Origin of the sequence: Streptomyces sp. NPDC048111, from assembly GCF_043202815.1 — a bacterium.
Taxonomy (GTDB): Bacteria; Actinomycetota; Actinomycetes; order Streptomycetales; family Streptomycetaceae; genus Streptomyces.
In genome coordinates this window covers 279,794-329,112 of sequence record NZ_JBIDBD010000006.1, presented here as the reverse complement: position 1 = coordinate 329,112, position 49,319 = coordinate 279,794, and the positions used below count along the sequence as shown (strand labels likewise).

General features: G+C 73.5%; 36 protein-coding genes (1 of these 36 cut by a window edge). 31 read left to right on the top strand and 5 right to left on the bottom strand.

Going from position 1 to position 49,319, the window contains the following annotated elements:
• Window positions 1-472: 472 nt before the first annotated feature.
• The 22 genes from ACGF3I_RS14635 to ACGF3I_RS14530 all read left to right on the top strand — a co-directional run bounded on the left by ACGF3I_RS14635 (window position 473) and on the right by ACGF3I_RS14530 (window position 33,393).
• Window positions 473-733, top strand: coding sequence for an acyl carrier protein (locus ACGF3I_RS14635; protein WP_393131758.1), 261 nt, complete (start codon window positions 473-475; stop codon window positions 731-733).
• 15 nt (window positions 734-748) lie between these two features.
• Window positions 749-2,020, top strand: a complete 1,272-nt coding sequence (locus ACGF3I_RS14630) for a beta-ketoacyl-[acyl-carrier-protein] synthase family protein (RefSeq protein ID WP_393131756.1) — start codon at window positions 749-751, stop codon at window positions 2,018-2,020.
• A complete protein-coding gene (locus tag ACGF3I_RS14625; protein ID WP_393131754.1) occupies window positions 2,017-2,820 on the top strand; it encodes an alpha/beta fold hydrolase in 804 nt (267 codons plus the stop codon). The genes ACGF3I_RS14630 and ACGF3I_RS14625 overlap by 4 nt, the downstream gene beginning before the upstream one ends.
• A complete protein-coding gene (locus ACGF3I_RS14620) occupies window positions 2,817-3,782 on the top strand; it encodes a hypothetical protein (protein ID WP_393131752.1) in 966 nt (321 codons plus the stop codon). Before ACGF3I_RS14625 ends, ACGF3I_RS14620 begins: the two co-directional genes overlap by 4 nt.
• Window positions 3,779-4,900, top strand: coding sequence for a beta-ketoacyl synthase N-terminal-like domain-containing protein (locus ACGF3I_RS14615; protein WP_393131750.1), 1,122 nt, complete (start codon window positions 3,779-3,781; stop codon window positions 4,898-4,900). The genes ACGF3I_RS14620 and ACGF3I_RS14615 overlap by 4 nt, the downstream gene beginning before the upstream one ends.
• Before the next feature lie 13 nt (window positions 4,901-4,913).
• Window positions 4,914-5,324 (top strand): hypothetical protein, encoded by a 411-nt coding sequence (locus ACGF3I_RS14610; protein ID WP_393131748.1) that lies wholly within the window; start codon window positions 4,914-4,916, stop codon window positions 5,322-5,324.
• Window positions 5,321-5,818 (top strand): 3-hydroxyacyl-ACP dehydratase FabZ family protein, encoded by a 498-nt coding sequence (locus ACGF3I_RS14605; protein WP_393131746.1) that lies wholly within the window; start codon window positions 5,321-5,323, stop codon window positions 5,816-5,818. Before ACGF3I_RS14610 ends, ACGF3I_RS14605 begins: the two co-directional genes overlap by 4 nt.
• Before the next feature lie 22 nt (window positions 5,819-5,840).
• Window positions 5,841-6,587: a 3-oxoacyl-[acyl-carrier-protein] reductase gene (gene fabG, locus ACGF3I_RS14600; RefSeq protein ID WP_393131782.1), complete on the top strand. Its 747-nt coding sequence runs from the start codon at window positions 5,841-5,843 to the stop codon at window positions 6,585-6,587.
• A gap of 1 nt (window position 6,588) precedes the next feature.
• Window positions 6,589-7,299 carry a 2-hydroxychromene-2-carboxylate isomerase gene (locus ACGF3I_RS14595; RefSeq protein WP_393131744.1) on the top strand — a complete coding sequence of 237 codons (711 nt, stop codon included), beginning with the start codon at window positions 6,589-6,591 and terminating at the stop codon, window positions 7,297-7,299.
• A 213-nt stretch (window positions 7,300-7,512) separates the two neighbouring features.
• Window positions 7,513-8,247, top strand: coding sequence for a DUF4097 domain-containing protein (locus ACGF3I_RS14590; protein ID WP_393131742.1), 735 nt, complete (start codon window positions 7,513-7,515; stop codon window positions 8,245-8,247).
• Between the two features lie 142 nt (window positions 8,248-8,389).
• A complete protein-coding gene (locus ACGF3I_RS14585; RefSeq protein WP_393131740.1) occupies window positions 8,390-9,319 on the top strand; it encodes a 3-oxoacyl-[acyl-carrier-protein] synthase III C-terminal domain-containing protein in 930 nt (309 codons plus the stop codon).
• Between the two features lie 67 nt (window positions 9,320-9,386).
• Complete coding sequence (locus ACGF3I_RS14580) at window positions 9,387-10,772, top strand: ATP-grasp domain-containing protein (RefSeq protein ID WP_393131738.1); 1,386 nt, start codon at window positions 9,387-9,389, stop codon at window positions 10,770-10,772.
• Window positions 10,769-12,103, top strand: coding sequence for a type III PLP-dependent enzyme (locus ACGF3I_RS14575; protein WP_393131736.1), 1,335 nt, complete (start codon window positions 10,769-10,771; stop codon window positions 12,101-12,103). Before ACGF3I_RS14580 ends, ACGF3I_RS14575 begins: the two co-directional genes overlap by 4 nt.
• Before the next feature lie 38 nt (window positions 12,104-12,141).
• Window positions 12,142-12,411: an acyl carrier protein gene (locus tag ACGF3I_RS14570; RefSeq protein ID WP_393131734.1), complete on the top strand. Its 270-nt coding sequence runs from the start codon at window positions 12,142-12,144 to the stop codon at window positions 12,409-12,411.
• A gap of 2 nt (window positions 12,412-12,413) precedes the next feature.
• Window positions 12,414-13,292 (top strand): hypothetical protein, encoded by an 879-nt coding sequence (locus tag ACGF3I_RS14565; protein WP_393131732.1) that lies wholly within the window; start codon window positions 12,414-12,416, stop codon window positions 13,290-13,292.
• On the top strand, window positions 13,289-13,987 hold the full coding sequence (locus tag ACGF3I_RS14560) for a hypothetical protein (protein WP_393131730.1): 699 nt from the start codon (window positions 13,289-13,291) through the stop codon (window positions 13,985-13,987). Before ACGF3I_RS14565 ends, ACGF3I_RS14560 begins: the two co-directional genes overlap by 4 nt.
• The gene (locus ACGF3I_RS14555; protein ID WP_393131728.1) at window positions 13,984-15,204 is read left to right on the top strand and encodes an acyl-CoA dehydrogenase family protein; all 1,221 of its coding nucleotides are present in this window, start codon (window positions 13,984-13,986) and stop codon (window positions 15,202-15,204) included. The genes ACGF3I_RS14560 and ACGF3I_RS14555 overlap by 4 nt, the downstream gene beginning before the upstream one ends.
• 223 nt (window positions 15,205-15,427) lie before the next feature.
• Window positions 15,428-30,025, top strand: a complete 14,598-nt coding sequence (locus tag ACGF3I_RS14550; RefSeq protein ID WP_393131726.1) for an amino acid adenylation domain-containing protein — start codon at window positions 15,428-15,430, stop codon at window positions 30,023-30,025.
• Window positions 30,019-30,840 carry an ABC transporter permease gene (locus ACGF3I_RS14545; protein ID WP_393131724.1) on the top strand — a complete coding sequence of 274 codons (822 nt, stop codon included), beginning with the start codon at window positions 30,019-30,021 and terminating at the stop codon, window positions 30,838-30,840. Before ACGF3I_RS14550 ends, ACGF3I_RS14545 begins: the two co-directional genes overlap by 7 nt.
• A gap of 74 nt (window positions 30,841-30,914) precedes the next feature.
• Entirely contained in the window at window positions 30,915-32,138 is a 1,224-nt protein-coding gene (locus ACGF3I_RS14540; protein WP_393131722.1) for a cytochrome P450, read from the top strand.
• A gap of 76 nt (window positions 32,139-32,214) precedes the next feature.
• Window positions 32,215-32,433 (top strand): MbtH family protein, encoded by a 219-nt coding sequence (locus ACGF3I_RS14535; protein WP_393131720.1) that lies wholly within the window; start codon window positions 32,215-32,217, stop codon window positions 32,431-32,433.
• A 24-nt stretch (window positions 32,434-32,457) separates the two neighbouring features.
• Window positions 32,458-33,393: an ATP-binding cassette domain-containing protein gene (locus ACGF3I_RS14530; RefSeq protein WP_393131780.1), complete on the top strand. Its 936-nt coding sequence runs from the start codon at window positions 32,458-32,460 to the stop codon at window positions 33,391-33,393.
• A gap of 87 nt (window positions 33,394-33,480) precedes the next feature.
• On the opposite strand, the gene trpD is transcribed toward ACGF3I_RS14530, so the two are convergent.
• The gene (gene trpD / locus ACGF3I_RS14525; RefSeq protein WP_393131718.1) at window positions 33,481-34,539 is read right to left on the bottom strand and encodes an anthranilate phosphoribosyltransferase; all 1,059 of its coding nucleotides are present in this window, start codon (window positions 34,537-34,539) and stop codon (window positions 33,481-33,483) included.
• A 124-nt stretch (window positions 34,540-34,663) separates the two neighbouring features.
• Here trpD and ACGF3I_RS14520 point away from each other — a divergent pair, with 124 nt between their 5' ends.
• Window positions 34,664-36,112: a PLP-dependent aminotransferase family protein gene (locus ACGF3I_RS14520; protein ID WP_393131716.1), complete on the top strand. Its 1,449-nt coding sequence runs from the start codon at window positions 34,664-34,666 to the stop codon at window positions 36,110-36,112.
• Window positions 36,113-36,118: 6 nt separating this feature from the next.
• On the opposite strand, the gene ACGF3I_RS14515 is transcribed toward ACGF3I_RS14520, so the two are convergent.
• Window positions 36,119-36,721, bottom strand: a complete 603-nt coding sequence (locus ACGF3I_RS14515; RefSeq protein ID WP_393131714.1) for an anthranilate synthase component II — start codon at window positions 36,719-36,721, stop codon at window positions 36,119-36,121.
• Window positions 36,718-38,229: an anthranilate synthase component I family protein gene (locus ACGF3I_RS14510; protein ID WP_393131712.1), complete on the bottom strand. Its 1,512-nt coding sequence runs from the start codon at window positions 38,227-38,229 to the stop codon at window positions 36,718-36,720. The genes ACGF3I_RS14515 and ACGF3I_RS14510 overlap by 4 nt, the downstream gene beginning before the upstream one ends.
• Before the next feature lie 262 nt (window positions 38,230-38,491).
• Here ACGF3I_RS14510 and ACGF3I_RS14505 point away from each other — a divergent pair, with 262 nt between their 5' ends.
• Window positions 38,492-39,895 (top strand): class II 3-deoxy-7-phosphoheptulonate synthase, encoded by a 1,404-nt coding sequence (locus tag ACGF3I_RS14505; protein WP_393131710.1) that lies wholly within the window; start codon window positions 38,492-38,494, stop codon window positions 39,893-39,895.
• Here ACGF3I_RS14505 and ACGF3I_RS14500 read toward each other — a convergent pair.
• The gene (locus tag ACGF3I_RS14500; protein ID WP_393131708.1) at window positions 39,867-40,697 is read right to left on the bottom strand and encodes a thioesterase II family protein; all 831 of its coding nucleotides are present in this window, start codon (window positions 40,695-40,697) and stop codon (window positions 39,867-39,869) included. The two genes, ACGF3I_RS14505 and ACGF3I_RS14500, sit on opposite strands and share 29 nt — an antisense overlap.
• A gap of 244 nt (window positions 40,698-40,941) precedes the next feature.
• A complete protein-coding gene (locus tag ACGF3I_RS14495; RefSeq protein WP_393131706.1) occupies window positions 40,942-41,127 on the bottom strand; it encodes a hypothetical protein in 186 nt (61 codons plus the stop codon).
• A 1,058-nt stretch (window positions 41,128-42,185) separates the two neighbouring features.
• On the opposite strand from ACGF3I_RS14495, the gene ACGF3I_RS14490 reads away from it, so the two are divergent.
• From ACGF3I_RS14490 to ACGF3I_RS14460, 7 genes are all read left to right on the top strand, one after another.
• Window positions 42,186-43,304: a DUF4190 domain-containing protein gene (locus tag ACGF3I_RS14490; protein WP_393131704.1), complete on the top strand. Its 1,119-nt coding sequence runs from the start codon at window positions 42,186-42,188 to the stop codon at window positions 43,302-43,304.
• A gap of 156 nt (window positions 43,305-43,460) precedes the next feature.
• The gene (locus tag ACGF3I_RS14485; RefSeq protein WP_393131702.1) at window positions 43,461-44,213 is read left to right on the top strand and encodes a GntR family transcriptional regulator; all 753 of its coding nucleotides are present in this window, start codon (window positions 43,461-43,463) and stop codon (window positions 44,211-44,213) included.
• A gap of 206 nt (window positions 44,214-44,419) precedes the next feature.
• On the top strand, window positions 44,420-44,599 hold the full coding sequence (locus tag ACGF3I_RS14480; RefSeq protein WP_393131700.1) for an SPOR domain-containing protein: 180 nt from the start codon (window positions 44,420-44,422) through the stop codon (window positions 44,597-44,599).
• Between the two features lie 167 nt (window positions 44,600-44,766).
• Window positions 44,767-45,162, top strand: coding sequence for an NUDIX domain-containing protein (locus ACGF3I_RS14475; RefSeq protein WP_393131698.1), 396 nt, complete (start codon window positions 44,767-44,769; stop codon window positions 45,160-45,162).
• A gap of 196 nt (window positions 45,163-45,358) precedes the next feature.
• Window positions 45,359-45,763: an ATP-binding protein gene (locus ACGF3I_RS14470; RefSeq protein WP_393131696.1), complete on the top strand. Its 405-nt coding sequence runs from the start codon at window positions 45,359-45,361 to the stop codon at window positions 45,761-45,763.
• A 168-nt stretch (window positions 45,764-45,931) separates the two neighbouring features.
• Entirely contained in the window at window positions 45,932-48,469 is a 2,538-nt protein-coding gene (locus ACGF3I_RS14465) for a SpoIIE family protein phosphatase (RefSeq protein WP_393131694.1), read from the top strand.
• A gap of 526 nt (window positions 48,470-48,995) precedes the next feature.
• Window positions 48,996-49,319 carry the 5' portion of a glycosyl hydrolase family 18 protein gene (locus ACGF3I_RS14460; RefSeq protein ID WP_393131692.1) on the top strand. Its footprint extends 738 nt past the window's final position, so only the first 324 of its 1,062 coding nucleotides appear in the window; it begins with the start codon at window positions 48,996-48,998; the stop codon falls past the right edge of the window.

The following is a 49,319-nucleotide window of genomic DNA, read 5'->3' as shown; positions in this document are numbered from 1 at the left end:
TAACTGCTCGGTGCTGGGCAGCACCAGGCCACCTCAGCCCGTCCGGCGATTGAGGACGAGCGCCCTTAAGGCGCGAAAGGGGGGTGCAGGGGGCGGAGCCCCCGCCGGGGGTCGAGGGGCGGAGCCCCTCGGGGGGTCTGGGGCGCAGCCCCAGGGGCAGGCACCCTTCAACCCCCGTCACGGGTGGGCGGGTGGGCAGCTCCCTGGGGGTCTGGGGCGCAGCCCCAGGGCTCAGCCGATGCAACCCGCTGCACGGGCGGGTGGGCGGGCAGACCCCTCGGGGTCTGGGGCGGAGCCCCAGGGGGCCAGGCACCCTCCGGCCCCCGCACGGGCGGGCGGGTGGGCAAGCGCCCCAGGGGGGCGGGGCGCAGCCCCGGTGGGAGTCAGGGGGGCGTCAGGGGGGCGTCAGCGGGGGTGAGAAGACTTCTGGGCATCCACCCGGTACCCCCAACCACGCCACACGGGAGGCCTCATGCCCAGCACCGTAGCCATCACCGACGAACAGCGCGCCCAGATCCGGGACATCGTCTGCGAGATCCTGGAGATCGAGCCCGCCGAGGTCACGGACACGAGCCTCTTCAAGGAGGACCACAACGCCGACTCGCTGGGCGCGATCGAGATCCTCTCCTCCCTTGAGCGCACCTTCCAGATCGAGATCGACCAGGCCGAACTCGTGCGGATGGTGAACATGGACGGCGTCGTCGCCGTGGTCCGCGAGGGCCTGTCCCAGTAGGTCCGGCCCGCTCGGATGCCGACGGGAGCCGACAGAGAGGAGACACCGGTGAGCACTGAGCGCCGGCAGCCACACCGGGTCGTCGTGACGGGCCTGGGAACGGTCACCAGCATCGGCACCGGGCCGGCCGAATTCCTGGCCGGGCTCAGGACCGGCCGCAGCGGCGTCAAGCCGATCAACTCGTTCGACACGGCCGGATACGCGCACGCCAACGGCTGCGAGATCGAGGGCTTCGACGCCGCCCGGTGGATCGAGACCATCGATCCGGCCGAGCTCGGCCGGGCCAGCCAGTTCTGTGTCGCGGCGGCCCGGATGGCCGTCGGCGACGCACACATGGACCTGGCCGCCCTGCGCGAGCGCCGCGTCCTGGTCTCCGTCGGCACCACCGACGGGGAGTCGCACGACCTGGATGTGTTGATGGAGCGTCAAGTGTGGGACGGGCCCGAGGCATTGGACCCGGTCGTCGCGCGGCGCTCCACCGCGGGGATGCTGTCCAGCAGCATCGTGCGGGAGCTGGAGCTGTGCGACGTGGAGGCGGTCACCATTCCGACCGCCTGCGCCGCGGGCAACTACGCCATCGGCTCCGGCTTCGACGCGATCCGCTCGGGCGAGGTGGACATCGCCCTGGCCGGCGGGGCGGACGCGGTGTGCCGCAAGACCTTCACCGGCTTCTACCGGCTCGGCACCATCGCGCCCGAGGTGTGCCAGCCCTTCGACGTGGACCGCAAGGGCATCCTCACCGGTGAGGGGGCGGGCATCCTGTTCATGGAGAGCCTGGAGTCCGCTCTCGCGCGCGGTGCCCGCATCTACGCCGAGGTGCTCGGCTACGGCCTCAACTGCGACGCGCACCACCCGGTCGCACCCGACCGGGACAGTCTCGCCGCCTGTATCGAACTCGCCCACCGCAACGCCGGGGTGAAGCCCGAGGACATCGACTTCATCTCGGCGCACGGCACCGGCACCAAGGCCAACGACGTCACCGAGGCCGGCGCGATCCGGCAGGTGTTCGCCGAGCCGCCGCCCACCATCTCCATCAAGTCCATGCTCGGCCACACCATGGGCGCGGCCAGCGCGCTCGCCTCGGCGGCCTGTGCCCTGGCCATCACCGAGGGCTTCATCCCGCCGACCATCAACCACCGCGAGACCGACCCCGAGTGCGCGCTCGACCCCGTACCCAACGAGGCACGCCCGGCCGATGTGCGCATCGTGCAGAACAACGCGCTGGCCTTCGCAGGCAACAACGCGGTGGTCATCCTCGGCACGTACGAGGGACAGCCGGTCGCATGAGCCCGCTCACCGCGCGGCTGCGCAGGCCCGCCGCGTCCGACCGGCCGCTCAAGGTCCTGCTGCTCCACGGCCTCGGCGGCAAGCCTTCGGTGTGGGACCCGTTCGCGGCCCGCGCGCACCCGCGCCTGGAACTGTGGGACGCGGACCTGCCCTGGCGGGCCATGAAGGGCGGCGACGGATGGGGCGCGCTGCCCGAGCCGGGCCGCTGCCTGCTCGACCTGGTGGACGACCGCTACGACGCGGTCGTGGCCCACTCCTACGCCGCGAACCTGATCACCGAGGCGCTGGCGGCCGGGCGGCTCGCCCCTCGCCGCACCGTACTGATCAGCCCCTTCTACCGGCCCGATCCCCAGGACTTCGACTGGTCGGCGATCTCCTACTACCTCAACGACTTCCACCGCGTCTTCGAGGAGGCGCTGGCGGTCGGCGAGACCGCCCGGTTCGCGAAGGCGCACCGGGACTGGATGGCGCGCCGGCTGCGCGACCAGATCGGCCCGTACGGCTGGATGCGGTTCTTCGAGTCGTATCTGCGCACCCCCTTCCTCGACCTCGAAGCCGTCCGCACCCCGCTGCTCGTGCTGTCCGGCGAGCAGGACATCGCGTCCCGGGCCGAGGACGGCCGGGCGCTCGCCGCGGCCGTGCACGGCGCCCGCTTCGAACTCCTCGAAGGCTGCGGCCACTTCCCGATGGTGGAGGCGGCCGACCGCGTCACCCGCCTGGTGTGCGACTTCCTCGCCACCGGCCCCAGCCCGGCGCGGCACGTCGCCGCCGCCCCCGTTTCCCTACTGGAGAAGCCATGAGCGTCAGCCCCGCCGCGACGGACGGCACCACCCGCGTGGAGATACGGCCCCGCTACGAAGGGTCCAACATCTGCACCTGGATCGGGTTCAAGCACGTCAACTACATGGTGGAGGAGGCCGTCTACGACCACCTGCGCCAGCGCGGTTACCCCGCCGGGCAGCTGTACGAGCGGCACGGGCTCGGTGTCGACATCACCGACATCGACACCAAGATCCTCACCGCCTTCCACATCGACGACGTGGCGACCGCCGCCGTGACGCCGGCGCCGGACAAGGGCGACGGGCTGCGCCTGGTCGTCGAGATGACGGTGCGGCGCGGCGAGGCGACCGAGAAGGCCGTCGTGTCCAAGGTCGCCGTGCAGTTCCGCTTCGACCCGCGCGGCCACGAGGCCGAGCAGCCGCCCGCGGCCCTGGAGGCGGCGGTCGTGGACCGCCTCGGCGCGGGCGCCGAGCCCATCGCGCTGCGGCCGGGCGCCGATCCCCTGGAGCAGCTGACCGAGGGCCGCAACGCCTTCGGCTGGGCCTGGCGGATGCCGTACTTCTACTGCCACTTCACCGAGCGCGTGCAGATGTCGGGCTATCTGCGGCAGATGGAGGAGGTCGTCGACCTCTTCCTCGCCGACCGGGGTGTCTCCATCAAGACCCTGCTCGACGAGCAGGACTGGATCCCGGTCGTCCCGCACTCGCGGATCACCGTCCTGGACGAGGCGCGGATGGAGGAGACGCTCTACACCGTCTTCACGGTCGAGAGGGTCTTCAAGCGCTACACCTACACCGCCCGCATGGACACCTACGTCCTGCGCGACGGCGTCCTCGTGCCCACCACCACGGGCCGCATCACGCACGGCTGGGCCGTGATCGAGAACCGCCGCGACTGGAGCCTGGTCGACTTCGACGACCGGCTGCTCAACGCCCTCAACGGCAAGCCGGGGCAGACGACCGCCCGCGGGACCACCGCATGAGCGGCGCCGCCACCCTTCAGGACGCGGGCCCCGGTGCCCGGCCCGCGTCCGCCGGGGACCTCGTCTTCTCGGCCTGGTCCGCGGTCTCGCCCTACGGCATCGGCCGCGGCGCCTACCGCGCCGGGCTCGCCGCCGCCGAGAGCGCGCTGAGCGCGCTCGACGCGGACGAACACCCCGGCCCCTATCAACAGGGCGCCCTGGTACCGGACTTCAGCGCCGCGGGCGCCCTCGGCAAGAAGGGCACCCGCACCATGGACCGGCTCACGGCGCTCGCCGTGAGCGCGTACGGCCAGTTGCTCCAGGAGTGCGGCCCCGATGTGGTCGAGCGGCCCGAGCGGCTCGCCCTCGTGCTCGGCACCGGCCACGGCAGCGTGCAGAGCATCATGGACTTCACCCGGGACTCGCTGACCGGGGAGCGCCCCTACCTGGTGGATCCGGCGCGTTTCCCCAACACGGTGATGAACCGCATGGCCGGCCAGAGCGCCATCTGGCACGGCATCAAGGGACCCAACACCACGGTCGCGGGCGGCTGGCTGACCGGCCTGCTCGCCCTCGGCTACGCCGCCCGCCTGCACCGCGGCGGGCACTGCGACCGCGTCCTGTGCGGGGCCGCCGAGGAGTACACGGTGCAGCGGTCCTGGCTGGAGTGGCACGCCGCCGAGGACGGGGCACGCACCCCGCTCGGCGAGGGCGGTGTGGTCTGGCTCCTGGAGCCGGCCGCGAGCGCCTCGGCCGCCGGCCGCGCCCCGCTCGCCCGGCTGCTCGGCACCCGCTTCCGCGCCTACCACCGTCCCGAGCAGGCGGCCGGGGCGCTCACCGCCTGCGTCCGCGCGGTCCTCGACGAGGCCGGGGCCGACGCCGCGAGCGTGCGGGTCGTCGCCCCGCTCGGCACCGACGGGGAGGAGGACGCCGTCCGCGGCGCCCTGCCCGAGGGGGCCGCGCCCCGCTGGATCCGGTGCAGACCGCTGCTCGGCGACACCTCGGCCGCGGCCACCGCCTTCCAGACCGCCGCGGTCCTCGCGCTCGCCGAGGAAGGAGGGCTGCCGCCCGGCGCGACGGCCCTGGTCACCGGGATCGACCGGGACGGCACCGTCGGCTGCGCCCTGCTGGGCGGATGAGGAGAACGCGACCATGATGCTCGAAGAGGCGCTCACCATCCCCGGGCTGAGCCCGCGGCGCTACGGCCCCGTCGTCCCGCCGCCCGCCGAGGAGACCGTGCGCGGCAGTGTGACCGTCGCCCACGGCGCTCCCTTCCTCCAAGGTCACGTCCCCGGCTTCCCGCTGGTGCCGGGCTTCGCCCTGGTGCAGTACGTGCACGATCTGGTGTCGGCCCACGGAGTGGGCGCAGGCCAGGGGTTCGTGCTCAAGAAGGCGCGCTTCCTGAGCCCGGTGCGGCCGGGCCAGGAACTGATCATCGAGGCGCGCATCGAACGCCGGGACGGCGCGGTGCGCGCCACCGCGTCGGTCAGTGCCGACGCCCGCCCGGCCGCCCGCATCGCCCTGGAATTCCCGTCGCAACTGCCCGATCTGGAGGACGAGTGAACCCCGAATTCCGTATCACCTCCGTCATCCCGCACCGCTATCCGGCGCTGCTGGTGGACCGGGTCGGGGAGGTGGAGCCGGGCCGGCGGCTGGTCGCGTACAAGGCGGTCAGCGTCGCCGAGCCCGCCTACCGGGGACTCGCCCAGGGGGCCGCGCAGCCGTACGCCTACCCGGCGAGCATGATGCTGGAGTCCTGGGCGCAGGCCGCGCTGCTGCTCGCCTGCTGGGAGCGGCCCAACCCGGACGTGCGGACCGGCCAGGTCACGCTCGGCGCCGGGGTGCGCGACGCGCGGGTCCTCGCGCCGGTCTACCCGGGCTCGGTCCTCGTCCACGAGGTCACCCTGCTGCGCGACCTCGGCGACACCGTCGTGGTGACCGGTACCAGCTCCGTCGACGGGCGCCGGGTCCTGGACGTCGGGCAGCTCACGTTCGCCCTGCGCCCGGCCGAAGAACTGGAGCCGGCCGCCGCTGAGGCCGTCCTCGCCAGGCCGTGAACACCACCCACGAGAGGTCATGATGTCCGCAGACAAACCCCGCGTCGCACTGGTCACCGGGGGTTCCCGGGGGATCGGCCGCAGCGTGGTGCGCCGGCTCGCCGCCGACGGCTTCGCGGTGGCCTTCTGCTACCGGTCGCGCGAGGAGGACGCCCGGGCCGCCGCCAAGGAGGCCGAGGCGCAGGGCGCCTCGGTGCTGGCCCGCCGCGTGGACGTGGCCGACGGGGCCCAGGCCCAGGAGTTCGTCCGCGAGACCGAGCGCACGCTCGGCCCGATCCACGCGGTGGTCTCCTCGGCCGGCATCGTCCGGGACAACCCGCTGATCATGCTGAACGACCAGGCGTGGCAGGACGTCCTGCGGACCAACCTGGACGGGACGTACCACATCTGCCGGGCCGCGGTCTTCGGCATGCTGAAGCGGCGCACCGGCACCGTGGTCACGCTGTCCTCGGTCGCCGGGGTGTACGGCAACGCCACCCAGACCAACTACTCCGCCTCCAAGGCCGGGATCATCGGGTTCTCCAAGGCGCTGGCCAAGGAGGTCGCCCCGCGCGGCATCCGGGTCAACACGGTGGCCCCCGGTTTCATCGAGACCGACATGACGGCGGCGCTCGGTGAGGACAGCGGTGAGAAGCTCGCCGCGCGCGTCCCGCTCGGCCGCTTCGGCCGCCCCGACGAGGTCGCCGACCTGGTGTCGTTCCTGGTGTCCGAGCGCGCCTCCTACATCACGGGACAGGTGTTCGGCGTCGACGGGGGCCTGGTGATCTGACGTGAAGGCCGACCGCACTCCGACGTTCTACTTCTCCCTGCGCAGCCCGTACTCCTGGCTCGCCCACCGCGATCTGACCCGCGAGCACCCGGACATCGCCGACGCGGTGCGGTGGCGGCCCTTCTTCGAGCCGGACGAGCTGAGCACCCGGCTGCTGACCGAGGCCGGCGGCAGCTTCCCGTACACCGCGATGTCCCGCGCCAAGCACCTCTACGTACTCCAGGACGTCGGCCGCATTGCCAAGTCGCGCGGGATTGCGCTCCGTTGGCCCGTCGACCGCGATCCGGTGTGGGAGGTGCCGCACCTGGCCCACCTCGTCGCCGAGCGCGCCGGGCTCGGGCGGGCGTACGTCGCCGCCGTCTACCGGGCCCGCTGGGAGCAGGGGCGCGACATCTGCGACCGCGCCGTGATCGGCGGCATCGGGGCCGAACTGGGCCTGGATCCGGCCGAATTGGCGAACGCCTGCGACGACCCGGAGCTGCGCGCCGAGGGGGTGCGCCTGCTCCTGGACGTGGACACGGACGGGGTGTTCGGCGTGCCCTTCTTCGTGCACGGCTTCAACCGCTTCTGGGGCCTCGACCGGCTCCCCGCCTTCGTCGCCCATCTGCGCGAACGCGGTCTGCCCGCAGCCGCCCTGCCCCGGCCCGTCGGCGCGGCCGTCGGGCTCGGCCCCGGATCCGTCGACGACGGGCACGCGGGAGGCTGCGGATGACCGGACGCACGACCGTTCCACGGCGGTGAGTTCGGACGGGGGCAGTCCTCAGGAGGCATCCGGGGGCCTGCCCCATGTTCGTGCGGTGACGCTCTGCGTTAGCGTCGTGACAACGCAAGGTCCCGAGTTCGCGGGGGCCCGAGATTTCCTCATGCCTGTGCGGGCGGTGTGCCTGTGCGGGCCCAGCTGAAGCTCCAGAACTGGGAGACATTCATGCGTCAGCAGCTCCGCGCCCTGGGCATTCTCACCGCGATCGGCATCGCGGCCGGTGGACTGGCCGCGTGCGGCTCGCTCAACCAGAAGTCCTACGAGGACGACAGTGCGCTCTCCGGAAAGATCACCTCCGTACGCCTGGAGAACGGCTCGGGCGGGGTCACCGTGAACGGGACCGACGGCGGCAGCGCGTCCTTACACCGCAAGGTGAGCTACGACAACGGCGACACCAAGCCCAGCGGCCCCACCCACCGGATCGAGGACGGCGTGCTGATCCTCGGCGGCTGCTCGGGGTCCTGCTCGGTGACGTACACCGTCCAGGTGCCCGCCGGGATCCCCGTGAGCGGCGAGGTCTCCTCGGGAGAGGTCGGCCTGAACAAGGTGGGCGCGGTCGACGTGGCCGCGAGCTCCGGCGACATCACCCTCCAGGACGTCAGCGGCGCGGTCAAGGTGAAGACCACCAGCGGCGAGATCAGCGGCAAGGGCCTGGCGGGCGGCGGGATCGACACCCGTACCGGCTCGGGCGACATCCACCTGACGCCCAGCAAGCCGCAGAACGTCCAGATCACCGCCGGCAGCGGCGACGTCAGCCTCACCGTGCCCTCGGCCAGCTACCGCGTCTCGGTCAAGACGGGCAATGGCGACAAGGACATCAAGGTGCCCAACGACCCCGCGGGCAAGTACGAGATCGGTCTGAAGACCGGCAGCGGCGATGTGAGCGTCAAGAGCTCCTGAACCTCTTTCGTGTCCCAACCCCCCGGATCCACCGGCGGGTTGGGGCATCGGCACGTCCGCACCGGTCAGGTCGGCGTCAGCCGGGCGTCAGCGGGCCCGGCAAGTCTTGAGTGGCTCCCATCACTCAAGGAGGGCCCGGCGCATGACCTCACTGGAAGCGGTGTCGAGTTACCTGCCGCCCACCATCTCCGTGGCCGAACTGCGCGAACCGCTGGGGCTCGACGACCAGCAGGTGCGCAGGTTCACCCGGCTCTACGGCCTCGACCGGATCTGTCAGGCGCCCGACCAGTCCGAGGCCGACATGCTGATCACGGCGGCCGGCAAGCTGGACGAGCTGGCCGGCCAGGAGGACCGGGTGCGCTATGTGATCCGGGCCAAGGGCCTGCGGACCACGGCGCCCTACCCGGTCAGTCCCCTGCAACAGGTGCGCGAGGCCCTCGGCCTGCGCAACGCCACCGCCTTCTCGGTCGCCGACCACGGCTGCGCGACCGGGCTGCTCGCCATCGACACGGCGGGCACCCTGCTGGAGGCCGACGGCGACCCGGACGCGCTGGCCCTGGTGCTCGCCGGGGACAAGACGTTCACCCCGTTCTCGCAGTGGGTGGCCGACGTCTCCATCATGGGCGAGGGCATGACCGCCGTCCTCGTCGGCGCGAACGGTCCCCGCGACCGGGTGCTCGGCTACCACGCGCGCATCGTGGGCCGCGCGGACGGCATCATCGACCTGGATCCCGAGGGCGCCAGGGAAGCCAAGCGCATCTACCAGGACGTCATGTCCGACGTCATCCACCACGCGCTGGACGACGCCGGTCTGACCATGGCCGACATCCACCTCGTCCTGCCGCACAACGTCAACCGCGTCTCGTGGACGGTCGCCGCCAAGGAGCTGGGCATCGCTCCCGGGCGCATCTTCCTGGAGAACATCGCGAAGACCGGCCACTGCTTCTGCGCGGACCCCTTCATCAACTACCAGTCCGCGCGCGAGCTCGGCCTGCTGCGGCCCGGCGCCGCCTATCTGATGACCTCCGCGGGGCTCGGCCAGTCCTTCGCGGCCATGGTGCTTGAGCACTGAGAGCCACGGCACCGAGCCCCGCGCGGCCGACCGGCGCGCGGGCTCCCGAGATCCGAGAGGACAGCACATGAGCGGCACGCTGCCCGGCTTCCGCGAGCGACTCGCGACGGCGCTGACCGGGGCGCCCGACACCCCCCTGGTGTTCCTCGGCAACTTCGAGGTGGAACAGCAGTGGGCGCACGGCGAACACACCCTGCCCCGCCTGTCGGCCTCGGCGGCCGACGCGGTCGTCAACCACATGGACGAGTTCGCGCTGCTGCTGGCGGACGAACGCGACCACGTCGTCCTCAAGTCCCGCCCGGACGAGGGCTATCTGGCCTTCCTCGCCGGTCTCGGCGTACGCCTGCCGCGCCTGCACGTGGCCGCGGAACAGGACCCCGGGCGCACCGTGACCGAGGACGCCCTGGAGGACCCGGCGCTGCTCGCCGAGCTGACCGCCCTCGCCGCGGACGGCTGCCGGCTCACCGCCCACGGCGTCTCCGTACGGGAGGAACTGCTCTCCCGGGCCACCGGCCTCGGCATCGCCGCGCCCGGCGCGGCCGTCTGCAAGGCCGTCAACAGCAAGGTCTACAGCAGGCGCGTCGCCGACGAGCTCGGACTGCGCCAGCCCCGCGGCTGGGCCTGCGCCACCCTGGCCGAACTCGCCGACGCCTTCGAGGCCGCCACCGGCGACGAGGAGCGGCGCTACGTCGTGAAGGAGGCGTTCGGCGTCTCCGGCAAGGGCATCGCCGTCCTGGAGAGCAGGCGCCGGGCCGACCGCATCCTGTCGGTCGTCACCCGGCAGGCCCGGCGGGCCGGCCGCGACCGGGTGGCCTTCGTGGTCGAGGAGTGGGTGGCCAAACAGAGCGATTTGAACTACCAGTTCACCGTCGGCCGCGACGGCGGCGTGCACTTCGACTTCGTCAAGGAGCAGCTCACCGACAACGGGGTCCACAAGGGCCACCGGATGCCGGCCCGGCTGACCGGCGCCCAGCTCGCCGTGGTGCACGACACCGCCGAGCGCCTGGGCAAGCGCCTGGCCGCCGACGGCTACTTCGGCGTGGTCGGCGTGGACGCCATGGTGGACCCGGCGGGGGAGCTCTATCCGGTCGTCGAGATCAACGCCCGCAACAACATGTCCACCTACCAAGTGCGGCTCCAGGAACGGTTCGTGGCGCCCGGACAGATCGCGGTGGCCCGCCACTACTCGGTCAGGAGCACCGAGCCCCTGCCGTTCGAACGGGCCGGGGCGCTCCTGGACGGGCTGCTCTTCGACCGCGACCGCGGCACCGGCCTGCTCGTGAACAACTACGCCACGGTCAACGCGGGCTTCCCCGGCGGCGGACAACGCCCGGCGGCACCCGTCGCGGGCCGCCTCTACGGCCTGCTCGTGGCGGCATCGGACGACGGCATCGACGCCCTCGACACGGACATCACCGCCCGGCTCGCGGCGGGAAGGGACACCGGCGCATGACCACCATGACCACGGCAGACGACGTGCGGACAACCCCGGCCACCGTGCAGGGCATCCCCGTCGCCGAACTCGCCCGCACCTACGGCACCCCCTTGTTCGTGTACGACGGGGACGCGCTCGCGGGGCGGATGCGCCAGCTGCGCGAGGCCTTCGACGAGCGGCTGCAGATCTTCTACTCGCTCAAGGCCAACCCCAACATCGCGGTCTGCGCGCTGCTGCACGCGCACGGCGCCCGCGCCGAGGTCTCCTCGATGACGGAACTGCTGACCGCGCGCCGCGCGGGCGTCGAGCCCGAGGACATCCTCTTCCTCGGCCCCGGCAAGAGCCGCGCCGAACTCGCGGCCTGTCTCGACGAGGGCGTCGCCGCCGTGGTGTGCGAGTCGCTCCAGGAACTGGCGTGGATCGACGAGCTGGCCCGCGAGCGCGCGCTGCGCGCCCCGGTCGTGCTGCGGGTGAACCCCTCGTTCTCGGTGAAGGGCTCCGGCCTCACCATGGGCGGCAAGGCCCGCCAGTTCGGCATGGACGAGGCCCAACTCCTCGCGGAGACGGGCCTGGTGGAGCGGTACGAGCACGTACGGATCCAGGGCGTGCAGGTCTACATGGGCACCCGCATCCTGACCGAGGCCACCGTCGTGCAGAACACCGAGCGCATCTTCGAGCTCGCCGAACGCCTTTCGGCCGCCCTCGGCTTCGAGCTCGACCTCGTGGACATCGGCGGGGGACTGGGCGTCGCCTACTTCGAGGGCGAGCGCGACCTGGACCTGCTGGCCCTGGCCGCGGACCTCAACCCGGTGATCGCCCGGTTCGCCGACGCCCACCCGCGCACCCGGCTCGTCATGGAGCTCGGCCGCTATCTGACGGCCGAGTCCGGTACGTACGTGGTGCGCGTGCGGTACGTGAAGACCTCGCTCGGCGAGCGGTTCGCGGTCACCGACGGCGGCACCCACCACCACATGGCGGCGGTCGGCATCGGCTCGTTCGTCAAGCGGAACTTCCCCATGCGGCTGCTCAGCGGGGCCGTGGACGGGGCGGAGCCGGCGCCCGCCGAGGCCTGGAACGTGACGGGGCCGCTGTGCACCCCCAACGACACGCTGGCCAAGAAGGTCCAGCTGCCGCCGGTGCGGCCCGGCGACCTGCTCGGCGTGGAGCGCTCCGGCGCGTACGGACCGACCGCCTCGCCCGTGCACTTCCTCAGCCACGGCTATCCGGCCGAGGTGCTCGTCGCCGACGGCCGGGCCCATCTGATCCGCGAGGCCGACCAGCCCGAGGACCTGCTGCGCAAGCAGCACCTGCCGGCCGCGGCGGCGTTCCGCCGGACCGCCGCCCACTGACCAAGCCCTGCCCGTCCCCGATGAAAGGACCGCCGACCATGGCCGGACTGACCGCCACCGACCGCGACCGGATCGTCGCCGCGATCTCCGACGCGCTCACCGAGGTGCTCGACTACGACCTGCCCCAACTGGGCGAGGAATCACGGCTGTTCGACGAGCTGGGGCTCGACTCGACGGGTGTGTTCGAGATGCTGATGCGCCTGGAGGAGGCGCTGGACATCGAGTTCGACACGGACTCCCTGGAGATGGCGCACTTCACCAGCGTGCGCTCGCTCGCCGATTTCATCGCCACGGAAATGGGCTCCTGACGATGGCCGCACAGGCCACCGGGGTCCCGCACGCGCGGCGGGCCCCGGCCCGGTTCCCGCTGCGGCTCGACCGGATCGTGCACCGGGAGTTCCCCACCGGGAACCTCCGGATCGACGACCCGTTCTCGCGCCGCCACTTCGCCGACCTGACCGCCCTGTACGGGGTCGGGCCCCGGCCCGAGGTGGCGGACGGGCCGCCCGGCAACACCTTCGCCGGCATGGCCGCCGACCTGCTCGCCGACCTCACGGACGAGCCCGCGGACATCGACCTCGCCGTCGTCGCCCACACCACGCCCGACCTGGACTGCCGGCGGGCGGCCGTGACCTGTCTGTCCGAGGTCATCCCCGGCCGGCCCCTCGTGTTCACCGTCGCGGACTGCGGCTCGGCGGCCCCGTTCGTCGCCCTGGAGGTGGCGGCCTCGTACATCAGGCGCCACGGGCACCGCACCGCCGCGCTGTTCGTCCTCGACCAGGCGACGCTGCCCTACGAGACCGGGCGCTACCTCGCCGGGGACGCGGGGGCCGCGCTGCTGTTCACGCCCGAGGGGCGGGCCGGCTCGCTGACCGTGCGCCGGGTCTCGGGCGTGCCGGCCGACGACGTGCCGGCCGCGGTGCGCGGCGCGCTGGACGAGCTGGGCTGCGACCCCGAGGTCCCCGCGGTCCTCAGCCCCGGGCTGCGGGCCGCCCGCGACCTGCCCGGGCACACCGGACCCACCGTCTCGGCCCCGGACGGCTTCCCCGTCTCCGGGGTCCTCGGCGCGCTGGCCTCCGAGGTCGGCTGGGCCCCCGCGGCGGGACACGAGGGCCGGCGGGTCCTGGTGGACCACGACGCGGACACCGCCGAGCTGAGCGTGTGCCTGCTCGACCGGGGAGCGCCATGACCACGCTCGTCCAGGACGCCGAGGGTCTCGTGCGGGGCTGTCACCGGGCGGCCCGGCACGAGGGCCTCGCCCCGGCGCTGGCCCTGCTCGCCGACACCGTCCTGCCGGGTCTGCTGCCGTGTGGTCCCGGCGGCCACGCCGTCGTCGCGGCGCACACCCACCGCACGGCCCGCACGCTCTGGCTCGACGGCGCCCGCCGCCCGGTGGAGCCCGGGCGTGCGGTGGTGCGGGGTGAACTCGACCTGCCCGGCGGGCCCGTGGTCCTGCTCGACACCGGGCGGCGGGCGCCGGCCGACCGGGGCGGGCGCGTGGCGGTGGAGCAGCGGGAGCTGTACGGCCTCGGCCTGGTGTGGCTGCGGCTCGGACTCGCCCAGGCGCTGCGCGCCGCCTGCGTCACGCGCCTGGCCGGGCGGCGCGTGGGCGACACCACCCTGCTCCAGCAGCAGCTGGTGAAGGGCGCCGTCGCCGACGTCCTGGCCGAACACCTGGAGATCCGGGCGGTGTTGGACGGCGCGCGGCCCGGGTCCCGGTCCGCCGCCGTGCTCCAGCACCTGCACGGGCGGATCACCGCCGCCGACCGCGAGCAGGTACGGCTGCTCGGCGCGGCGGGCTATCTCACCGACAGCCCCGGCATGACCGCGTACGCCTCGGAGCTCCTCGCCGAGGTCCACGCCGTGGCACAGGAGGCATCGTGACGCACCTGGACGACCGGCTCCGCGCGCTGCGCGGGCAGGTCCGCGAGTGGGGCGCCGATCTGCGCCCGCTCGCCCTGGAGATCGACCGCGACCCGGAGGCGGTACGCGGCCACTTCGCGCACCCCGCCGTGCGCCACCTGGCCACCATGGGCATCCCCGAGGAGTACGGCCACGAGCCCGAGAAGATCGACGGGCACCGCTTCTACGGCGTGAGCGCCCTCGAACGGGCCGTCGTCATGGAGGAGTTGGCCTGCGCCGACGTCGGGACGCTGGTCGCCTCGCCCGGCCCGCTGCTCGCCGGCGTCGCCGTCGGCCTGTGTGCCGACGAGGCGCAGAAGCGCTGGTTCTACGGGCGCATGCTGGAGCAGCCGCTGTGGACCTGCTTCGCCCTGACCGAGCCGGAGGGCGGCTCGGACGCGGCGGCCCTGCGGACCGCCCTGACCGCCACCCCGGACGGCGACGCCCTGCTCAGCGGTGAGAAGCGGTACGTGGGCAACGCCTGCCGCGCCCAGCTGGGCGTGGTGTTCGCCCGCGCGAGGCCCGGGCCGCTGGGCGTCCAGGCCGTCCTGGTGGACACCGCCGACCCGGGTTTCGTGGCCGAGCCGCTCGACATGATCGGGCTGCGCGGCGCCATGATCAGCTCCATCGTCATGGACCGGGTGCCGGTGCCGGCGGACCGCTTCCTTGGCCGGCACCTCACCGCCACCCGGCGCGGAGTGTGGGCGTTCGTGCAGACCTTCAACGTGCTGCGCCCCGGCGTCGCCGCCATCGCGGTCGGCATCGCCCGCGCCGCCCTGGAGTACGTCGCCGAGCACCGCGGCGCCCTGCGCGGCGCCGGACGCGAACGCTTCGACGAGCTGACCCGGCGCGTGGACGCCACCCGCCATCTGGTGCACCACGCCGCGGCGGCCGTGGACGCGCGCGGCACCGACGGCCATCTGGCCTCGGCCGCCAAGCTGCGCGCCGCCCGCCTCGCCGAGGACGTCACCCTGGGGGCGGCCGGGCTGCTCGGCCCGGGGGCCCGCCTTGCGCACCCCTTCCTGGACAAACTCGCCCGGGACGCGCGGGCGATGGAGTTCCTCGAAGGCACCGGCAACATGCAGCGGCTCAACCTCTTCCAGGGCTTGCTCGGCGGCAAGGTCGACCGCGACCCCGGGCCCACCGCGTCCCGGGCCACCGCGGGCCGCCCCGCCGCCCCGCGAGCCTCCGCGCCCTGATCCGCGCCTCCCGAGCCACCGCATCCGAACCACCGGGCGCCCCGCGCCTCGGGCCCCGCAGGGGGTCCGAGCTGCCGGGGCGTCGCGCGCGTCAGCGGTGAGTCAGGCCGTCGTCAGGCGGCCCGTCAAGGATGAACCCATCGTTTACGGCCTGCACCCGGCCCCGGCCCCGCACCCTTCGCCCCACCCCCCGTGCCGGCCCGACCTCTCCTGGGAGCCTGTGATGACTACGACTCATGGCACCGTGCTGCCGCTGACCGCGGGCCAGGTGGAGATCTGGCTCGACGCGCAGGGCGCGGGACGCGGCAACGCCTACAACTCCGCGGGCTATCTGGACCTGCGCGGCCCCCTGGACCGCCCCCGCTTCCGCGCGGCGCTGCGTCGGCTGTTCGACGAGGCCGAGTGCCTGCGGGCCCGGTTCGCCGACATCGAGGGCGAACCGCGCCAGCACATCGAGCCGCTCGCCGAACTCCCGCTCACCGAGCGGGACTTGAGGGGTGACGGGGATCCCGCGCAGGCGGCGCTCGCCTGGATGGGCGAGGACCTCGACGTGCCGTTCGGGCTCGACGACTTCCCGCTGATGCGCACCGCCCTGCTCACCCTCGACGACGAGCACTGCTACTTCTACCTCTGCGTCCACCACTTGCTGTGCGACGGCTTCAGCCAGACCGTCCTGTGGCGGCGCCTCGCGGAGCTGTACGAGGCAGGAGCGGAGGAGGCCGTGCCGGGCGGCGAGCTGCCCCCGCTGAGCGTGCTGACCGACGCCGAGGGCGCGTACCGCGAGTCGGCCGGCGCGCGCCGCGACGCCGCGTTCTGGCGCGGCCGTTTCCCCGAGCCGCCGCAGCTCGTCACCCTGTCCCGCCGTGCCGAGCCCTCGGGGCTGCCCACCGGCTTCCTGCGCATCTCCGCGCCGCTGTCCGCCGCGGCGGCCCGCGCGCTGCGTGACAGCGCCCGCCGCGCCGAGGTCACCCTGCCGACCGTGGCGGTGGCCGCCGTCGCCCTGCACACCCAGCGCGCGGCGGGCACCGACGAGGTGCTCCTGACGCTCGCGGCCTCCGCCAGGATGAGCGCACGTCAGCGCGCGGTGCCGGGCATGATGGCCAACTACCTGCCGCTGCGGGTGCCGGTGCGGCCCACCCTGACCAAGGGCGAGCTGCTGCGCCTGGCCTCCCGCGAACTCGCCCAGGTGCTCAAGCACCAGCGCCACCGGGTGAGCGCGATCCGCCGTGACATGGGGCTGCGCGCCGACGACCGGCGCCCCTTCGGCCCGTTCGTGAACCTCCTGCCGCAGCAGGCGTCACTCGCTCTGGGGGCCTGTGTCGCCGAGGTGCGCAACCTGTCCACCGGCCTCGTCGACGACCTGATGATCACCGTCGTGGAGACCGCGGGTGAGGGCGTCGAACTCCACCTCAACGCCAACCCCGACCGCTACACCCCGGCAGAGGCCGCCGAACAGCTGGCCCAACTCACGCACCTGGTCGGCGAGTTCGCCGCCGCCGGGGCGGACGAGCCGATCGGCGCCGTGGCCGCCCGGGACACCGACGCGGAGGCCTGGCTGCGCACCGGCACCGGTCCGCGCCGCCCCGCCGGCTTCGACTGCGTCGTGGCCCGCGTCCGCGAGCAGGCGGCCCGGCGCCCCGGCGCGGTCGCCGTCGAGCAGGACGGCGCACGCCTCACCTACGGCGCCCTGGTGGGCCGCGCCAGCGCCCTGTCGCGCGGGCTTCCTGGCACCGGACTGGTCGGCGTACTGGCCGCGCCCGGCGCCGGATTCGTCACGGCGGTCCTCGCCGTCATGGGCGCCGGGGCCGCCTACGTGCCGCTGGACCCGCACGCCCCGGTCGCCCGCACGACCGCGCTGCTCGCGGACAACGGCATCGACTGGCTGATCGCCGACGACGAACACCGCGCGCTCGCCGAGCAGGCCGCCGCCGCCGTCGGCCGCCCCGTGCGCCTGGTGACGCCCGACGGGTCCGAGGATCCGGTCGGTGCCCTGGCCCCGCTCGCCGGCGATCCCCGCGACCTCGCGTATGTCATCTTCACCTCCGGTTCCACCGGCAAGCCCAAGGGCGCCATGGTGCAGCGGGCCGGCATGGTCAACCACCTGCTCGCCAAGATCGACGATCTGGAGCTCGACGAGCACGACACGCTCGTGCAGAACGCGCCGGTGACCTTCGACATCTCGGTCTGGCAGATGCTCGCCCCGCTGGCCGTCGGCGGCCGGGTCCTGGCCGTCGACCGCTACACCGCCGCCGACCCCGACCTCCTGTTCGCGCTGACCGCGGCCGAGGGCGTCACCGTCCTCGAAGTCGTGCCGTCGCTGCTGCGCGCGGCCCTCGACGTGTGGGACTTCGACGGCACCGAGATCGCGCTGCCGGGCCTGCGCCACCTCATGGTCACCGGCGAGGCCCTGCCCGCCGACCTGTGCCGCCGCTGGCTCGCGCGCTACCCGCACATCCCGCTGGTCAACGCCTACGGCCCCACCGAGTGCTCCGACGACGTGACGCACGCGGTGATCCGGCGGGCACCCGCCGAGGGCCGCGCCGTGCCGATCGGCGTCCCCGTCCGCAACACCCGCCTGTACGTGCTCGGCGACGACCTGAGGCCCGTGCCGCACGGCGCCCCCGGTGAGCTGTACGTCGCCGGAGCGGGCGTCGGCCGCGGCTATCTGGGGGCCGCCGCCCGCACCGCGGCCACCTTCGTCGGTGACCCCTACGGCGAGCCCGGGACCCGGATGTACCGCACCGGCGACCGCGTCCGCTGGGACGAGGACGGGCAGCTGACGTTCCTGGAGCGCCGCGACGACCAGGTCAAGGTGCGCGGCCACCGCATCGAACTCGGCGAGATCGAGGCCGCGCTGCGCGGCCACCCCGCGGTGGCCGACGCCGTGGTCAGGGTGACCGACGACCCCAACGGCGGCAAGCAGCTGGTGGGTTACTGCGTGGCGCGCGACGGCGAGACCCTGGACCTGGGCCCGGTGCGGACCCGGCTGAAGGAGACGCTGCCCGCCTACATGGTGCCCCAGCACCTCCTGACCCTGGACGCGCTGCCCCTGACCGCGCACGGCAAGGTCGACCGCAAGGCGCTGCCGCTGCCCCGGCCCGAGGGCGGCCCCGACCAGGCCGCGGCCACGGCCGCCGAGCCGCGCTCGCGGGCCGAGGAGATCCTCTGCGCGGTGTTCGCCGAGATACTGGGCCTGCCCTCGGCGGGCGTGGACGACAACTTCTTCGCCCTGGGCGGCGACAGCATCTCCACCATCCTCGCGGTCAGCCGCGCCCGCAAGGCCGGACTCTCGCTCACCCCGCTCCTGATCCGCAAGCACGGCACCCCGCGCGCCCTGGCCGCCCTCGCCACCCCCGGCGCGCCCGCCCCCACGGCCACCGACGACGGCACCGGCGACATCGAACTCGCCCCGATCGCGGCCCAGTTGAGGGAAGACCTCGCCGTCCTGGACGAGCGCTCCCGCGAATACAGCCAGTACGTCGTGCTCGCCACACCCGAAGGGCTCGCCCTCGACGCGCTGCGCACCGCGGCGGGCGCCGTCATCGACCGGCACGCCGCGCTGCGCACCCGCCTGTCGGTGCCGGCCGCCGGCCTGTGGTCGCTGACCGCGCTGCCGCCCGGCGCGGTGGACGTGTCCGCCGTGGTGAGCCGCGTCGACGTCTCCGCCGTCGCCGGCGACCCGGCCGCGCTCGCCGCCGCGGTCCGCGAGCAGACGGACCTCGCACGCGCCCGGCTCGCCCCCGAGGACGGCCTGGTGACGCAGCTGGTGCTGCTCGACGCAGGGCCCGGCCGGCCGGGACGGCTGGTGTGGCTGACCCACCACCTGTGCGTGGACGGCGTCTCGTGGCGCATCCTCGTGCCCGATCTCGCCGCCGCCGTCGCGGGCACCGCCCCCGACGCGGTGCCCACCTCCTACCGCCAGTGGACCCGCCTGCTCGGCGAGCAGGCGCGCAGCGCCGAGCGGATCGCCGAATTCCCGCTCTGGGCCGAGCAGTTGACGGGCGCCGCCGCCCCGGTGGGCACCGGCCCGCTCGACCCGGCGCGCGACACCTACGGCAGCGCCCACCGGCTCCGCCTCGAACTGCCCGCCGACACCACGGCCGCCCTGCTGTCCGGCGCACCGGACGCCCGGGACGGCGAGGTCAACGACCTGCTGCTCACCGCCCTCGCCCTGGCCCTCGCCGACTTCCGACGCCGCCACGGCGACGCCTCCCCGGCCGGCACCCTGGTCGAGCTGGAGGGCCACGGCCGCGAACAGTTCACCGACGCCGTCGACCTGTCCCGTACGGTCGGCTGGTTCACCAGCGTCTACCCCGTCCTGCTGGGCCTCGGCGAGGCCGTCGACCTCGACGACCTGTGGGCGGGCGGGCCGGGTGCGGGCGCCGCCGTGCGCGAGGTGCGCCGCCTGCTGCGCAGACTGCCCGACCACGGCCTCGGCTTCGGCCTGCTGCGCCACCTCAACCCCCAGACCATCCCCGCGCTCGCCCGCCACGGCGCCCCCGCGATCGGCTTCAACTACCTCGGCCGCTTCCGCACCGGCGCACCGGCCGGCGACTGGTCCCTGGTCACCGAGGACGGCGTCGTCGGCACCGGCACCCACCCCCTGATGCCGCTGCGGCACACCCTCGCGGTCACCCCCGTCACCGAGGACCGGACGGACGGGCCGCACCTGGTCGCCGACTGGATCTGGGCGCCCGGGGTGTTCGCCGACGCCGACGCGCACGACATCGCGCACACCTGGTTCCGGGCGCTCGACGTGCTCGTACGCCACACCGGGAGCGCCGGGGCGCAGGCCGCGCCCGAGGTGCTGCCGCTGTCCCCGCTCCAGAAGGGCCTGCTCTTCCAGGCCGAACTCGACAAGCAGCACACCGACTCGTACCTGATGCAGGTCGTGCTCGACATCGAGGGGCCCTTCGACGCGGACACCTTCCGCCGCGCCGCCGACGTCCTGCTCACCCGGCACGCCGGCCTGCGCGTCTGCTTCCCGCCCGTGCCCGGGCAGGAGGAGCACCTCCAGACCGTGGCGGCGCGCGCCCGCACCCCGTGGACCGAGGCCGACCTCACCGGCCTGACCGACGCGGCGGCACGCGACGCCGAGATCGAGCGGCTGACCGACGCCGACTGGGAGCGCGGCTTCGACCTGGCCACGGCGCCGCTGCTGCGGTTCACCGTGCTGCGGCTGCCCGGCGAGCGCGTACGCCTGCTGTGGACGCTGCACCACCTCCTGGTCGACGGCTGGTCGATGGGGGTGCTGGCCCGCGAACTGTTCGCCCTGTACGCGGCGGACGCCGACCCCGCCGCCCTGCCGCCCGCGCCGCCCTACCGCGACTACTTCGACTGGCTCGCCGCGCAGGACGCCCCGGCCGCCCGCGCCGCCTGGCGCGCCGCGCTCGACGGGATCACCGAACCCACCCGGCTCGGCGCCGGCGAGGGCGCCGACGCCTCGCGGCTGCCGCAGTGGCTGGCCCGTGAACTGCCCGAGGACCTCACCTCGCGGCTCACCGCCTTCGCCCGCGAGCACGGCGTCACCCTGAACACGGTGCTCCAGGCCTGCTGGGCGGTCGTGCTCGGCCGCCGCACCGGCCGCACCGACGTCGTGTTCGGCGCCGTCAGCTCGGCCCGCCCGCCGGAACTCCCGGGCGTGGACGCCATGGTGGGGCTGTTCATGAACATGCTGCCGGTCCGCGTCGTGCTCGACCCGGCGCAGCCCTTCGCCGACCTGGTCCGCCAGGTGCAGGCCGAGCAGACCGACCTCCTGGAGCACCACCACCTCGGACTGTCCGAGGTGCAGCGGGTGGCCGGGGCCGGCGATCTGATCGACACGGTGCTCAGTTTCCAGAACCAGCCGCGCGCCGACCTCACCGAACTGAGCGCGCTCGTGCCCCGGTTGCGCCTGAGCAACGGCACCACCCGGCTCGCCGCCGAACGCGGCCTCGCCGTGCTGGTGTACCCGGGCCCCCGGCTCGGCCTGAGCGTCCAGTACCGTCCCGACGCCTACGGGCGCGAGGCCGTCGAGGTGGCGCTCGACCAGCTGGTCCAGGCCGTGAGCGCCCTCGTGGACGCCCCGGCGACCCCGCTCGGCGCGCTCGCGCTGCACCAGGACGCCGAGTTCGGCCGCGTCGTGGGCCAGTGGGGCGGCCGGGCCGCACCGAGCCCGGACACCGTGATCCCCGACGTCTTCGAAGGCCATGTGGCGCGCGACGGCGCGGCCGTCGCCGTCATCGACGGCGGCACCGCGCTCACGTACGCCCAACTCGACGCCCGGGCCAGCAGGTTGGCGCACGTCCTCATCGCGCGGGGCGCGGGCCCCGAGACGATCGTGGCGCTCGCCCTGCCGGACCCGGTCGAGATGACGGCGGCCGTGTTCGCCGTCCTCAAGGCGGGCGCCGCCTATCTGCCGGTCGACCCCAAGTACCCGGCCGACCGCATCGCCTTCATGCTCGCCGACAGCGCCCCCTCGCTCCTGGTCACCACCGAGGAGCTGGCGGGCCGGCTGCCCGCGCCTGGCTGCGAGACGCTGCTGACCGACACGGCCGGGACCGCCGACGCACTGGCCGCCGCGCCCGAACGCGCACCCGTCGACGCCGACCGCCGCGCCGCGCTCGCGCCGCACCACCCCGCGTACGTGATCTACACCTCCGGCTCCACCGGCCGCCCCAAGGGCGTCATGGTGGACCACGCGGGCTTCGCCGCCATGGTGGCCAGCCTGATCAGCAAGTTCGGCGTCGGCACCGACAGCCGGGTGCTCAAGTTCGCCTCGTTCAGCTTCGACGCCTCCGTGTGGGAGCTGAGCCTGTCGCTGCTGGCGGGCGGCACCCTGGTCGTCGCCGACGAGGAGTGCCGGGTGCCGGGCCGCCCGCTGGTGGACCTGCTGCACCGGCACCGGGTCAACCTCGCCGGGCTGCCGCCGGTCGTGGTCGGGGCCCTGCCCGAGGGCAGCACCCTGCCCGCCGACCTCACCCTGATCGTCGCGGGCGAGGCCTGCCCGCCGCACGTGGTGGAGCGCTGGGCGCACCAGGTGCGGATGTTCAACGGCTACGGCCCGACCGAGGCCGTGCTCGCCTCCACCGTCAGCGATCCGCTGAGCGGCGCCGGCCACCCGCCCATCGGGCGCCCCACCGAGGCCCATCGCGTGTACGTCCTCGACGAGGCGCTGCGCCCGGTCCCGGCCGGGGTGACGGGAGAGCTCTACGTCGGCGGCAACCTCGCCCGCGGCTATCTGCACCGGCCGGGCCTCACCGCCCAGCGCTTCGTCGCCGACCCGTACGGCCCGGCGGGCACCCGCATGTACCGCACCGGCGACCTCGCCATGTGGCTCCCGGACGGCCAGCTCCACTACACCGGCCGCGCCGACGACCAGGTCCAGCTGCGCGGCTTCCGCATCGAGCTCGGCGAGGTCGAGGCCGAACTCGCCGCACAGCCCGAGGTGCGCCAGGCCGCCGCCCTGGTGCGCTCCGACGAGGAGCGCGGCGACCGCCTGGTGGCCTATGTCGTCCAGGCCGCGCCGGACGCCGCCGACCCGGACCTGCTGCGCGAGCGCCTCGCCCGGACGCTGCCCGAGTACATGGTGCCCGCGGCCGTCGTCTTCCTGGACGAGCTGCCGCTCACCCCGCAGGGCAAGCTCGACCGGCGTGCCCTGCCGGACGCCGAGGAGGAGGTGCGCGGCCCGCGCGGGCGGGCCCCGCGCACCCCCGTCGAGGAGATCCTCTGCGGCATCTTCGCCGACGTCCTCGGCAAGGACGCCGTCGGCATCGACGACGACTTCTTCGCCATCGGCGGCGACTCGCTGCTCGGCACCCGGGTGGTCAGCCGGATCCGTGCCGCGCTCGACGTGGAACTGCCGATCCGCACCATGTTCGAGCAGCGCACGGTGGCCGGCGTCGCCGAGCGGCTCGGCAGCGACGCCGACGGCGTCCGGCCCGCCCTGCGCCGCACCGAGCGCGCCGAGGGCGAGCAGCTGCCGGTCTCCTTCACCCAGACCCGGCTGTGGTTCCTGAACCGGCTCGACCCGGACTCCGCCGCCGAGAACGTCTCCTTCGTCGCGCGGCTCTCCGGCCCGCTCGACGTGGTGGCCCTGGACGGAGCCCTGGAGGACGTCGTCGCCCGGCACGAGAGCCTGCGCACGGTGTTCCCGGAGGTCGACGGCGAACCCCGCCAGGTCGTCCTCGACGCCGGGGTACGCGGCGCCCTGCGGGTACGCGAACTCGCCCCCGCCCAGCTGGCTGCGGCCTCGCGCGCCGAGGCGCGGCGCCCCTTCGACCTCACCTCGCAGATCGCCTTCCGCGCCTTCCTCTACCGCACCGAGCCCGGCGAACACGTCCTCCAGCTCGTCGTGCACCACATCGCCTGGGACGGCTGGTCCGTGGCACCCCTGCTGCGCGATCTGTCGCGGGCGTACGGGGTGCGGTGTGGTGGTGGTGTGGGTGAGTGGGGTGGGTTGCCGGTTCAGTATGCGGATTTCGCTGTGTGGCAGCGGGAGTTGTTGGGTGATGAGTCGGATGCGTCGAGTGTGGTGGCGCGTCAGGTGGGGTTCTGGCGGGAGCGGTTGGCGGGGTTGCCGGGGGAGTTGGTGTTGCCGTTCGATCGGGTGCGTCCGTCGGTGATGTCGCATCGGGGTGGTGTGGTGCCGTTCCGGGTGGGGTCGGTGGCGCATCGGGGTCTGGTGCGGTTGGCGCGTGAGTCGGGTGCGTCGTTGTTCATGGTGTTGCAGGCGGGCTTGGCCGCGTTGTTGTCGCGGTTGGGTGCGGGGGTGGACGTGCCGTTGGGTTCGCCGGTGGCGGGTCGTTTGGATGCGGCGTTGGACGACTTGGTGGGGTGTTTCACCAATACGTTGGTGTTGCGGACGGATGTGTCGGGTGATCCGTCGTTCCGGGTGTTGGTGGGTCGGGCGCGGGAGACGGCGCTTGCGGCGTATGCGCATCAGGACGTGCCGTTCGAGCGGTTGGTGGAGGTGCTGGATCCGGAGCGGTCGATGGGTCGTAATCCGCTGTTCCAGGTGATGCTCATCCTCCAGAACAACGAACGCGCCGAACTCGAACTCCCGGGTGTCCGCGCCCAGTACGAGCCGCCGGACGTCGACGAGGTCGTCTTCGACCTGAACTTCTTCCTGCTGGAGCAGCACGGCACCGACGGCGCTCCCGCCGGGCTCGACGGCTTCGTCGAGTACAGCAGGGAACTCTTCGACGAGGCCACGGTGGCCTCCATGGCGGAACGTCTGGTGCGGCTGCTCGAACAGGTCGCAGTGGAGCCGGAGTTGACGGTCGGCGCCATCGAGGTGCTCTCCGACGACGAGCGCCGCGCGCTCGCCGCCGGCAACCCGGTCGGCGCCCTGGGCGCCACCACCGTCCCGGCGTGCTTCGCGGCCCAGGCGGCGCGGACGCCCGAGTCGGTGGCCGTGGTGGCCGGCGACACCGAGCTGAGCTACCGGGAGCTGGACGAGCGCGCCAACCGGCTCGCCCGTGAACTGATCGCCCGCGGCGCCGGGCCCGAGCGGCTCGTCGCCCTCGCCCTGCCGCGCGACGAAGCCCTGCTGGTGGCCCTGCTCGCCGTGCTGAAGTCGGGCGCCGCCTACGTTCCGGCCGACTGCGAAGGCATCGCCGGGGCCGCGCTCCTGGTCACCGACACCGCGACCGCGCCCCCGCCGGCGGACGCCGTCCTGCCGCGCCTGGTCCTGGACGAGCCCGCCACGGTGACGGCCCTGGCCGCCCACAGCGGCGCCGACCTGGACGACACGGACCGCGCCGCGGCCCTGCTGCCCGGTCACCCCGCGTATCTGCTCTCCGGAGTGACCGGGGTGCACGGCGCGCTGGTCAACCGGCTCACCTGGTACGCCGACGCGTTCCCCGAGCAGCGCACGGCGGCCGTGCTCGCGACCACGCCCACCACTGCCGTCGACGGCCTCGTCGAACTGCTCGCGCCGCTGCTGTCCGGCGGCTCGGCGGTCCTGGCCGCACCGGAACTCGCCGAGAGCGTGTCCGCCCTCGCCGACACCGTGGTCCGGCACCGCGTGGCACGGCTCACCGTGCACCCCGGCCGCCTCGGCGCCCTCGCCGCGAGCGCGGAACTGCCCCGCATGACGGACGCCACCGTGTGGATGTGCGGCGACCAGCACCTGGACGCCGTGGCCGTCGAACGCTTCCGCACCGCCCTGCCCTCGGCGCGGCTCGTCACCCTCTACGCCTCCGCGGCGGCCGGCGCCGTCGCGGTCACCGGCGACCGGGCCGAGCCCGGCGCGGACGTCCTGATCGGGCGTCCGGTGCGCGACACCGGCGCGCTGGTCCTCGACGCGGCGATGCGCCCCGTGCCGGCGGGCGTCGTGGGCGAGCTGTATCTGACCGGTGCCGGACTCGCCCGCGGATACGCGGACCGCCCCGGTGAGACCGCCGCGCGCTTCATGGCGTGCCCGGTCGGACCCGAGGGGGCCCGTATGTACCGGACGGGCGACCGGGCGCACTGGAGCGCCGACGGACAGCTCGTCCTGGCCGAACGGACCGACGAGCGGACCCAACGGGCGGACGCGGAAGCCGAGTTGGCGGCCGTGACGGCTCGGCGCGAGCCGCGCGACCCGGTCGAGGAGGCCCTGTGCGGGCTCTACGCCCAGGTGCTCGGGGTGGAGACGGTCGGCGTCGAGGACAGCTTCTTCGACCTCGGCGGCCACTCCCTGCTCGCCACCAAGCTCGTCAGCCGGGCCCGCGCCGCCCTGCGCACCGCCCTGTCGGTCCGGGACGTCTTCGAGGCGCCGACCGTCGCCGAACTGGCCCTGCGGGCCAGGACCGGCGGCCGGCCGAGGCCCGCGCTCACCCCCGCCCCGCGCACCGGCGGCCTCCCGCTGTCCTCGGCCCAGCGGCGCCTGTGGTTCCTCAACCGGCTCGACCCGGAGTCGGCCGCCTACAACATGCCGCTCGCCGTCCGTCTCTTCGGCGCCCTCGACGTGGCGGCCCTGGACGCGGCGCTCGGCGACGTGGTGGCCCGGCACGAGAGCCTGCGCACGGTGTTCCCGGAGGTCGACGGCGAACCCCGTCAGGTGGTGCTGGACGCCGGCGAGGTGTGGAGCGGGCTGCGCGTCCAGGAGATGACCGAGGAGCGGCTCGCCGAGCTGACCCGGGCCGAGGCCGGCCGCGGCTTCGACCTCACCTCGCAGACGCCGCTGCGCGCCTTCCTGCACCGCACCGCCGACGACGAGCACGTCCTGCTCCTGATGCTGCACCACATCGCGGCCGACGGCTGGTCGCTCGCTCCGCTCGCCCGTGATCTGTCGCGGGCGTATGGGGTGCGGTGTGGTGGTGGTGTGGGTGAGTGGGGTGGGTTGCCGGTTCAGTATGCGGATTTCGCTGTGTGGCAGCGGGAGTTGTTGGGTGATGAGTCGGATGCGTCGAGTGTGGTGGCGCGTCAGGTGGGGTTTTGGCGTGAGCGGTTGGCGGGGTTGCCGGGGGAGTTGGTGTTGCCGTTCGATCGGGTGCGTCCGTCGGTGATGTCGCATCGGGGTGGTGTGGTGCCGTTCCGGGTGGGTTCGGTGGCGCATCGGGGTCTGGTGCGGTTGGCGCGTGAGTCGGGTGCGTCGTTGTTCATGGTGTTGCAGGCGGGCTTGGCCGCGTTGTTGTCGCGGTTGGGTGCGGGGGTGGATGTGCCGTTGGGTTCGCCGGTGGCGGGTCGTTTGGATGCGGCGTTGGACGACTTGGTGGGGTGTTTCACCAATACGTTGGTGTTGCGGACGGATGTGTCGGGTGATCCGTCGTTCCGGGTGTTGGTGGGTCGGGCGCGGGAGACGGCGCTTGCGGCGTATGCGCATCAGGATGTGCCGTTCGAGCGGTTGGTGGAGGTGCTGGATCCGGAGCGGTCGATGGGTCGCAATCCGCTGTTCCAGGTGATGCTCATCCTCCAGAACAACGAACGTCCCGAGCTGCGCCTGACCGGGCTGCGCGCCGAGCCGCAGGACATCCGGACCGACGCCGCCAAACTCGACCTCACCTTCAACGTCCTGGAGGATGAGAGCCCCGGCGGCGGCCTCGACGGATTCGTCGAATACAGCGCCGACGTCTTCGACGAGGCCACGGTGGTCTCGATGGCGGAGCGTCTGGTGCGGTTGCTCGAACAGGTCGCCGAGGAGCCGGAGTTGACGGTCGGCGCCATCGAGATGCTCTCCGCCGACGAGCGTCACCGCGCCCTCGTCGAGTGGAACGACACCGCCCGCCCGCTCCCGGACACCACGCTGCCGCGGGAGTTCCAGCGCCAGGCGGCGCGGACCCCCGACGCACTGGCCGTACTGGCCGGCGACACCGCGCTGAGCTACCGGGAGCTGAACGAGCGCTCCAACCGGCTCGCCCGCGAACTGATCGCCCGCGGCGCCGGACCCGAGCGGCTCGTCGCCCTCGCCCTGCCGCGCAGCGAGACGATGGTGGTGGCCCTGCTCGCAGTGCTGAAGTCGGGCGCCGCCTACCTGCCCGTCGACCCCGCGCACCCGAGCGAGCGCATCGCGCTGATCCTCGCCGACGCCGACCCCGCGCTCCTGGTCACCGACACGGCGACCGCGGCCCTGCTGCCCGGCACCGGGACGGCGCCCCTGGTCCTGGACGAGCCCGCCACCGTGACGGCCCTGGCCGTGCGCAGCGCGGCCGACCTGGACGACGGCGACCGCGCGGCGCCGCTGCTGCCCGGCCACCCCGCGTACGTGCTCTACACCTCGGGCTCCACGGGACGGCCCAAGGGCGTCATGATCGAGCACCGCAACCTGCTCAACTTCCTGCTGTCGATGGCCGAGCGCTTCCCGATGGGTCCCACCGACCGACTGCTCGCCGTCACCACCTGGTCCTTCGACATCGCCGGCCTGGAGCTCTACGTGCCGCTGCTCCGCGGAGCGGGTGTCGTCATCGGCGGGGACGGGGTGGTGCTCGACCCGGCGGCCCTGACCGCGCTCATCGAGCGGGCCGACGTCACCGTGATGCAGGCGACCCCGGCCCTGTGGCAGGAGCTGACCCTTCGGGACCCGGAGGCGGTCGCGGGGCTGCGCGTCCTGGTCGGCGGCGAGGCGGTCCCGCAGTCCCTCGCCGACACCCTGACGCGGCACGCCGCCGAGGTCACCAACCTCTACGGCCCGACCGAGACGACCATCTGGTCCACCGCGACCGCGCTCACCGCGGGCGAGCCCGTCACCCTGGGCCGCCCGGTGTGGAACACCGGCGTCCTCGTCCTCGACGACGGGCTGCGCCCGGTGCCCGCCGGGGTCGCGGGCGAGCTGTACCTCACGGGCGCGGGCCTGGCTCGCGGCTATGTGGGCCGGCCCGATCTGACCGCCTCGCGCTTCGTGGCCTGCCCGTTCGGGCCGGCCGGAGCGCGGATGTACCGGACGGGTGACGTGGTGCGCCAGAACGCGGACGGCCGGCTGGTGTTCGTGGGCCGCGCCGACGACCAGGTCAAGGTGCGGGGATTCCGGGTGGAACTCGGCGAGGTCGAGACCGTCCTGCTCGCCCACCCGTCGGTGGGCCGGGCCGTGGTGGTCGCCCGCGCGGACGGCGGGCGCGGCGGCGTCCTGGTGGCGTACGTGGTCCCGGCCGGCGAGGGGCCGGTGGACGCGACGGAGCTGCGGGAGTTCGTGGCCCGCTCGCTGCCCGCGTACATGGTGCCGCTCGTCGTCTGCCTGGAGACGCTGCCGCTCTCGCCGAGCGGCAAGGTCGACCGGCGGGCGCTGCCCGCGCCCGACCTCGCGGCGGCCGTGTCCTCGCGCGAGCCGCGCGACCCGGTCGAGGAGGCGCTGTGCGGCCTGTTCGCGCAGGTCCTCGGTCTGGAGCGGGTCGGGGTCGACGACAGCTTCTTCGACCTCGGCGGCCACTCGCTGCTCGCGGTACGCCTGGTCAGCCGGGCCCAGACGGCCGGACTGCGGTTCACCGTCGCCGATGTGGTGCTGCACCGCACGGTGGCCGAACTCGCCGTCCGCACCGAGAAGGCGGGCCCGGCCGCGGACGGAGTGCTCGACCCGTTCGCACCCGTACTGCCCATCCGGCCCGGCGGCGAGGCGCCGCCCGTCTTCCTCGTCCACAGCGGTCTCGGCTTCAGCCTTCCCTACGTGGGCCTGGCCGGGTACCTCGACCGGCGCCACCCGCTGTACGGCCTGCAGTCCACGGCCGCGGGCGGCGTGACGCCGATGCCGACCGACATCCGCGAGGTGGCCACCGAGTACATCGCCCACATCCGGCAGGTGCGCCCGCACGGGCCCTACCGGCTGCTCGGCTGGTCCTACGGCGGCGTCCTCGCGCACGAGATCGCCGTACAGCTCCAACAGGCGGGAGAGCAGGTCGACTTCCTCGCCAACCTGGACGGCTATCCCGGCCGCACCGCGCGGGACGCGGAGGACCACGACGACCGCGAACTGCTGCTGCGGGCCCTGGAGGCGCTCGGCCGCAGCCGCGCGGAATTCGACGGCCGCGAGGTCACCCCGGCCCAACTGCTCGACGCGCTGCGCACGATGGACCACCCGCTCGCCGAACTCGGCGAGGAGGGAGTGCCCCGGCTGCTGCGCCTGGCCCGCACGCACGGCGAACTGATGGACCGGTTCACCCCGGGCCGCTTCGACGGCGACATGCACCTGCTCGTCGCCACCCGCGAGTACACGCCGGACGAGGCCGACGGGCTGACCGGCCGCTGGGCCGGCCAGGTGGGCGGCGAGCTGCGGATCCACCGCATCGACTGCGGCCACGAGTACCTGATGCACCCCGGCCCCCAGGCGGTCGTCGGACGCGTCGTGGACGCGGCCCTCGACCGGCTGCCCGACACTCCCGCCGCCCCGGTGGCGAAGGACGCACCCGAGGAGGGCGAGCGCACATGGTGACGCTGGTTCAGATACGCAGGCCCGCGGCGCCGCTCGCGCTGGCCGTGGAGTCCCTCGCCGTGGCGGGGCGCCGGCTGCGACGGCTGCGCCGGGCCCCCGGCCGGCTGATCGGGATCATCATGAACCCGCTGGTGTCGATGGTCGTCCTCGGCTATCTGTTCCGGGGCTCCCTCTCGGTCACCGGGGCCGGCGGCTACATGGAGTACATCTTCGCCGGGGTCGCGGCCCAGGCCGGGCTCGCCGGCATCGGGCCCACCGCGGTGGCCGTCGCCGAGGACCTGCGCGGCGGCCTCGTGGCCCGGTTCCGCTCGCTGCCGATCTCCCGCCCGGCCGTGCTCATCGGGCACACGCTCGGCGACCTGGCCGTCGGTCTGATCGGCCTCGCGGTGGTCACCGTGCTCGGGGTGCTCTTCGGCTGGCGGCCCGACAACGGCCCGCTGTCGGTGCTCGCCGGGTTCGCCCTGCTCGCCCTGTTCATGTACGCGATGCTGTGGGTCGGAGTGCTGCTCGGCCTGTTCTCCCGCAACCTGGAGACGATCAACGTGGTCGCGGGGCTGGTGGCCGTGCTGTTCTCGTTCCTCTCCAACGCCTTCCAGTCCGTGGACCGGCTGCCGGCCGCGCTGCGCGCGATGGCCGAGTGGAACCCGGTCAGCGCGGTGGTCACCGAGACCCGCAGGCTCTGGGGCAACCCCACCGCGACCGGCGGGAGCTTCCCCACCGACCACGCCACGCTCGCCCTCGCGGTGTCCCTCGGGGTGGTCTTCGCCCTCACCGTGCTCCTGAGCCTGCGCCGCTACGGCACGGCCGCCCACTGAGCGGAGCCGTCCCAAGCCGCGCCCCAACACGCCCGTATTACACCGCACTTGACGCCCGTCAACGGAGAGACGCCATGGCACCGACCATGTCCATCGCACCAGATCTGGACCGGATCGACCTGACCGATCCACGGACCTTCGCCGAGACCGACCTGCGGGCGATGTGGGCCCGCTTCCGGGCCGAGCGGCCCGTCCATCTGCACCCCGCGACCGGCGGCGCGCCGCCCTTCTGGGTGCTGTCCCGGCACGCCGACGTGCTCGCGGTGTACCGCGACAACAAGCGGTTCACCTCGGAGCGCGGCAACGTCCTCGCCACGCTGCTCCAGGGCCAGGACTCGGCGTCGGGCAAGATGCTCGCCGTCACCGACGGACCGCGCCACCGCGAGATCCGCAACCTGATGCTCAAGTCCTTCTCGCCCCGGGTGCTCGCGCCGGTGGTGGAGGGCGTGCAGCGGCGCACCGACGCGCTGCTCGACGAGGCCCTGGACCGCGGCTCGTTCGACTTCGTGACCGACCTCGCCGACCACATCCCGATCAACACGATCGGCGACCTGATGGGCATCCCGGCCGCCGACCGCGAACAGCTGGTCCACTGGAACACCCAGACGCTGTCGCGGACCAGCTCCGAGCACGGCGCCGAGGAGGAGTGGCTGGCCCGCAACGAGATCCTGCTGTACTTCTCCGCGCTCGCCGCCGAACGCCGCCGCCACCCCGGCGACGACGTGCTCAGCGCCCTGGCCACCGGCGTCGTCGACGGCCGCCCGCTGAGCGAGGACGAGATCGTCTTCAACTGCTACAGCCTGATCCTCGGCGGCGACGAGTCCAGCCGGATGTCGTCGGTGGGCGCCGTCCTCGCGCTCGCCGAGCACCCCGAGCAGTGGCGCGCCCTGCGCGGGGACGCCGACCTGGAGACGGCCACCGAGGAGGTGCTGCGCTGGACCACCCCGGCGATGCACTTCGGGCGGCGCGCGCTGACCGACGTGGAGATCGGCGGGCGCACCATCGCCGCCGGCGACGTGGTCACCCTGTGGAACAGCGCCGCCAACTTCGACGAGGACGTCTTCGCCGAGCCCGACCGCTTCGACCTGGCCCGCACCCCCAACAAGCACGTCGCCTTCGGGCACGGCCCGCACTTCTGCCTGGGCGCCTTCCTGGGGCGCACGCACGTCTCGGCGATGCTCTCCGCGCTGCGCCGCAAGGTCGGCGGCATCGAGATCGCCGGCGCCCCCAGGACCCTCTACTCCAACTTCGTGTACGGGTACACCAGCCTGCCGGTCCGGCTCGACCGGGCCGCCTGAACTCCCGCGCCACCGAACGCCGGACCACCCGGAATACCCCTGACCGCGTACGACCGAAGAGAACGGAAGCGACGACATGCCGAACCCCTTCGACGACCAGGACGGCACGTTCCGGGTCCTGGTGAACGACGAGGCGCAGTACAGCATCTGGCCGGCCTTCGCGCCGACCCCGCCCGGATGGACGGTGGTCCTGGAGGAGAGCCCGCACGCCGCCGCGCTGGCCCATGTCGAGCAGCACTGGACGGACATGCGCCCGCGCTCCCTGCGCGAGCCGGCCCAAGACCCGGCGCGCTGAGGGAACGGGGCGGCCGACGTGGAGATGGCCATCCGGGCGGAGGGCATCCGCAAGCGGTACCGGGGCGTCGAGGCGCTCTCGGGGATCGACCTGAACGTCCGGGCCGGCACGGTGCTCGGCCTGCTCGGACCCAACGGGGCCGGCAAGACGACCACGGTGCAGGTGCTGACCACGCTCGTGCCGCCGGACGGCGGCCGGGCCGAGGTGGCCGGCTTCGACGTGGTGCGCCGGCCCGTCGAGGTGCGCCGGCGCATCGGCCTCGCGGGCCAGTACGCCGCGGTGGACGAGGTGCTCACCGGGCACGAGAACCTGGTCCTGCTCGGCAGGCTGCTGCACCTGGGCGGCCGGGCGGCGCGGCGCCGGGCGGACGAGCTCCTGGAGCGCTTCGACCTGGCGGGCGCGGCCCACCGCCCCGCGCACACCTACTCCGGCGGCATGCGCAGGCGGCTCGACCTCGCGAGCTGTCTGATCACCTCGCCGCCCGTGCTGTTCCTCGACGAGCCGACCACGGGTCTGGACCCGGTGAGCAGGCTCGCCCTGTGGGACCTGGTCAGGGAGCTGGTGGCCGGCGGGGTGACGCTGCTCCTGACCACCCAGTACCTGGAGGAGGCCGACGTCCTGGCCGATCAGATCGTGGTCGTGGACTCCGGCCGGGTGATCGCCGACGGCACCCCGGACCAGCTGAAGCGCAAAGTGGGCGGCGACCGGCTGGAGTTGACGGTCCCCACGCCCTCGGACGTCGGCGCGGTGCTCACCGCGCTCGGCAGCGCCCTGACCACCGCCCCGACGGTGGACGAGGCGAAGGGCCAGGTCTCCATCCTCCTGGACGACGGCCTCGGCGACGTCGCGGACGTCGCGGTGGCCCTGCGCGGGGCGGGCGTCACCGTCTCGGACTTCGCGCTGCGCCGCCCGACCCTGGACGACGTGTTCGCGCAGCTGACCGGTGGGCCGCCGTCCTGAACACCCCGCGCCGGCCCGTCGGGGGAACCCGCGCCGCCGTCGCGGACCTGGTGGCGGCGGGCCCCTGTGCGCCCGCCGCCCGCACGTTCAGCCCTGCGCCGCGTACTTGGCGGTGACCGTCGTCCAGCGCTCCAGCAGGTCCGTCGCCGCACCCGAGTCGATCGCCCCGGCGGCCCGGCCCATGCCCTCGGCGAGCCGCTCGGTGACGGGCCGCCCGCTCGGGTGCAGGGCGGCGAGGCCCGCGGCGGCCGACAGCAGGACCGCGTCCCTGACCGGGCCGCGCGCCCCCGCGAAGGTCTCCCGGGCCACCCGCGCGTTGTGGGCGCGGTCACCGCCGCGCAGGGCCTCGGGCGGCGCGCAGGCGATGCCGAGGTCGCGGGGGTCGAAGGTCTCGCACCGCACCCGGGACTCGTGGACCGACCAGATGGTGGAGGTAGTGGTGACCGTCAGCTCGTCCATCCCGTCGTCGCCCCGGAAGACCAGCGCCGACACCCCGCGCCGGGCCAGCACCTCGGCGAGCAGCGGCCCGAGCCGGGCGTCGGCCACGCCGATGGCCTGCGCCGCCGGGTCGGCGGGGTTGGCGATCGGGCCGAGCGCGTTGAAGACGGTGCGCACACCGATCTCCCGGCGGGGCGCGGCCGCGTGCCGCATCGCCGGGTGGAACACCGAGGCGAAGCAGAAGGTGATGCCGGTCTCCTCGGCGACCGTGGCGACCAGCTCGGGCGCGAGGTCCAGGGCCACGCCGAGCTCTTCGAGCACATCGGCTGAGCCGCACGCCGAGGACGCCGAGCGGTTGCCGTGCTTGACGACCCTGGCCCCCGCGGCGGCCGCGACGACCGCCGACATGGTGGACACGTTCACGCTGTTCGAGCCGTCGCCGCCGGTGCCCACGATGTCCAGGGTCGGACCCGCCACCCGCAGCGGCACCGCGTGCCGGCGCATGGAACCCACCAGGCCCTCGATTTCGCCGGCCGTCTCGCCCTTGGCGCGCAGGGCCACCAGGAAAGCGGCGAGGGCAGCCGCCCCGACACTTCCCGACATCACCCGGTCCATCGCCCAGGAGCATTCCCGGGTCGTCAAATCCCGCTGCTCCACAAGCGAGTTCAGCAATTCCGGCCAGGTACGGCCCTGGGGCTCGGCAGTCATGGGGAATCTCCTCGAAAGGCGCCGACGGAAGGGTGCGCGATCCATTCTGTGAGGCGCGCCCCGCGCCCTCCAGACCACTGTTCGACGAGAAATGCGGTCCAATTCGTGAAGGGGGAGGGGTCCGATGGCCCTGCACATGGCGGTGGAGGTGGTCAGAGACTCCTCGGATTCCCTGACCTCGCAGATCCAGGATTTCATCAAGCGGGAGATAACCGGGGGAATTCTGCACCCCGGCACCCGGCTGCCGTCCAGCCGACGGCTCGCGGACGACCTCGACGTCTCGCGCAGCGTCGTCGTGGAGGCGTACGGACAACTGGTCGCCGAGGGCTATCTGGAGGCGGTCCAGGGGGCGGGCACCCGTGTGGTGCGCCACCTGGACGGCGGGCGGAGCGTGGTGCCCGCGCTCCTGGAGGAGCCCGCGGCGCCCGGGGCGCCGGACGGGGGGCCCGGGGCGCCCGGGCCGCACGACGGGGAGCCCGCGCGGCCGGTCCGCTGGGACCTGCGGCCCAGCGGCGGCAACATCCCCGCCTTTCCGCGCCGCGAATGGCTCAGCTGCTACCAGCGCGTCCTGTACGCGGCGGACCCGGCCGACCACGACTACCCCTCGCTCGCGGGGGAGGCGGACCTGCGCCTCGAACTCGCCCGTTTCCTCGGCCGGTTGAGGGGGGTGCGCACCTCGCCCGGGCAGCTGATGGTGGTGGCGGGCTTCGCCCAGACCCTCGGCCTGATGTGTGCGGCGCTGCCCCGGCTCGGCATCCACGCCCTGGCCATCGAGGACCCGGGCCACCCGGGCCAGCGCCAGTTCGTGCGCGAGAGCGGGCTGCGGGCCGTGCCGGTGCCGGTCGACGCCGAGGGCATCGACGTGGCGGCGCTGGCCGCGTCCGGGGCGCGCGCGGTGCTGGTCACCCCGGCCCACCAGTTCCCGACCGGCGTCACCCTCTCGCCGCGCCGCCGTGAGCAGCTGTGCCGCTGGGCGCGCGAGGTGGACGGCTGGGTCCTGGAGGACGACTACGACGGCGGCCTGTGGTACGAACCCGGCGCCCGGCCGCTGGCCCTCCAGCGCACCGACCCCGAGCGGGTGGTCTACGCCGGCACCGCGAGCAAGTCCCTCGCCCCGGGGCTGCGGCTGGGCTGGCTGGCGGCGCCCGAGCCGGTGCTCGACCTGCTGCTGCGCGCCCGCGCCCGCCAGGACCTCGGCACCGAGACCCTCACCCAGCTGACCTTCGCCGAACTGCTGCGCAGCGGCCTCTTCGACCGGCATCTGCGCCGCCTCAACTCGCTGGCCCGCAGCCGCCGCGAGTGCCTGGAGGAGGCGGTGCGCCGCCATCTGCCCGGAGCCGCCGTGCTCGGCCGGGGCGCCGGACTGCACGCCTACCTCCGGCTGCCCCGGGGCACCGACGAGGCGGCCCTGGTGGCCCGGGCGCTGCGCCGCTCGGTACTGCTGCGCGGCGCCGCGCCCTTCCACGCCGGGCCCGGCCGCAGCGCCCCGGCGCTGGTGGTCGGCCACGCCCACCTGCCGCGCTCGGGCGTGTCCGAAGCGGTGCGCGCACTGGCGGCGGCCGCCTGGCGATGAGCGGGATCAGACCCGTACGAGCGGCGCTTCGGAGCGCCAACCGGTCACTTGTGCAAGGAAGTTGTCGAGCATGGTGAGGCCGCCCGTGGTGGTGATGGACTCCGGGTGGAACTGCACGCCCTCCATCGGCAGGGTGCGGTGGCGCAGGCCCATCAGATAGCCGTGGTCGACGGCGACGGCCGTGGCCACCAGCTCGTCGGGCAGGGGATCGGACACGATCAGGGAGTGGTAGCGGGTCACCTCCAGGGTGTGCCCGAGCCCTTCGAACAGACCGGCCCCGTCGTGCCGGACCGTGCTGGTCCGCCCGTGCATCACCTGCTCGGCGACCTCGATCCGGCCGCCGTACGCGAGGGCCATCGCCTGGTGGCCCAGACAGACCCCGAGCAGCGGGACCCGCCCGGCGAACCGGTGCACCAGGTCCACATGGCCCGAGCGCGCCGGATGGCCGGGGCCCGGGCCGAGCACCACCGCGTCGGGCTCGCGGGCGGCCAGCTCGTCGGGGGAGCAGGTCAGCGACCGCACGACCTCGGTCCGCGCGCCGAGCGTGCGCAGGTACTGGTCGATGATGTGCACGAAGCTGTCGTACGCGTCGATCAGCAGCACCTTCATGCCGACAGCTCCTCACCGGTCAGCGCCCAGTAGGCGGCCCCCATCTTCGCCAGCGTCTCGCGCCACTCCGACTCGGGCTCCGACTGCGCCACCATGCCCGCCGAGCTCTGCGTCGAGTACGTGTGGCCGTCGTACTCCACCGTCCTGATGGTCAGCGCCAGTTCGCTCCAGCCGCGCACGTCGACCAGGCCCACCGCGCCCGCGTAACTCCCGCGCCGCTCCTGCTCCAGGGTGTCGATGATCTCCATGGCGCGGACCTTGGGGGCGCCCGTCATGGTGCCCGCGGGGAACGTGGCGCGCAGTGCCCGCCAGGTGTCGACGTCGGGTTCGAGGCGTCCGGTGACCGTCGAGACGAGGTGGAAGACGTGCGAGTACGTCTCCACCGCCATCAGCCGGTCCACCGGCTGCGTGCTGGGCCGGGTCACCCGCCCGATGTCGTTGCGGCACAGGTCCACCAGCATGATGTGCTCGGCCTGCTCCTTGGTGCTCTCGCGCATCTCCTTGACGCGGCGCTGGTTCTCCTCGTCGTCCCCGCCGCGCCGGGCGGTGCCGGCGATGGGCCGCATGGTGATCTCGTCGCCCTCGATCCGGTAGAACAGCTCGGGGCTCGCCCCGATGAGGGTGCGCCCGGCCCGCGGCATCAGATACATGTACGGCGAGGGGTTGCGGGCCCGCAGCCGCCGGTACACGTCCACGGGGGCCAACTCGGTGCGCACGTCGATGCGGTGGCCGATCTGGATCTGGTAGATGTCGCCGACCCGGATGTGTTCGAGGCACCGCTCGGCCCAGCCGAGGAACGTCTCGTGGCTCACGCTGTCGCGCACCGACAGCGCGGCGGGCGCCGCCGGCACCGGTGGACGCACGCCGTCGCGCCGCACGCTCCAGGCGAACCCGGCGGCGAGCGCCGCGTCCGCGCGGCGCGGTACGTCCGCGAACGCGGCGCTCTCGGCGGCCAGTTGGCGCACGCCGCCGCGGGCCAGGTCGTACCAGACGGTGTCGCGGAACAGGGTGAGCGTGATGTCCGGGCCGCCCGCCGCCTTGGTGCGCCGGGGCAGCGTCTCCATGTGCCAGGCCGACTCGTAGGCGAACGTGGCCAGGAACCCGAAGGCGTACGCCGTGGCCGGGACGTCGGTCGTGACGTCGAACAGGGCCTGGGCCCCGGCGAGCAACGCCCACATCTGCTCGGCCGAGCCGAAGGCGAGCCGGTGCGTGCCGTCCGTGACGGTGTGGTCCGTCATCCCGGCCCCGCCGGCCCGCGCGGCCAGCGCCTCGGCGATCCGCGCCGCCCCGTCGATCTCCAGATGCCCGTCGTGCACCCGGATCTCGGCCAGCCGGCCGAAGCCGACGACGGCCCAGCGGCGGTCCTGGTCGGCGCCGTCCACGCTCTCGAAGAGGAACACGTCGTCGGCGGCCAGGGTCTCGCGCAGCCGGACGTACAGATCGAGGGGGTCGTGGTGCGGCAGCGCCGTATCGGTGACCCGCACACCGATCGTGCTGGATTCCGGCATGGTGAACTCCTTTGCTGAATACGGTGATGGGGCCCGGTGGCGGCGCGGATCACGCGGCCGGAACCAGGAAATCAGCGGGCCCGCCCCAGGGGCCAGACCAATTCGCCGCTCCTCGTACGGACCACTCCGGAATTGCTTGACCCCGGTGGTCCTCTTGGGCTGACCTGGTGGCGGCCCCCCACCGAAACGGGCCGCCGCCCGTATTTCGCTCGCCGTATTGTTCTGCCGCTCTTCCGCCCCGTCCGCCGTACCGGAGGCAGTCATGAGAAACAGCATCTGGGACACCGAATTGAATGCGCGCACCGATGGCGCCGCACATTCCTGGCGCGCCCGCCCCGCCGCCCAGCAGCCCGACTGGCCCGACCGGGCCGAACTGCGTTCCGTGACAGCGGGGTTGGAGCAGGCGCCCCCGCTGGTCTTCGCCGCCGAATGCGACCTGCTGCGCCGGCGCATGGCCGCCGTCGCCCGGGGCGAGGCCGTGCTGCTGCAAGGGGGCGACTGCGCCGAGACGTTCGCGGGCACCACCACCGACGGCATCCACGGCAAGCTGAGGACGCTGCTGCAGATGGCCGTGGTGCTCACCCACGCCACCGCCCTGCCCGTCGTCAAGATCGGCCGGATGGCCGGCCAGTACGCCAAGCCGCGCTCGCAGAACCACGAGGTGCGCGACGGCGTGACCCTGCCCTCCTACCGGGGCGACGCGGTCAACGGCCTGGAGTTCACCGCCGCGGCCCGGCGCCCCGACCCGGCCCGGCTGCGCGCGATGTACGAGGCCTCGACCACCACCCTCAACCTGGTGCGCGCCCTGACCACGGGCGGCTTCGCCGACCTGAACCAGGTGCACGCCTGGAACCGGGGGTTCGTGGCCGACTCGCACGTCGGCGAGCAGTACGAGGAACTCGCCGACGAGATCGACCGCAGCCTCGCCTTCATGCGGGCCTGCGGCGTGGACACCCGGGAGCTGGGCACCGCCGAGTTCTTCGTCGGCCACGAGGGCCTGCTGCTCGACTACGAGGCCGCCCTCACCCGCACCGACTCCGAGTCGGGCCGCGCGTACGCCACCAGCGCCCATCTGCTGTGGATCGGCGAGCGGACCCGGGACCTGGACGGTGCGCACATCGAGTACTTCTCGCGGATCGCCAACCCGATCGCGGTCAAGCTCGGCCCCACCGCCGGGCCCGACACGGTGCTCGGCCTGATCGACCGCCTCGACCCGGACCGCGAACCGGGCCGGCTGACCTTCGTGGTGCGGGCCGGGGCCGAGCGCATCCGCGATGTGCTGCCCACCCTGGTGGAGAAGGTCAACGCCGAGGGGGCGCAGGTGTGTTGGGTCAGCGACCCGATGCACGGCAACACGATCACCGCGGCCAGCGGCCACAAGACCCGCAGGTTCGACGCGATCCTGGACGAGGTGCGCGGCTTCGTGGAGGTGCACGACGCGCTCGGCAGCCACCCGGGAGGCATCCATGTGGAGCTCACCGGGGACGACGTCACCGAGTGCGTGGGCGGCGGCAACGCGGTGCTCGCCGAGGAACTGCACCACCGCTACGAGACGGCGTGCGACCCCCGGCTCAACTCCACCCAGTCGCTCGACCTGGCGTTCCGGCTGGCCCGTATGTACCGCGAGCGCAACCGCGTCAACACCCGCTCGCGCAGCGCTCGATGAGTCCGAACGGCGGCTCCTGGGCCAGATAGAAGTGGTCGCCCGCCGGTGTGTGCAGCGCGAACGGGCCCCGGGTCACCTCCCGCCACGCGGACGCCTGCTCGGCACTCACCCGGGGGTCGGCCGCGCCGACCAGCGCGGTGACGGGGCACTCCAGCGGGGCGGCGCGCGTCGCGGAGTACGAGGACAGCATCCGGAAGTCGGCCCCGATGTAGGGCAGGACGAACTCGACGAAGGCCGGGTTGGCGAGCAGTTCGGCATCCGTGCCGCCGAGCTCGACGAGGGCGGCCGCGACGGAGGCGTCGTCCCCGTACGCGTGCGGGTCGGGCCGCATGAGGTGCGGGGCCCGCGCGCCGGAGGCGAAGAAGTGGGTGGGGGCTCGGGTTTGGGCGGGGTTGGGGGTTTGGGCTTGGGCGGGGGTCGGGGCGTGGACGTGGGATTGGGCTCGGGCGGGGGACGGGGTATGGGCCTGGGCGGGCCCGGCGTCCTTGGCCGCGAGTGCCACCGCCGTCTCGTACCCGACGATCGCGCCCATGCTGTGCCCGAAGAACACGGCGGGCCGCTCGTCCTCGGCCAGGGCCTCGGCCAGTTCGCCGGCGATGTCGCGGGCCATCGTGGCCAGGTGCTCCGCGGGCGCCTCCGCCATCCGCTCGGCCCGCCCCGGGTAGCAGACGGCGTGCACCTCGAAGCCGTCGAGTGCCTTGCCCCAGTTCTGGAAGAAGTACGGCGAGCCCCCGGCGTGCGGGAAGCAGATCAGGCGCCGCGCCGCGAACGGCCTCGGCGCGACGCGCTGTATCCAGACCATCGAGCCCCCAGATTCCGTCCCACACGGCCACGCGACTGCGGGCACGCCCGACCGATGGTCCCGTCGCGACCTGACACCGGGCTGACGCGGGGGTGTCGTTTGGTGCGGGGTGCGGGGGTGTCTGGTGGCACGCGGTGCATCGGGGGTGCGGGGTGCGGGCGGCACGCGGGGCCCGGCGCACGAAAGCGGCGCACCCGGTGCCGCGGGTGCGCCGCTTCCGTCTGGGGGTGCTGGATGCTTCGCGTCAGACGTCGAGGTCCTGGTCGAAGCGGTCCTGCTCCGGCCGGCGGGCGCGCTGCGACGCGTCCTGGCCCTTGTCCTGGGCCTGGCGGGCGCGGTCCTGAGCGTCGCCCTTCTTGTCGCCCATGGCCTGCTTGGCCTTGCCCTGGAGCTCCTGCGCCTTGTCCTGGAACTGGTCCTTGATGCCCATCTGGTGTCACTCCTACTGGGGGTGTTGGGGCGGCGGGCCGGGGCTGTTCCCTCGGCTCCGCCGGGCCTTGACCAGCGTGGCATGGGGTGGGGCGCTCCGCATTTCGGTGGATACGGAGCGTCACGGGTGCGGGCCGGCCCCCGGGGCCCCCGGCCCCCTGCGCCCCGCGGCCGACCGCGAATCCCAGCCCCCCCAGGGGCACGGGGAACTGCGCGCCCAGCCACGCACGGCCGGCGGTCGACTGCGTAGGCCAGCCCCCCAGGGGCGCGAGGAACTGCGCGCCCAGCCACGCACGGCCGGCAGTCGACTGCGTAGATCAGCCCCCAGGGGCGCGGGGAACTGCGCGAACGGGCCCCACGGTCCGCAGACGAAGGTGCCCCGCACCGGGGTGTCACGCTTCCGCGTGTGCGTGGTCGAGTGCGGCTCGTTGTGGGCTGGTCGCGCAGTTCCCCGCGCCCCTAGTAGGTGGGTCGGCGCCCGACATCCTCAGCCTGCCCCTGCAAGGGCAAGCTTCCGCATGTGCGTGGACCCGTGCGACCCGTCGTGGGCTGGTCGCGCAGTTCCTCGCGCCCCTGTAGGTGGGCCGGGATCGAGGCGTTCCCCGCGCCCCTGGTAGGTGGGCCGGGGCTCGGTTCTTTGGCCTGCCCCGCCAGGGGCAAAGGGGTGGGATGGTACCGCGTAGCATGCGGAATCGCGCAGCAGTTCGCAGCAGGTCGACTAGGAGCACCGTACCCGTGGAAATACCCCCGCCCCCCGCCCCCGGGCAGCCCCAACCCCCGCAACCGGGCCAGGGGTACGGCTGGCCGGCGCCGCAGCCGGGGCCGGGGCCGCAGGGACAGCCCGGCCCGTATCCGGGGCAACCGATGGACGGCGGGCCCGGCCCGTATCCGGGGCAGCCCATGGACGGCGGGCCCGGCCCGTACCCGGGGCAGCCTACGCACGGCGGGCCCGGGCCGTATCCGGGGCAGCCCATGGACGGCGGGGGCGGCCTCCACCCGGGGCCGGTGCATGGCGGGGGGCCTTGGTACCCGTACCCCCAGGCCCCCCAGCGCCCACCCGTGAGCGGCCTGGCCATCGGCTCGCTGGTCGCGGGCATCCTGTGCTGCATACCCCCGCTCGGTCTGGTCCTCGGCGTGTGCGCCCTCGGGCAGATCAAGAAGAAGGGGCAGCGCGGCAAGGGCATGGCCGTCACCGGTCTGGTGCTCTCGACGATCAGCACGCTCCTGGTGGCCGTGTCGATCGCGACGGGCGGACTCGCCGACGGCTGGAGCGGGTTCAAGCGTGGCTGGAACAACTCCGTGGCCTCCTCGCGCAGCACCCTCGACCTGCGCAAGGGCGACTGCTTCGACGTGCCCGGCGGCAAGCTGGAGCGCGAGGTCGCCTCGGTGCGGATCGTGCCGTGCTCCGGCAGGCACGACGCCGAGGTGTCCGGCTCCTTCCGGTTGTCCGGCACCTCCTACCCGGGCGCGAGCGCCATCGCCGCCCAGGCGGACACGCGGTGCTGGGAGGTGGAGCAGTCGTACGCCATGGACCGGTGGAAGGTGCCCGCCGAGGCGGAGCCGTACTACTACACGCCGAGCGCGAAGAGCTGGGGGCTCGGGGACCACTCGGTCACCTGCGCGTTCGCCTCGGAGCACAGCAAGCTCGAAGGCTCGGTCCGCAACGACATCAGCACGCTCGACGCCGACCAGGTCGCCTTCCTCGACGCCGTCAACGGCGTCGACCGGGTCATGGCCAAGGCGCCCGACGAGGACGAGGTCGAGGACGACCTGCCCGCGTTCCAGAAGTGGGCGATCCAGGTCTCCGGCACCCTGTCCGCCGAGGCATCCCTGCTGGGCGAGCACCCCTGGCCGGCCCGTCTCAAGCCGTCCGTCCAGCCGTACATCGACGGCCTGCGGACCGCGCAGAAGGAGTGGCTGGTGGCCGCGGGCACGCAGGACGCGGACGCGTTCTACCTCCACTCCGGTGCGGCGGACACCGCGATGAAGCAGTCCGTCGAGATCACCGCGCGCGGCGCCCTGCGCCTCGCGACGACCCCGCCGTCCACCGACGGCGACTCGGGGGCCGGCGGCGCGACGGGCGGACCGGGCGGCGGAGGCACCGGCGGTGGCTCCGGCGGTGGCAACGCCCCCGCGTCCGGCGGCAGTTCCGGAAGCAATGGTTCCAAGAGCGTCTGAGGAGGTCCCGGGAGGGGCAGAACGTACCCGCTGTACCGCGGGTACGCCCTGGGTAGAGGCGCTTCATCACTTCGAGTGAATGTTTGGCCTCTGCTTGCGGTCGCCAACCCACGGTTGCCACGCTGTTGCAGTCTGTCAACCTGATGGGAGTGGCCAGTGACATTCGGTGAGCAGCCGGCCTATCTGCGCGTAGCCAGCGATCTGAGGCAGAAGATCGTGAGTGGTTCGCTGCCGCCGCACACCCGCCTCCCCTCGCAGGCCAGGATCCGTGAGGAGTACGGGGTTTCGGACACGGTGGCCCTGGAGGCCCGCAAGGTCCTGATGGCGGAGGGCCTGGTGGAGGGCCGTTCCGGTTCGGGCACGTACGTGCGCGAGCGTCCGGTGCCGCGCCGGGTCGCCCGCTCCGGATACCGGCCCACCAAGGGGGCGAGCCCGTTCCGCCAGGAGCAGGCCGAGGAGGCCGCGCGCGGCACCTGGGAGTCGAACAGCGAGCAGGAGGAGGCGAGCGTCGAGATCGCCGCCCGGCTCGGCATCAGTCCGGGCGACCGCGTGATGCGGACGCGCTACGTGTTCCGGGACGCGGGCGAGCAGATGATGCTGTCCACGTCGTGGGAGCCGCTCGCGGTCACCGGCCGCAGCCCGGTGATGCTGCCCGAGGAGGGGCCGCTCGGCGGCTGCGGGGTGGTGGAGCGGATGGCCGCGATCGACATCGTGGTGGACAACGTGGTCGAGGAGGTCGGCGCCCGCCCCGGGCTCGCGGAGGAACTCCTGACGCTCGGCGGAGTCCCCGGCCATGTCGTGCTCGTCATCGAGCGGACGTACTTCGCCTCGGGCCTCGCGGTGGAGACGGCCGACGTGGTCGTCCCCGCCGACCGCTATCGGATCGCCTATCACCTGCCGGTGAAGTAGGGCCGCCGGGCACGGCGGAACGGAAGGGACAAGGGGCGCACCCACGAGGTGCGCCCCTTTCGTATCTGCGGCCTGTGACCGAATTCGTATCTCTTTGTGCAAACACGTATCCGCTGAGTAAAGGTCAGGCGTAGGCTCGGGCATATGCGGATTGGGGTTTCCTGCGGATGCTTACTGACCTGCACGCCGACGCCGGGAGGGGCGCGATGAACGACAGTGGCGCGGTGCTCAGCTGGTTGGTGATACGGCAGGACGACAACGGCAACCAGTACCGCGTCGGCAAGTACGCCACACAGGCCGAGGCGCAGCGCATCGCGGACAGCCTCGACGACCGGGGCCACAAGCAGCTGTACTGGGTCGAGCGGATCGGCGCCCCCGCCCAGTAGTGGTCCACCACCGCCCGGCAGTCGCCCGCCCCTGCCCGGCAGCAGCCCGCCCGCGCCCGGCAGTGGTCCGGTCCACCCCGGCCCGCGGGCCGGCGCACGCCCGCGCCCCGGGTAGGGTCCTTCTCGGCCAGGTTCGCCACGCGAGGACGCCAGGGAAGGAGCCCGGGGTGCTGATCGACACCGTCGCCTGGGTGAGGACCGAGGGGGGCCGCATCCTGTGCGCGCGCCCGCGCGGCAAGGGCGTCTTCTATATTCCGGGCGGAAAGCGCGAGGGCGCGGAGAGCGACCTCGAAACGCTGGTGCGGGAGATCGAGGAAGAGCTGACGGTACGGCTCGATCCCGCGACGGCCGTCCACGTCGGCACCTACGAGGCGGGCGGTCCGGGTCTGCCGGCGGACGCCGTGGTGCGGATGGCCTGCTACACCGCCGAGTACCGGGGCGAACTCGCGCCGAGCAGCGAGATCGAGGACATGGCGTGGTTCTCGTACGCCGACCGCGACCGGGTGCCCCCCGTCGACCAGCTGCTGTTCGACGATCTCAAGTCCGCGGGCGAGCTGGCCTGAGGCTCAGGCCGACCGATGCCGACCGATGCCGACCGAGGCTGAACGGGGCCGAGCGCCGGCCGTCCGACGCCGGTCGGGTCAACGCCCCGGAATGTGCGCCACGGTGCCGCCATACGCCCCATAAAGGGATACGGCATACCAAATTTCGGGTATGTGCCTATTAACCGTTTTCAAACCCCCCGGACTTCGGATACGGGTGATCGGCGTGATCGACACCTCGGGCGAGTGCGCCGAGTGGACCTTCCCTGCTGAACCGGGAGCCGTACGGACCGCCAGGCACGCCGTCCGGGACGCCCTGCGCGGCTGGGCCCTCGATTCCGCTTCCGTGGACGTGGCCGTCCTGCTCGTCAGCGAGCTGGTCACCAACTCGCTGCGGTACGCCTCCGGGCCCATCGGGGTGCGGCTCGACCTGCTCGACGCCACCACCCTGCTCGTCGAGGTGTCCGACCCGATTCCGGATCCGCCCGTCGAACGCACCGCCGGAATCGACGACGAAGGGGGCCGCGGGATGCAGCTCGTGGCCTGTTCCGCGCGGCGCTGGGGGACCCGCCGTGGCAGAACGGGCAAGACCGTGTGGTTCGAGCTGGCTCTGCATGGTTAGAAGGAGGGAGGGACGGACGATCACAAGGCCCGGACCGGGAACCCGCCGACAACGGCTGGAAAAGAACGAGACCGGGATGTGATCGTGAACGCCGTGCCTGCTGGGGCCGTAGTGCTGAATACTGCGGTCAAGGCCGGTCCGGTGCGGTGAGCTGGAGGGGACGGTCGCGTGAGCGAGATACCTGAGACGGCTGGCGATGTCGTGTGGCAGAGCAGTCCGCCTGGCTCGATCTATGACTACATACGCGTCGCCTCGTTCTCGATCGGGCCCGACGGGCTGATCGAGCAGTGGAGCCTGCGGGCCGAGGAGCAGTTCGGCCTGGCCGCGACGGCCGTGATCGGGCGCGATCCCGTAGAGGCCTTCATGCCCCCCGAGCTGCGCCCGCGCGGGCACCGCCGGGTCGCGGAGATCCTGGACGGCAAGGAATGGACGGGCGTCGTCCCGTTCCGGATGCCGTCGGCCGACGGCGGCGAGCGCGCCCAGGGTCTCGCCGAGCTGTACGTCATGCCGAGCCGTACCGCCACCGACGAACGCGCGGCCCTCTGTATCGTCGTGGACGTACGCGCTCTGCGCGGCATCGAGACCGACCTGGCCGCCTCGCAGGCCATATTCGGTCAATCTCCCTACGGCTTCCTGCTGTTCGGTACGGACCTCACGGTGCTGCGCACCAACCGCCGGTTCGCCACCGTCTTCGGCGGCGCCCCCGAGGAGCACCGCGGCCATACCGTGCACGACTACCTCAGCCGCCCCGAGGCCGACCGGATGGCGGCGGCGCTGCAACGCGTCCTGGAGACCGGGGAATCCGTCAACGACCTCCAGATAGTCGGCGCGGCCCCCGGCGGCTCCGACCGCCGGCACTGGTCGATCAACCTCTACCGGGTGCACAGCGGCACCGGCCGCCCGATCGGCGTCGCGGGCCTCGGCATCGACGTGACCCGCCGTCACAACGCCGCCCGCGAGGCCGCCGACGCCCGCCGCAACCTGGCGCTCCTCAACGAGGCGGGCGCCCGCATGGGCAACTCCCTCGACCTGGAGACCACCGCCCGCGAACTGCTCGACATCACCGTCCCGGGCTTCTGCGACCTGGCGTCCGTCGACCTCTACCAGGCCCTGCTCACCGGCGACGAACCCGCCTCCGGCACCCCCGAGGGCCCCGGCGAGCTGCGCCGCGTCGCCTTCGCCAGCGCCGTCTCGGACGGGCCGCTGACCGGGGGCGAGCACGCGGTGGGCGTGGGCGACGTGCACCGCTACCCCTTCCACACCCCGTACGCGAGCGCCCTGCGCACGGCCCGCGTGCACACCGTGCGGGGGGCCGACGGCGGGCTGGTGCACACCATCCTGGCCGTGCCCATGGTGGCCCACGACACCGTCGTCGGCCTGGTGCAGTTCGCCCGCGCCAAGGGCAGCGAACCGTTCGGCGAACGCGACCGCGCGCTCGCCACCGAACTCGCCTCGCGCGCCGCCGTCTGCATCGACAACGCCCGCCTCTACCGCAGGGAGCACGAGCGCGCGCTGATCCTCCAGCGCTCCCTGCTGCCGCCGGGCGACCCCGAGGCCGCCGGGCTCGACATCGCCTGCCGCTACCTGCCCGGCAGCGCCGAGTCCGAGGTGGGCGGCGACTGGTTCGACGTGATCGAGCTGCCGGGCCACCGCACCGCGCTCGTCATCGGCGACGTCATGGGACGCGGTCTGCGCGCCGCCGTCGCCATGGGCGAACTGCGCACCGCGGTGCGGACGCTGGCCCTGCTCGACCTGGAGCCCGCCGAAGTGCTCTCGCACCTGGACGAGATCGCCCGCGGTCTCGGCGCGCCCGGCGGCAGCCAGCAGGCGTCCCGCGTCGCGCACAAGTCCCGCGACGCCGACCTCTCCGAGGTGTACCTGGCGACCTGCGTGTACGCCGTGTACGACCCGGTCACCCGCCGCTGCACGTTCGCCAACGCCGGGCACCTGCCGCCCGTCCTGGTCGAACCCGGCGACGACCCGGGGGAGCCCGCGATGCTGCTCGACGTGCCGCCGGGGCTGCCGCTCGGGGTCGGCGGCGAGCCCTTCGAGGAGGTCGAGGTCGACCTGCCCGAGGGCGCGCTGCTCGCCCTGTACACCGACGGCCTGGTCGAGTCGCGCGACCACCCCCTCGAAGAGGGCCTCAACGCCTTCCGCAAGACCCTCACCGACCCGGACCGGCCCCTGGAGGACGTCTGCGACCAGGTGCTCGGCTCGCTCGACACCCGGCACGGCGAGGACGACATCGCCCTCCTGCTCGCCCGCATCCAGGGCCTGCCCGCGGACGCGGTCGGCGATTGGCGGCTGCCGCGCGAGCCCCGCTCGGTGGGACGGGCCCGCGAACTGGCCCGCACCCAACTGCTCGCCTGGGACCTCGGCGACCTCGTCGACACCACCGAGCTCCTGGTCAGCGAGCTGGTCACCAACGCGCTGCGCTACGGGGACGGGGAGATCCGGCTCCGTCTCCTGCGCGACCGCACGCTGGTGTGCGAGGTGTGGGACGCGGGGCTCGTGCAGCCGCGGCGGCGGCGGGCGCGGGACACCGACGAGGGGGGGCGGGGGCTTCAGCTGGTGGGGTTGCTCAGTGCGGCGTGGGGGGCTCGGCGGACGCCTCGGGGCAAGACGGTCTGGTTCGAGCTTGCCCTTCCGGACGGGGAGTCGCCTCCGGCGGAGCTGACGGAAGAACAGCTCCTGAGCATGTTCTGACCCCGCTCGCGCCCGCGGGCCGCGCGTGGCCGTTCGCGCAGTTCCCCGCGCCCCTGGTCCCGCTTGCGCCTGCGGGCCGCGCGTGGCTGGTCGCGCAGTTCCTCGCGCCCCTAACCCCGCTGTCGGCTGCGGACCGTGGGTGGCTGGTCGCGCAGTTCCTCGCGCCCCTGAAACCCGCTGTCGGCTGCGGGCCGTGGGTGGTTCTCGCGCAGTTCCCCGCGCCCCTAACCCCGCTGTCGGCTGCGGGCCGTGCGTGGCTGGTCGCGCAGTTCCTCGCGCCCCCTAACCCCGCTGTCGGCTGCGGGTCGCGGGTGGGTAACTGCCCGCGCTGGGCGCCTCGGTCCTGTCAGGGGCGCGGGGAACTGCGCGACCAGCCGACGGTGGGCCGCAGTTGACGGTGAACCTAGGGGCGCGGGGAACTGCGCGAGCGGCCGAGGGCGGGCCGCAGTCGACAGTCGACCTAGGGGTGCGGGGAACTGCGTGTGCGGGCAGGGGTGGCGGGGCGGGGGGTCGTTACGCTGGGGGTATGGCACCGCAGGGGGAGGCGCACGGGGTGGGCGGCATACGCACGTGGTGGCGCGGCAGCGGAGGGCGCAGGGCGCGCCGGGCCCTGGGCGCCACGAGCCTCGTCCTGGCCGTCCTGCTGGCAGCCCCCACCGTCGCCCTGCGCGCCGCGTACGCGGGAGTCCCGGGCGAGGGCACGAGGACCCGCGGCCACGACGCGTACTGGCTCGGCCACGCCTGGGTCGACGGGCGCAAGAGCGAGCAGGACCTCGACGCCTTCGCCGCCAAGGTGCGGGGCAGCGGCATCAAGGACCTGTTCGTACACACCGGCCCCCTCGAACACAAC

What these genes read in the sequence shown, in the direction of transcription:
- ACGF3I_RS14590 (WP_393131742.1), top strand. Translation starts at nt 7,513, where the DNA reads ATGCGTCAGCAGCTCCGCGCCCTGGGCATTCTCACCGCGATCGGCATC.
- ACGF3I_RS14550 (WP_393131726.1), top strand. Translation starts at nt 15,428, where the DNA reads ATGACTACGACTCATGGCACCGTGCTGCCGCTGACCGCGGGCCAGGTG.
- ACGF3I_RS14510 (WP_393131712.1), bottom strand. Translation starts at nt 38,229, where the DNA reads ATGCCGGAATCCAGCACGATCGGTGTGCGGGTCACCGATACGGCGCTG.
- fabG (WP_393131782.1), top strand. Translation starts at nt 5,841, where the DNA reads ATGTCCGCAGACAAACCCCGCGTCGCACTGGTCACCGGGGGTTCCCGG.
- ACGF3I_RS14500 (WP_393131708.1), bottom strand. Translation starts at nt 40,697, where the DNA reads ATGGTCTGGATACAGCGCGTCGCGCCGAGGCCGTTCGCGGCGCGGCGC.
- ACGF3I_RS14530 (WP_393131780.1), top strand. Translation starts at nt 32,458, where the DNA reads ATGGCCATCCGGGCGGAGGGCATCCGCAAGCGGTACCGGGGCGTCGAG.
- trpD (WP_393131718.1), bottom strand. Translation starts at nt 34,539, where the DNA reads ATGACTGCCGAGCCCCAGGGCCGTACCTGGCCGGAATTGCTGAACTCG.
- ACGF3I_RS14495 (WP_393131706.1), bottom strand. Translation starts at nt 41,127, where the DNA reads ATGGGCATCAAGGACCAGTTCCAGGACAAGGCGCAGGAGCTCCAGGGC.
- ACGF3I_RS14520 (WP_393131716.1), top strand. Translation starts at nt 34,664, where the DNA reads ATGGCCCTGCACATGGCGGTGGAGGTGGTCAGAGACTCCTCGGATTCC.
- ACGF3I_RS14540 (WP_393131722.1), top strand. Translation starts at nt 30,915, where the DNA reads ATGGCACCGACCATGTCCATCGCACCAGATCTGGACCGGATCGACCTG.
- ACGF3I_RS14635 (WP_393131758.1), top strand. Translation starts at nt 473, where the DNA reads ATGCCCAGCACCGTAGCCATCACCGACGAACAGCGCGCCCAGATCCGG.
- ACGF3I_RS14565 (WP_393131732.1), top strand. Translation starts at nt 12,414, where the DNA reads ATGGCCGCACAGGCCACCGGGGTCCCGCACGCGCGGCGGGCCCCGGCC.
- ACGF3I_RS14480 (WP_393131700.1), top strand. Translation starts at nt 44,420, where the DNA reads ATGAACGACAGTGGCGCGGTGCTCAGCTGGTTGGTGATACGGCAGGAC.
- ACGF3I_RS14585 (WP_393131740.1), top strand. Translation starts at nt 8,390, where the DNA reads ATGACCTCACTGGAAGCGGTGTCGAGTTACCTGCCGCCCACCATCTCC.
- ACGF3I_RS14610 (WP_393131748.1), top strand. Translation starts at nt 4,914, where the DNA reads ATGATGCTCGAAGAGGCGCTCACCATCCCCGGGCTGAGCCCGCGGCGC.
- ACGF3I_RS14620 (WP_393131752.1), top strand. Translation starts at nt 2,817, where the DNA reads ATGAGCGTCAGCCCCGCCGCGACGGACGGCACCACCCGCGTGGAGATA.
- ACGF3I_RS14630 (WP_393131756.1), top strand. Translation starts at nt 749, where the DNA reads ATGCCGACGGGAGCCGACAGAGAGGAGACACCGGTGAGCACTGAGCGC.
- ACGF3I_RS14615 (WP_393131750.1), top strand. Translation starts at nt 3,779, where the DNA reads ATGAGCGGCGCCGCCACCCTTCAGGACGCGGGCCCCGGTGCCCGGCCC.
- ACGF3I_RS14560 (WP_393131730.1), top strand. Translation starts at nt 13,289, where the DNA reads ATGACCACGCTCGTCCAGGACGCCGAGGGTCTCGTGCGGGGCTGTCAC.
- ACGF3I_RS14505 (WP_393131710.1), top strand. Translation starts at nt 38,492, where the DNA reads ATGAGAAACAGCATCTGGGACACCGAATTGAATGCGCGCACCGATGGC.
- ACGF3I_RS14625 (WP_393131754.1), top strand. Translation starts at nt 2,017, where the DNA reads ATGAGCCCGCTCACCGCGCGGCTGCGCAGGCCCGCCGCGTCCGACCGG.
- ACGF3I_RS14575 (WP_393131736.1), top strand. Translation starts at nt 10,769, where the DNA reads ATGACCACCATGACCACGGCAGACGACGTGCGGACAACCCCGGCCACC.
- ACGF3I_RS14570 (WP_393131734.1), top strand. Translation starts at nt 12,142, where the DNA reads ATGGCCGGACTGACCGCCACCGACCGCGACCGGATCGTCGCCGCGATC.
- ACGF3I_RS14535 (WP_393131720.1), top strand. Translation starts at nt 32,215, where the DNA reads ATGCCGAACCCCTTCGACGACCAGGACGGCACGTTCCGGGTCCTGGTG.
- ACGF3I_RS14515 (WP_393131714.1), bottom strand. Translation starts at nt 36,721, where the DNA reads ATGAAGGTGCTGCTGATCGACGCGTACGACAGCTTCGTGCACATCATC.
- ACGF3I_RS14545 (WP_393131724.1), top strand. Translation starts at nt 30,019, where the DNA reads ATGGTGACGCTGGTTCAGATACGCAGGCCCGCGGCGCCGCTCGCGCTG.
- ACGF3I_RS14580 (WP_393131738.1), top strand. Translation starts at nt 9,387, where the DNA reads ATGAGCGGCACGCTGCCCGGCTTCCGCGAGCGACTCGCGACGGCGCTG.